The 45993-nt window shown below is 45.6% G+C and carries 53 protein-coding genes and 2 pseudogenes; 49 read left to right on the forward strand and 6 right to left on the reverse strand.

Annotated elements, in window-relative coordinates:
• Window positions 1-50 precede the first annotated feature (50 nt).
• Window positions 51-392 (reverse strand): hypothetical protein, encoded by a 342-nt coding sequence (locus tag A7098_RS19805; protein WP_301005550.1) that lies wholly within the window; start codon window positions 390-392, stop codon window positions 51-53.
• A gap of 174 nt (window positions 393-566) precedes the next feature.
• Between A7098_RS19805 and A7098_RS19810 the strand changes: the two genes are divergently transcribed.
• Together A7098_RS19810 and A7098_RS19815 are read left to right on the forward strand one after the other, a co-directional pair.
• Entirely contained in the window at window positions 567-812 is a 246-nt protein-coding gene (locus A7098_RS19810) for a GrxA family glutaredoxin (RefSeq protein ID WP_000156433.1), read from the forward strand.
• A gap of 211 nt (window positions 813-1023) precedes the next feature.
• On the forward strand, window positions 1024-2127 hold the full coding sequence (locus tag A7098_RS19815; protein WP_001718057.1) for a site-specific integrase: 1104 nt from the start codon (window positions 1024-1026) through the stop codon (window positions 2125-2127).
• On the opposite strand, the gene A7098_RS19820 is transcribed toward A7098_RS19815, so the two are convergent.
• On the reverse strand, window positions 2122-2508 hold the full coding sequence (locus A7098_RS19820; RefSeq protein ID WP_001282576.1) for a transcriptional regulator: 387 nt from the start codon (window positions 2506-2508) through the stop codon (window positions 2122-2124). The genes A7098_RS19815 and A7098_RS19820 overlap by 6 nt on opposite strands.
• Before the next feature lie 251 nt (window positions 2509-2759).
• On the opposite strand from A7098_RS19820, the gene A7098_RS19825 reads away from it, so the two are divergent.
• The 6 genes and pseudogenes from A7098_RS19825 to A7098_RS19855 form a co-directional block, all read left to right on the forward strand.
• Complete coding sequence (locus tag A7098_RS19825; RefSeq protein ID WP_024171473.1) at window positions 2760-2972, forward strand: hypothetical protein; 213 nt, start codon at window positions 2760-2762, stop codon at window positions 2970-2972.
• A gap of 98 nt (window positions 2973-3070) precedes the next feature.
• Entirely contained in the window at window positions 3071-5179 is a 2109-nt protein-coding gene (locus A7098_RS19830; protein ID WP_105281338.1) for a cobalamin biosynthesis protein CobT, read from the forward strand.
• 95 nt (window positions 5180-5274) lie between these two features.
• Window positions 5275-6510 carry an AAA family ATPase gene (locus A7098_RS19835; RefSeq protein WP_085431619.1) on the forward strand — a complete coding sequence of 412 codons (1236 nt, stop codon included), beginning with the start codon at window positions 5275-5277 and terminating at the stop codon, window positions 6508-6510.
• Window positions 6511-6690: 180 nt separating this feature from the next.
• Window positions 6691-8976 (forward strand): annotated as a pseudogene (dnaE, locus tag A7098_RS19845) (DNA polymerase III subunit alpha); the annotation flags it as partial.
• Between the two features lie 135 nt (window positions 8977-9111).
• Window positions 9112-9846 (forward strand): HNH endonuclease, encoded by a 735-nt coding sequence (locus tag A7098_RS19850; protein WP_001141258.1) that lies wholly within the window; start codon window positions 9112-9114, stop codon window positions 9844-9846.
• 29 nt (window positions 9847-9875) lie between these two features.
• A pseudogene (locus tag A7098_RS19855) lies at window positions 9876-11012 on the forward strand (DNA polymerase III subunit alpha); the annotation flags it as partial.
• 303 nt (window positions 11013-11315) lie between these two features.
• Here the strand turns inward: A7098_RS19855 and cspG are convergent.
• From cspG to A7098_RS24305, 3 genes are all read right to left on the reverse strand, one after another.
• A complete protein-coding gene (gene cspG / locus A7098_RS19860; RefSeq protein WP_000066497.1) occupies window positions 11316-11531 on the reverse strand; it encodes a cold shock protein CspG in 216 nt (71 codons plus the stop codon).
• A gap of 329 nt (window positions 11532-11860) precedes the next feature.
• Entirely contained in the window at window positions 11861-12424 is a 564-nt protein-coding gene (locus A7098_RS19865; RefSeq protein ID WP_001240351.1) for an AlpA family transcriptional regulator, read from the reverse strand.
• Window positions 12425-12484: 60 nt separating this feature from the next.
• The gene (locus A7098_RS24305) at window positions 12485-12709 is read right to left on the reverse strand and encodes a hypothetical protein (RefSeq protein ID WP_001351985.1); all 225 of its coding nucleotides are present in this window, start codon (window positions 12707-12709) and stop codon (window positions 12485-12487) included.
• A 255-nt stretch (window positions 12710-12964) separates the two neighbouring features.
• Here A7098_RS24305 and A7098_RS19875 point away from each other — a divergent pair, with 255 nt between their 5' ends.
• The 11 genes from A7098_RS19875 (at window position 12965) to A7098_RS19930 (ending at window position 19627) form a co-directional block, all read left to right on the forward strand.
• Entirely contained in the window at window positions 12965-13396 is a 432-nt protein-coding gene (locus A7098_RS19875; protein ID WP_001090697.1) for a hypothetical protein, read from the forward strand.
• A gap of 117 nt (window positions 13397-13513) precedes the next feature.
• The gene (locus A7098_RS19880) at window positions 13514-14542 is read left to right on the forward strand and encodes a hypothetical protein (protein ID WP_000047684.1); all 1029 of its coding nucleotides are present in this window, start codon (window positions 13514-13516) and stop codon (window positions 14540-14542) included.
• A 60-nt stretch (window positions 14543-14602) separates the two neighbouring features.
• Window positions 14603-15547, forward strand: coding sequence for a 5'-3' exonuclease H3TH domain-containing protein (locus tag A7098_RS19885; protein ID WP_001755518.1), 945 nt, complete (start codon window positions 14603-14605; stop codon window positions 15545-15547).
• Entirely contained in the window at window positions 15547-15813 is a 267-nt protein-coding gene (locus A7098_RS19890) for a hypothetical protein (protein WP_000920224.1), read from the forward strand. Before A7098_RS19885 ends, A7098_RS19890 begins: the two co-directional genes overlap by 1 nt.
• A gap of 2 nt (window positions 15814-15815) precedes the next feature.
• Window positions 15816-16889, forward strand: a complete 1074-nt coding sequence (locus A7098_RS19895) for a hypothetical protein (RefSeq protein ID WP_001051809.1) — start codon at window positions 15816-15818, stop codon at window positions 16887-16889.
• 92 nt (window positions 16890-16981) lie between these two features.
• Entirely contained in the window at window positions 16982-17182 is a 201-nt protein-coding gene (locus tag A7098_RS19900) for a hypothetical protein (protein WP_021533191.1), read from the forward strand.
• Window positions 17183-17185: 3 nt separating this feature from the next.
• Window positions 17186-18016 carry an SPFH domain-containing protein gene (locus tag A7098_RS19905; RefSeq protein WP_000715581.1) on the forward strand — a complete coding sequence of 277 codons (831 nt, stop codon included), beginning with the start codon at window positions 17186-17188 and terminating at the stop codon, window positions 18014-18016.
• Between the two features lie 91 nt (window positions 18017-18107).
• On the forward strand, window positions 18108-18533 hold the full coding sequence (locus tag A7098_RS19910) for a hypothetical protein (protein ID WP_033803584.1): 426 nt from the start codon (window positions 18108-18110) through the stop codon (window positions 18531-18533).
• A gap of 55 nt (window positions 18534-18588) precedes the next feature.
• On the forward strand, window positions 18589-18864 hold the full coding sequence (locus A7098_RS19915; RefSeq protein ID WP_001265407.1) for a hypothetical protein: 276 nt from the start codon (window positions 18589-18591) through the stop codon (window positions 18862-18864).
• Between the two features lie 215 nt (window positions 18865-19079).
• Window positions 19080-19415, forward strand: coding sequence for a hypothetical protein (locus A7098_RS19925; protein ID WP_000644408.1), 336 nt, complete (start codon window positions 19080-19082; stop codon window positions 19413-19415).
• Window positions 19415-19627 carry a hypothetical protein gene (locus tag A7098_RS19930; protein WP_105281340.1) on the forward strand — a complete coding sequence of 71 codons (213 nt, stop codon included), beginning with the start codon at window positions 19415-19417 and terminating at the stop codon, window positions 19625-19627. Before A7098_RS19925 ends, A7098_RS19930 begins: the two co-directional genes overlap by 1 nt.
• 579 nt (window positions 19628-20206) lie before the next feature.
• On the opposite strand, the gene A7098_RS19935 is transcribed toward A7098_RS19930, so the two are convergent.
• Complete coding sequence (locus A7098_RS19935) at window positions 20207-21421, reverse strand: RepB family plasmid replication initiator protein (protein ID WP_024180339.1); 1215 nt, start codon at window positions 21419-21421, stop codon at window positions 20207-20209.
• Between the two features lie 201 nt (window positions 21422-21622).
• On the opposite strand from A7098_RS19935, the gene A7098_RS19940 reads away from it, so the two are divergent.
• From A7098_RS19940 to A7098_RS20085, 30 genes are all read left to right on the forward strand, one after another.
• Window positions 21623-22267, forward strand: a complete 645-nt coding sequence (locus tag A7098_RS19940) for a hypothetical protein (RefSeq protein ID WP_000364573.1) — start codon at window positions 21623-21625, stop codon at window positions 22265-22267.
• 254 nt (window positions 22268-22521) lie between these two features.
• On the forward strand, window positions 22522-23607 hold the full coding sequence (locus A7098_RS19945) for a metallophosphoesterase (protein WP_000174804.1): 1086 nt from the start codon (window positions 22522-22524) through the stop codon (window positions 23605-23607).
• Window positions 23562-23840, forward strand: a complete 279-nt coding sequence (locus A7098_RS24310) for a hypothetical protein (RefSeq protein ID WP_042798580.1) — start codon at window positions 23562-23564, stop codon at window positions 23838-23840. Before A7098_RS19945 ends, A7098_RS24310 begins: the two co-directional genes overlap by 46 nt.
• Window positions 23837-25753, forward strand: coding sequence for an AAA family ATPase (locus tag A7098_RS19955; RefSeq protein ID WP_105281341.1), 1917 nt, complete (start codon window positions 23837-23839; stop codon window positions 25751-25753). Before A7098_RS24310 ends, A7098_RS19955 begins: the two co-directional genes overlap by 4 nt.
• On the forward strand, window positions 25743-26486 hold the full coding sequence (locus tag A7098_RS19960; RefSeq protein ID WP_000008655.1) for a hypothetical protein: 744 nt from the start codon (window positions 25743-25745) through the stop codon (window positions 26484-26486). Before A7098_RS19955 ends, A7098_RS19960 begins: the two co-directional genes overlap by 11 nt.
• A 9-nt stretch (window positions 26487-26495) precedes the next feature.
• On the forward strand, window positions 26496-27065 hold the full coding sequence (locus A7098_RS19965; protein ID WP_000037962.1) for a hypothetical protein: 570 nt from the start codon (window positions 26496-26498) through the stop codon (window positions 27063-27065).
• A 73-nt stretch (window positions 27066-27138) separates the two neighbouring features.
• Window positions 27139-29454, forward strand: a complete 2316-nt coding sequence (nrdA, locus tag A7098_RS19970) for a class 1a ribonucleoside-diphosphate reductase subunit alpha (RefSeq protein WP_024219431.1) — start codon at window positions 27139-27141, stop codon at window positions 29452-29454.
• Window positions 29455-29560: 106 nt separating this feature from the next.
• Window positions 29561-30703 (forward strand): class Ia ribonucleoside-diphosphate reductase subunit beta, encoded by a 1143-nt coding sequence (gene nrdB, locus A7098_RS19975; protein ID WP_000122502.1) that lies wholly within the window; start codon window positions 29561-29563, stop codon window positions 30701-30703.
• Window positions 30704-30780: 77 nt separating this feature from the next.
• Entirely contained in the window at window positions 30781-31650 is an 870-nt protein-coding gene (locus A7098_RS19980) for a hypothetical protein (protein ID WP_024219430.1), read from the forward strand.
• A 169-nt stretch (window positions 31651-31819) separates the two neighbouring features.
• Entirely contained in the window at window positions 31820-32923 is a 1104-nt protein-coding gene (locus tag A7098_RS19985; RefSeq protein WP_176251520.1) for a thymidylate synthase, read from the forward strand.
• 1 nt (window position 32924) lies between these two features.
• Window positions 32925-33338, forward strand: a complete 414-nt coding sequence (locus A7098_RS19990; RefSeq protein ID WP_001348729.1) for a hypothetical protein — start codon at window positions 32925-32927, stop codon at window positions 33336-33338.
• Entirely contained in the window at window positions 33335-33811 is a 477-nt protein-coding gene (gene dfrA51, locus A7098_RS19995; RefSeq protein WP_000781810.1) for a trimethoprim-resistant dihydrofolate reductase DfrA51, read from the forward strand. Before A7098_RS19990 ends, dfrA51 begins: the two co-directional genes overlap by 4 nt.
• Window positions 33811-34455 (forward strand): AAA family ATPase, encoded by a 645-nt coding sequence (locus tag A7098_RS20000; protein WP_000386468.1) that lies wholly within the window; start codon window positions 33811-33813, stop codon window positions 34453-34455. The genes dfrA51 and A7098_RS20000 overlap by 1 nt, the downstream gene beginning before the upstream one ends.
• A 61-nt stretch (window positions 34456-34516) precedes the next feature.
• On the forward strand, window positions 34517-34936 hold the full coding sequence (locus tag A7098_RS20005) for a hypothetical protein (RefSeq protein WP_105281342.1): 420 nt from the start codon (window positions 34517-34519) through the stop codon (window positions 34934-34936).
• Between the two features lie 9 nt (window positions 34937-34945).
• Window positions 34946-35740: a hypothetical protein gene (locus A7098_RS20010; RefSeq protein ID WP_105281343.1), complete on the forward strand. Its 795-nt coding sequence runs from the start codon at window positions 34946-34948 to the stop codon at window positions 35738-35740.
• Window positions 35737-36285 (forward strand): 3'-5' exonuclease, encoded by a 549-nt coding sequence (locus A7098_RS20015; RefSeq protein WP_000562104.1) that lies wholly within the window; start codon window positions 35737-35739, stop codon window positions 36283-36285. The genes A7098_RS20010 and A7098_RS20015 overlap by 4 nt, the downstream gene beginning before the upstream one ends.
• 158 nt (window positions 36286-36443) lie before the next feature.
• Complete coding sequence (locus A7098_RS20020; RefSeq protein WP_105281344.1) at window positions 36444-37253, forward strand: hypothetical protein; 810 nt, start codon at window positions 36444-36446, stop codon at window positions 37251-37253.
• A 183-nt stretch (window positions 37254-37436) separates the two neighbouring features.
• The gene (locus A7098_RS20025) at window positions 37437-38030 is read left to right on the forward strand and encodes a phage N-6-adenine-methyltransferase (protein ID WP_000559568.1); all 594 of its coding nucleotides are present in this window, start codon (window positions 37437-37439) and stop codon (window positions 38028-38030) included.
• Between the two features lie 185 nt (window positions 38031-38215).
• Window positions 38216-38446, forward strand: coding sequence for a hypothetical protein (locus A7098_RS20030; protein WP_032203380.1), 231 nt, complete (start codon window positions 38216-38218; stop codon window positions 38444-38446).
• 530 nt (window positions 38447-38976) lie between these two features.
• Entirely contained in the window at window positions 38977-39624 is a 648-nt protein-coding gene (rnhA, locus tag A7098_RS20035) for a ribonuclease HI (protein WP_162630521.1), read from the forward strand.
• Window positions 39625-39769: 145 nt separating this feature from the next.
• Window positions 39770-40264 (forward strand): hypothetical protein, encoded by a 495-nt coding sequence (locus tag A7098_RS23875; protein ID WP_021533181.1) that lies wholly within the window; start codon window positions 39770-39772, stop codon window positions 40262-40264.
• Window positions 40265-40273: 9 nt separating this feature from the next.
• Entirely contained in the window at window positions 40274-40471 is a 198-nt protein-coding gene (locus A7098_RS20045) for a hypothetical protein (protein ID WP_021533180.1), read from the forward strand.
• A gap of 93 nt (window positions 40472-40564) precedes the next feature.
• Entirely contained in the window at window positions 40565-40990 is a 426-nt protein-coding gene (locus tag A7098_RS20050) for a tellurite resistance TerB family protein (RefSeq protein ID WP_021533179.1), read from the forward strand.
• Window positions 40990-41148: a DUF3927 family protein gene (locus A7098_RS20055; RefSeq protein WP_014962273.1), complete on the forward strand. Its 159-nt coding sequence runs from the start codon at window positions 40990-40992 to the stop codon at window positions 41146-41148. The genes A7098_RS20050 and A7098_RS20055 overlap by 1 nt, the downstream gene beginning before the upstream one ends.
• Window positions 41149-41287: 139 nt before the next feature.
• Window positions 41288-41857: a hypothetical protein gene (locus A7098_RS20060; RefSeq protein WP_001718087.1), complete on the forward strand. Its 570-nt coding sequence runs from the start codon at window positions 41288-41290 to the stop codon at window positions 41855-41857.
• Between the two features lie 55 nt (window positions 41858-41912).
• Window positions 41913-42194: a hypothetical protein gene (locus A7098_RS24420; protein WP_021533177.1), complete on the forward strand. Its 282-nt coding sequence runs from the start codon at window positions 41913-41915 to the stop codon at window positions 42192-42194.
• Window positions 42195-42196: 2 nt separating this feature from the next.
• Entirely contained in the window at window positions 42197-42811 is a 615-nt protein-coding gene (locus tag A7098_RS20070) for a hypothetical protein (RefSeq protein WP_000467662.1), read from the forward strand.
• A 103-nt stretch (window positions 42812-42914) separates the two neighbouring features.
• Window positions 42915-44600 carry a DUF4942 domain-containing protein gene (locus A7098_RS20075; protein ID WP_105281345.1) on the forward strand — a complete coding sequence of 562 codons (1686 nt, stop codon included), beginning with the start codon at window positions 42915-42917 and terminating at the stop codon, window positions 44598-44600.
• A 377-nt stretch (window positions 44601-44977) separates the two neighbouring features.
• On the forward strand, window positions 44978-45277 hold the full coding sequence (locus A7098_RS20080) for a PerC family transcriptional regulator (RefSeq protein WP_105281346.1): 300 nt from the start codon (window positions 44978-44980) through the stop codon (window positions 45275-45277).
• A gap of 174 nt (window positions 45278-45451) precedes the next feature.
• Window positions 45452-45940, forward strand: coding sequence for a MarR family transcriptional regulator (locus A7098_RS20085; protein ID WP_105281347.1), 489 nt, complete (start codon window positions 45452-45454; stop codon window positions 45938-45940).
• Window positions 45941-45993 lie beyond the last annotated feature (53 nt).

Below are 45993 nucleotides of genomic sequence, written 5' to 3' on the forward strand. Positions count from 1 at the left end.
GTTTTGACTATGAGGTGATGATATCACCTCTATTCAGGTGGCCAAATTCACTATGCCACTACATATAGTCTATATAACTCATCTCTGTTTAAATTAACTTTGTGTTTATCGATAATTTGTTTTGCAAGAAGACATAACTCATCATGTTGATTTAATAAGGAATCAAACCATTGTTTAAATGCACTCTTTCGCATTTCGAACAATGATTCAGTTGTTAATTGAAGGGCTGAAAAAGCCGCTTTTGCACTTTTTCTCGCTTCGTAGGCATTCCATGCTGTTGCTATAAAAGCAAATGCTGTAGCCAATGTTCCAACAGTTTGACCATTTAAAACAACCCAATCCCAAAAAATGACGGTGAGCAGTAGTATAATAATGAAAATTAAAAAAGGCATGTATGTATTTCACTCTACTAACTATAAAATATTAGGCTAATGTTAACCAAACAATGCCTTAATTAATAGATTGATCGAGGCTTTAATAGCTTTATAATGCAGACCGCAAAGATAGGTATGCACATACCTATCTTCTTTGTAAGTAAAGTTACATATCAATTCTACGAGGTAACAATGACGATCACTATCTACGGACGAGATAACTGCTCATACTGCAAACGTGCGGTCGAGCTGGCGAAGCAACTAAAGGGACATGGCTACGGTGATTATGAGTACATTGACATCACCACTGCCGGTATCGACAAGGAAAAACTAAGTGAAATTGTTGGTAAACCGGTAGAGACTATCCCCCAGGTGCTGATCGATGGCCAGCCGATTGGCGGATACACAGAACTGGCTGCATACGTCAGCACCCTCTGATTTAAACGGCTCACAGGAGCCGTTTTTTATTCCCACCAAACTCACTCCTGTTTCCCTTAAAATTCAAAAAACAACGTCTAAATGATTCCATACCTACTATGTATGGAATCATTACTGAAAATGAGTTACTTTTACTCTTGATCCTATAAGAATCTATGCCTAATATACTGTTTACTTATACAGTGCATCGGCGTAACTCGGTGATTGTCATATGAAAAATAGCTTTGACAGAGCACGCGCTGCGGAGAACACCTCAAAAGAGGCGATTGAGTATCTCGAAAGAGCATCTCAAATGCAGGCCGTTATGATCTCCCAGGTCAGCAATGACATGAGATTCTCGGACGCATTCATGTTATTCACTCGCTTATCTCTGCTGATAACAAGACGTCGGCCAGAGATCGCTGTTCATTGTATTTTGATACATGTTTTGCCGCACATTGCCGATGTAAAAGTAAGTGATATTAATAGGTTCATGGTGAACCAACTGGTCAACCCACTAATACTGGATGGCAAAATTGTTATGGGTCGCCGCGTTTTCTCTCTGATGAAGCAGTTCCTCAGCTGGTGCGCCTTCCAGGGGATGATCGACGTGTCACCGTTAAACGATATGTCACTTAACAAAGTTGCCGGTGGCGCAAAGCCCACACCTCGCGAGCGGAAGCTAACCGACGCAGAGGTATGGGTGTTCTGGAATATATGGGACTACTTCAATGTGTGTGCTGGTACAAAATGGGCGGCCAGGCTATGTCTTGTATCCGCAAGACGACCTGACGAAGTACTGCGGGCTAAAAAAAGTGAGTTCAACCTCCAGCGTGGGGTTTGGAATCAAGGCAAGAGAAACAAATCAGCCCGTGAGCATTCTCTGCCTTTAAGCACATTAATGCGCACATGCATTGAAGAGTTATTCGAATATGGTAAAGGCAGCCAGTGGCTTGTGCCTTCGAATAAAAAAATCGGGAAAGATCTTCCGATGTCTAAAGTGGCAATAGCCCAGGCATTACGCCGTATCCTGGAACGACCAGAACTGATGGAGCTTGAGCCATTTACACCACGAGATTTGCGTCGTACTGCGCGTAGTTACTTCCCAGCATTAGGCATAAGCCAGGAGGTATCACGTAAAATCATGAACCACAGTCTTGAGGGGATAGATCGGGTCTACGACCGGCACGATTATATGGACGAGATGCGAGACGCCTTAGAAAGTTTCTCGACGTACATCGCATCAATCGTAGAGCAACCGGATTTAGACGAAATTGACCACAAATTCAAGGGAGATCGTCTATCGACAGAGCTTATTCGTGTAAATTTTTCATAGAGACTTTATGGCCTCAACAACCTTTTGTGATGCGCCTTTCTCTTTACCGAATCGCTCGTTATATGCAGCAAGAACCTGTTTTTCGTCCTCGTTAAGAGGAGCAGTGCCTTCTTTGTATAAAAATGCTGCGAGTTCGGGTTGGCGTTCTTCCAGCACCATCATCATAAGACGACTTGGCTCAATACCCAGTGCCAGCGCCAGCGGACGAACCTTATCGATAGGCAAAGGAATTTTGCCGCTTTTAATTAAAGAAAGGTTGTTGGCGTTTTTATACCCAATTGTTTTGGCTATCTGGGCCTGGCTCATAGGTGAGGATTCAATCAACCCTGCGATAAAAGCAGCGTAGCGACTTTCTATAAATTCAATCTTGTTGTCAGACATTGTTACAACCTTTGCGCGTTCAATTCTCTCTGGTAAGTGCTTACCGATATTACATCAAAGGTTAGGGTTGTAAAGCTATTATCATTTTTTTCGGCAGGCACTTTAAAGACCGGACAAAGACCAATGCATGGTGAAAAACTAGCCCCAAATAGGTAAGAAAATTAACTTGCATCTAATATGGATGTATTCAGTATTGATATAAATTTTAGTAGTATTCCTTACAATAGTATAAGTAAGAATGGATTGATTGAATGAACACCACTATTTCCAGCCTAATAGCTCTTGAGATCGGACACGTACAAAAATTAGCTGATGAGTGTGTAGCTGACATCCTCACCGAGCTACCGAATGAGCAGATTGAGGTTGGTGTGAATGACACAACTGGCTTTATATTCGAACTTAACAACAAACGCTTCACGCTTATCAATACCGGCTCCGGGTCTTTAGCCGTCAGAACCTGTTAATCCCTCTTCTACCTGCGCGAATGGCTTAGTTCCCTGTTCGCGCAGTGCTACATTAAACACACTAGTAAATAATTTGTTTTCATAACAAAGGATTAGCCATGTCCAAAAAACGTTCCATCAAAGAGGTTCAGGACTTCCGTGACAGTGTAAAACGAGTAGTCGCTCTCCTTTCAGGTAAAAACATCCCTGTTGCAGAACGAGGGGACGACGCTTATGTACGCTATAACGATGATGGAGAGCCAATTCTCGTAAACATCCCATCAATCCCAGATAACGCAACACCGGCATTGATGAATGCAGTACGCGGATTTCTAGATCATGAAGTTGCTCACATTTTGTTTACCGATATTCATGTGTCCAACAAAATGAGAGAAAAAGGACACGTCCCTTCCTGGTCACTATGGAATGCCTTAGAAGACGTGTTCATCGAGCGAAAAATGGGGCAGGTCTTTAACGGAACAAGACGTAATCTGATGGCAACTCAGCGCCTGATAATCGAAAAAGTCTTTAAACCAAAGGCTTCAGAGGCTATTACTTATTGTGGCAAAGATCAGCGCGCGCTTTTTCTAAACTTCTTTCTCTGTCCGGTTGTAAGAGCCTGGGATGGCCAAGCACCGTTCGTAGATTTCATGGATGAATACTGGCCTGTCATTGAGAAACCAATTTCATTATTAAAAGAACATGGTATCGATGTGGCCGTGCGTAACATGTCTTGCACCGAGGATTGTTTAAAGGTGGCTGCGACCATAGCTAAGATCCTCAAAGACACAGAAAGTGAAAGCAAAGGTAAGGAGTCAGCTCCGGGAAAAACTCCCGATCCTTCAGACGCTGACCAAGCGGATTCCTCTGGAGAAAGTAATGAAGACAATGAAGATCACAAGACACATGAGATGCTAGATAACCACATATCTATAGATGATGAGTCACACGGTAAGTACATACATGATGATAACGATAGTGATGATTCAGATAATTCTGAATCATCAGAAACAATATTCGATGATACAAAAAATGATAAAGAGGTATTAGATTCTGATACTTCCAATAGCGCGACGACAGAAGCAACTACCTCGGATCACGAAAAAAGAAAAACGGCAGAAGACGGCTCTTCAGACATTCCCACTCCGTCCAAAATGAGTCTGGAAGAGGCTTTAGAGGAGCTTGATAGCATGGAAGATGAAGTCGGAGGCATGACAGAAGATGCACTATCCGAAACGATTAAAAGCGAGTTAACAGAAAGCTCGAAAAGCGAATACAGGCCATACAATCGCTCATACGACTTCATCGGTTCGATTGATCAGGCAGAAGCCCATATCAAACGGCTTATTAAAACATTCTCCGATATTGATTTAGGTGGATATCCAATCAGCCGTTATCGCATCGTTCCTGAAGGCAACCAACTCTTCGACAAATATATTGAAAAGCATCTTTCGTCAGGTGTTTCGTCGACGCTGGCAAAAGACCTGGAGCGTGCAATTGCAAGCAGAAACAGAGTTCAGTTTATACCGGGCCAGCGTCGGGGGCGCATTCATGGTTCTAGTATCTACAGATTAGCAATGAATGATGATCGCGTGTTTCGTAAAAAAGAAGAATCTAAGGCCGTTAACGCCTGTGTTCAACAAGTGATTGATTTATCAGGTTCAATGAGCGGCGAAACGATTAAACTGGCTCTTGCAAGTGCATATACCATCGCCGATGCGCTTGATCGAATAAATGTTCCCAACATTATCACCGGCTTCACAACATTTGGTAGTCATATGGCAGCAGGAGAGCTTAAGGCAATCAAGTATGAGTTCTCTCGCTTTGAATCTTTAATGCTACCTATCATCAAAAATTGGAATGAAAAGGCAAATTCTCGCGAAGTTCGCTCACGTATGGGGTGCGTAGGCTACACATTCCCACTTCTTAATAACGTGGATGGTGAAAGCATAGCCAGCCTTGCATCGTTATTTTCTGGTCGCATGGAGGACAAGAAGATCATGCTTGTTCTAAGCGATGGCGCGCCGTGGGCTGTTGGGAGAGGTTTTGACGCCCATTTGCGTTCGGTTACGAAGCAAATTGAAACGCAGACTGACATTGATTTGATGGCAATTGGCATCATGACTGATGCACCGGAGAGATTTTACTCAAATCATGCCCTGGTAACGAGCGTTGATAGTCTTGGTTCATCTGTAGTTACTGAACTATCTCGTATCATTTTGAAGTGAATAAAACAGCCTTAATGATAAGTAAGCACTTACGATAGTTGATGGTATATTTATATAAGAAGTTGAACGCTCATTAGAGAACAAAGGAAAAACGCATGACGACTACTGCACTGCAAAATGAAAAAAATCATTCTGATTACCTTGTTTGCAAGTGGTGCGGCAAATCATTTCACTATTTTAAGTCCCATGTAGCCAATGGTAATTGCGAGGGCATTCCTGAGTCAGTAAAAGATGCCGATCCTGACACCGTACTGAAAATGTACACAACGCAGTTTCCAGATGAGCCAACGCTATCGAAAAAGGCACTTGATGCAATTCAAGCTAAACGTGCCGAGCAAAAAAGCGAAATGGCCAAATCTTCTGGCTTGACCAGTAGCCCTGGCTACACAGGCACAGTTGAGTACAAGACAGATCTGGTCGCAGCTCACGAACTGCTAAACGTAACGGTGGAAGAACTCGGAACAAAACGTGGGACGCCGCTCATGGTTAGCGTCAACGTCAATACGCCGTATCCAGAGTTCGTTCCAGAAGTGAAGAAGGGCTACGTATATGGCGACTTCGAACTGATCAAAGATATTTTCATGATGCTTGAACTTGGCATACCTGGCTATTTGTGGGGTCATGCAGGAACAGGCAAATCGTCATTGCCTACACAGCTATGTGCTTTGCTCAATCGTCCGTTGATCCGTGCCCAACATACAGCATCAATGGAAGAGGCACATGTTACGGGGCAAATTCTGGCGCGTGATGGCTCTACGTATTTCGAGCCTGGCTTGCTTGCGCTCGCAATGAAGCATGGCTGGGTTTACCTCGCGGATGAATACGACTTTGCGTTTCCACAGATTCTTGGCGTGTATCAGCCAGTGCTGGAAGGTGAAGCGTTGGTCATCAAAGAGGCGACTCCAGAATGGCGTCGCATTACTCCGCATGAACGGTTTGCTTTCATTGGCACTGGCAACACGAACGGTTCTGGTGATGAAACCGGCTTGTACCAGGGTACAAACATCCAGAACGCCGCGAACTTTTCGCGTTTTGGCATCGTTTCGAATGTGAAATACATGAGCAAAGAGGCAGAGATCAACATGTTGATAAATGCCGGCATCGTGGATGAATACGCTGAAAAGATGGTTAAGTTTGCCGGTATCGTTCGCGATGGATACGAAGAACACCTTATTAGTCAGCCAATTGGCCCTCGTGAACTTTTGTTGTCGGCCAAGATTGGAATGATGCGAGGCGACTTTGTGACAGGTATTGAGCGTTCTTTCATTAACAAACTCCCTTCAGCTTCTGCACAAGCGGCTCGTGAAGTTGTTCAAAAAATATTTGGTTAATCGTGCGTAAAGGATGTTTCGGCTCTCTTATCGCTGCTTCTGAAACTGGTAAGGCTTGTCTGGTGTGTCCAGACAAGCCCGATTGTCACCAATCAGCAAAAGAAGTTGCGATTTCGATGCATGGGAAGTTCGTAGGCTTCCCCAATGACAAAATCAAAAAAACCAGAAAGGTAAAAACACATGAAGGCACTGATGGTTCGAACTGACTTCTCACTTGGGGAGTCGGCTCTAAAAGCAGAAAACGCGGTGAAGATTGCCAGAGAAGCTGGCTACACCGCTGTAATTTCAGCAGATAGCATGAATATTGCGAGCGTTATTCCACTACAACGTGCCGCTGGTGACGACATGGCGGTTATTTGTGGTGTGAAACTAAACATTGTTGATGATCCCACATACGAGCACCGGGCTAAACTTGCTAAAGAATCTATGAGATGTATGAGATGTATGGAATCATTAGAGCGGGGACGTAACTACTCGTTTACCGCTCTAATTAAAAATGAGCAAGGATATCGCGACATCTGCGAACTAATGACGGCGGCCAACACACGAGAACAGTTCTACTTTGTACCGCGTCTCTCGCTCGAACAGTTGGTTTCTACATATGCCAAAGGCAACATCATCCTGCTTACTTCCGACATCGGTAGCGTGTTCCAACGCAACGATTTTGCAAAAATCATAAGCACACTGATTACAGCGGGTGGAAAAGACAACTTCTATAGTGTGGTTTATCCGCACCCTACCCCATTCTACGACCAGATTAACGTCCGGGCGATGAAAGTCGCCAGCGCATTGAAAATAGAGCCAGTGGCGTTCTATCCCGCTTATTACGAATCGATCGACGATGCAGACATTAAAGACATTGCGCACATGGTTACGAACAACATCAAAATCGACCAGCCGCATCGTCTGCGTATCCCCCACCAGCGAGATAACGCCGTCAATGGTCGCCGCCATCTCCTTGAGGCGCTTAAAGCCTTCTCCGTTCGCATGGATGTGCCGGTAACAGCTGCAATGGCCTCAACAACGCAGGATACCATTATCGATGCCTGCACATGGCGCTGGCATGAATTGCCGCCAGCACTGCCAAAGATGGCAGACGACGAGCCTGCAACGCTTATGAAACTGGCTGTTGCAGGGCTGCGTAAACGTCTTACCACAAAAGAGTTTGGCTACACACCACCTGCTTCTGAGAACAGGGTTTATGTTGAGCGGCTAAAGTACGAAATGGACACGCTGACTCGCCTGGGATTTTGTGGTTACTTCCTGATGGTACGCGATCTGATGAATCACAGCCGTGAAACTGGCATTCCTGTCGGGCCTGGTCGTGGTTCCTCCGCTGGATCTCTGGTGGCATGGTGCATAGGCATAACCAACGTCGACCCAATCCGTCACGGTCTTCTGTTTGAACGTTTCATCAACCCTGAGCGTCTCGACTTGCCGGATGCGGATTTGGACTTCAGCCAGGCACGTCGCCATGAAGTGATCGAGTATCTGAATGAACGCTACGGCGAAGATTACGTTGCAGGCATTCCGAACTTCACCTACCTAGGCGCAGCCTCTGCACTACGTGATACCGCTCGTATTTATGGTGTGGAGTCCGCAGATATGGCGGTATCAAAAGAACTGAAGAACGTCGAGGATGATAGCCTTCCATTGGAAGAGCTGCGCGAACAACTGGCAAGTCTCGACAAATACGCAACAAAATATCCTGATGCATTCAATGCAGCCTGCAAGTTACAAAGCCTTATGCGTGGCTTTGGTAGACATGCGGCAGGGATGATCGTAGCAGGTGTTCCTCTGACAGAACGTACACCGGTTGAGCGCCGTGGTGACGCGCGTTGTATCGCATTTGACAAGCGTTACTGCGAGGCTATGGGCCTAATTAAGCTGGACGTGCTTGGTCTGGCAACTCTCGATTTGCTCGATAGTGCAAAACGCTACATAAAAGAGAACACAGGTGAAGATATCAATCTTGATGCCATTTCTCTTGAAGATCGCAAGGTACTGGATGGTTTTGCTGCAGGGTATACACAGGGCGTATTCCAGCTTGAATCAGGCCCAATGCGCAAGCTGCTTAAAGATTTAGGTGGTGGAATTGAGCCAATGAGCTTTAAAACGGTTGTTGCTACGACTGCGCTCTTCCGACCTGGCCCGATTCAATCCGGCATGTTGGACGATTATGTGTCCGTGGCCAAAGGCTTCATGGCCCCACATTCCTTACACCCAATGCTGGACGAAATCTCTCGCGACACAAACGGAGTTCTGATTTATCAGGAACAGATCATGGCTGCTACGCGAATCTTGGCGGGGTTCTCAATGGCGGAAGCAGACTCGGTCAGGAAAGCGATCGGGAAAAAAGATATGGAGAAAATGAAATCCATTGGCGGCGACTTCATTAAGCGAGCGGAGGAAGGCTGGGTGACAGTGTCACTGGATGATGGTTCTACGAGAAAAATCCATAAAGCAGCACGCCTACTTTGTGCTGATGGTGAGCGTCGCACTTATGCCGAAGCAATGGCAATAAATGCCGACATAACGAGCTTCGATATTTGAGAATTAATTTATAAGATAAGAAAACAATTTGTTTAGTGAGTCTTAGAAATGCCGAGTACGAAGTACAAAATCACAGAAGAATGGTTACGTCAGCGTTACATGGTTGACCTGATGAGAAAAGAAGACATTGCCGCCGAAGCTGGTTGCAGCAAGGCAAATATTGACCGCTTATTAGCCAAATGGGGGATCAGGCGCGGAAGCGCGCGGATCTCCGCTACCCCAGCCTGGAATCGTGGCAAAAACAAAAATAATGACGAACGTATGAAGCGTCTCTCCGAAGCCCGGACTGGCACTGGCAACCCTATGTATGGGAAAACCTCGTGGAATGCCGGTCTGCGTGCTGATATCGATGAGCGAGTGGCCACCGTTTCGAAAAAGCTAACCGGCAGAACAATCCGCGCGGAGACGAAGGAAAAGCTGGCGGCTGCCAAACGCGGAAAGATCGGAGAAGAAGCGAACAACTACAAAGGTGGCATCATCGTAAAAACCAACGGCTACATGATGCAGCTGGTTGGTAACAATGGCGTTTCGCAATACGAATACGTTCATCGATTGATAGCGAAAGAACGTCTCGGTCGGGAGCTACGTGACGATGAACATGTCCACCATATTAACCGCGATACGATAGATAACGCCCCTGGGAATCTTGTAGCACTTCCAGAAGACGCCCACATTCGCCTGCATAGTGAAATGCGTGAAGAGATATGGAGCTGGGAGCGCCAACGGAACTGGCTGGCCTCCAATGGGTATGAGTTCGTGAAGATTGATGAGGTGACTGCATGAAAATTACCGGTGTTGTCGAAGAGAGCAATGGCCTGACGCACGAACGAGCCGAAGAAATCTGGAATATGTTTGAGAAATCCGGCGCGTATGCCTTCAACAAATCACACTCTGTTGCTTATTCTTTAATCAGTTATCAGTCTATGTGGCTAAAGACGCACTACCCTGCTGAGTTCTTCGCAGCTGCGCTCACCATTCTGGGCGAGGATAAGCATCAGGGGCTGGTGAAGGATGCGCTGACCTATGGCATTCGCGTATTGCCACCAGACGTTAATGTGTCATCTAACCGAATTGAGATCCGCACACTCGAAGACGGCAGTCAGGCACTGTATGCGCCATTCTCTGCTGTGAAAGGCTGTTCTGAAAATGGTTGTCAGGCAATTATGCGTGCGCGTGAGAAAGTTGGTGGCAAATTCGAGTCAGTGGCACAATTCGATGAAGCGGTCGAGAAGCGTGCATGTAACAGTCGTGTACGCGAGTCGCTTCATAAAGTAGGGGCTTTTGCGTCAATTGAGCCAGGCAGTCTGCCAGCAACTGATCCTGAACGACTGCGCGACCAGGCTGAGCTGATGGGCAATCTCATCATTGACGCTGTTAAAGCATCACGTCCGTTCGAAATGAATCCTAAGCGTTCTGCCGAAATCAACGTACTCATGACACGTATGGCGGCTGAAATGGGCTTGGGTGAGGAGTTGATACGCCCGACTATTGGTATTAAACCCAAAATCATGATCATTCTGGACAATGCGAACGGCAATGACGCTCGTACCGGCTACTTCATGGAGAACGGATACGACGACTTTAAGGCAAAACTACTGACAGTTGGAGATCTGCGCATGGGCGATCTTTATGTCACGGGTGTTTGTAAGAAGGTTAAGGACAAAGAGAAAGACTATACCAAAGACGAGATAGGCCAGTTCACAGACTTTATGCGGGAAGAAATTAATCTTGTACGACCAACCTACATTTTGACGTGTGGTAGTCGTTCAACCGCACTATTTAACAATAAGAGTAAACCATCAGATCTGATTGGTCGTAAGGAGTACTTCCCAGAGCTTGATGCAACCGTCTTCTACGGATTTAACCCGAATATCCTGTACTTCCGACCGGAAGAAGGAGAGCGACTGGAGGCCATTCTGGCTGATATCGCGGAGACAATAAATAAGTAATAAAGAAAACCCGCCTGTTGGCGGGTTTATAAAGAATTATGGCGCTTGTTGAGGAAGTCACTCCTCTTACGCACTTTGTTTTGCCATGCCGGCAGTTAGCTTCTGCCTTTGACTATTCATGCGGCAACCCCGCATTTCGCCACAATGGGCAATTCACTTTTATGGAATAAACTGGCCGTTGTGTCGATTTAATTAGCATGGCCTTACCATGCTAATTTATTCAACTTGTACAATCCTACAAATCTATCCACTCAGGCTTACACCGTCTTCGTTATTGTAGAAATGAGGATCATCAGCGTTGAATCAGCTTAGAGCAACGACATTTGCTGCTGCTGGGCCTTTAGCCCCATTCTCGATAGAGAATTCGACCTGCTGGCCTTCTTCCAAAGTGCGGAAATTATTACTCTGAATTGCCGAAAAATGTACAAAAACATCTTTACTGCCATCAGCAGGAGAAATAAAGCCAAAGCCTTTATCAGAGTTAAACCATTTTACTAAACCAGTCATTTTATTAGACATAGATATTACCTTCTTAATTTTGTGAGCCACATAGTGCGGCGAGAATTTGATCTGTATAGATTGGGACTTACTTAGGCACTTAAGGAGGAGACTCACGAAGAAGGGAAATCAGAAGATAACACTGAACTGAGACTGCTTTACTAAAACTGCTTACATAAGGTCTGTCTTGCAAACCAACGATGCTATTAACGCATACCCCTTCTTTTCATGCAACCTTTATTTTTCAAAGATAACTAATTTTTGTCACCATTGGTTTAGTAAACGTTAACGAACCAGACGATGCCAGACACCTTTACAGAGAACAGATGCCCGCCAATTGGCGGGCATCATTATGCGCATTTCGCAATATCTTTGCGGCGTTTAATCAGTTTCTCCGCAATTTGCTCTATTTCGTTGAAATCTTTCGAGACGCTGTTTCGAAGCGCCAGATTCCATTTACTCAAAGTTCGGGCATTTTGGACAATTTGATCGCCCTCTTTAAGTCGTCCGTTATTCATGAGCCATTCAGCCACATCAGCCCAATCCCAGAGAGGAGACTGGCCTTTTATGCGTTGTACAGGGCAAGGGAAGTCGCCGCTTCCGCGCTTACCGTCTTTGAGCAACGCCACTGCCTGGCGAGACAGGTCTGTCAGTTCCGCGATATCGCTTAAGCCCACAAGAGCCGAGTCGACGGATTCAACAATTGCACCGATACCGGCTGATTCAATATTGTCGACCGCAGATGCGATAGCTGCATCAAGTGATTGTGCTTCGCGGTCAAATTCTACATAGACGGAGTTTCCATATGCGCAAATTAGCGCATCGTCACAGCCGTTTTGGTACAGCGCGTCTTCCAGTCCTTCCGTCTCATACGATACGCCTGAGAGCGTCAGAGTGAAGTTATAAAGCGCCATAGTTTTCCTTTGAAGATAGTTGGACAGTTTCTGCAAAAGGCGGCTAATGCCGCCTTGAAATCATTTACAACGATCAACCATTCGTTTGATCTGTTTGGCATGGTTTTCGGGATTACCCGGAGTCGACCATACGCTCATTTGGTGAGTTTTGTGTTCACCTTCTGGATTACCGCATCGCAGTCTGCAAAAACAATGTGCAGCACCACCAGCTGCTACCCAGATCCAGCCTTTACTTAATGCATAGTCAATGGCTGCTTGAATATGCTTATTCGGATGTTGCTTCATTCGCCTCCGATAATAGTATTCTATTCACAGTGTTGACATCTGTCAACGGCGACTGAATTTCATCCGTTCATGCCACACCCCCATCCATCTCATGTATGTGACCTAAAGATGGTCAGCACAGCTTACCAAAATAAGACAACTAATTATCTTCGGTGATCTCAATATTTTTCCCCTGAACAAAGTTGACATGACGCCATAAACCCGTTCTCTGTTTGATATAATTGATACAGATTTTATAAGTAGGAACCTATTAGAGTGAACACTGATATTTTTTCTAAAATCATGGCCGATCTGGAGTTCGACCGCGACAACCTTGAGGAAGTATGGCGTAAACAGCCACGGCTTTTAATGGAGTATGGGTCAAAACTAGCGCAGGCAGATCGAGATGTCGCAGAGGCAAAACTTAACCTTGAAGCTGTTGAAGCAAAGCTATACGACACAGAGCGTAAGAACTTGAGTATGAACGGCATTAAGTTCAACGAGTCTGTACTGGACGCTAAGGTTAAAACAAACCCACAGTATCTGTCTAAACGGCAGAAGTTGGATGAAGCACGGCACATCGCAGACATATACAAACATGCTGTCGCCGCCTTTTCGCATCGCCGAGACATGATCGTTCAGGCGTCAAAGATGGCCATCGTTGAATTAGAGCGATTAGGCTCTGAACGCTTTATTACTCCCCGTTGATTTTTGATAGATAATAAGTAAGTACTGATCTATCATTTAACAGCTCGAAAGAGCCACGAATGAACGAAAGCCCAACGCGCATAGCGCCATCGGCCAAATCACAACAAGGAGAAACACATGTCTAAGACATTACTTGATTTGCTTAACAAAACTCGTGAAGACATTGCCGCCAAACGTGGCAACAACGTTGATCTGACTCGCTTAAAAGACGGCGTCAACTATATCCGCATCTTCCCGAATAAAGACGACCCAAACGGTAAGTTCTTCCAGACTTTCGGTATGCACTACGTTAAGTATCAGAACGAGGAAGGTAAAGAAGCAACCAACGCTTATATTTGTGAGCAACATACTCACGGTCGCGCTTGTCAGCTATGCGAAATGGTTATGGAAGGTCGCGCTCGTCACAAGGGTAACAAAGCAATGGAAGAACGCATCGGTCAAATGCGTGCCACTCCTCGCTACCTGGTCAACGGCATTCTTTCTGCTCGTGAGGATTTCGCAGATGCTGAGAAATGCCAGTTAATCGAGCTGCCGTCTACTGTATTCGATGATATCTGCAAAGCAATCACCGAAGACATCGCTGATGATATCGGCAATCCACTGAGCAAAGAGGAAGGCTACGCATTCCTGATTAAACGTACTGGCTCTGGTCGCGATACCAAATATGACGTCTCGCCTAAGCGTAAAGTCTACAAAGGCGATATCGAAGATAAATTCTGGAACACCCAGCATGATCTGATCGCATACGCAAATCAGGCTGATGAAACTCGTCTTCTGTCGACAGTTCGCACTATGGGTCGTCTGATTGGCATCGCTGCACCAACTGCCGCAGCATCTGCACCAGCAATTTCCTCAACCGCGAAAACATCGGCTGCGGCACTACCTGGATTTGGCTCTGTCACTGGTCATACAGAAGGAGCGACGGCTGTAGCAACCGCGCACACACCGGCTTCTGAACCAACCAGTCTGGTTGATGAAGAAATCCTCCGTGCCGTTGAAACTGAATTTAAACCAGAAGCAAGTTCCGCTGCCGTTGCAGTATCAGTCAAAGAGTCTGAAGCAGTCGCAGCGACATCTGTAGCAGCCGCATCTGCGACGGAAGATGAAGGTCTGGATGACCTACTGAGAGAGCTGGACTCTCTGTAATCCCATTACGTGACCAGTAAGGCGTCTACGGACGCCTTACTTTTTGGAAGGAATGTACCGGTGAATTATCTCTTCGTAGATGGCAATAGCCTGGGTTATTACCACCAACAATCTGACAAATTGCACAACGGCGAAATGGAAGTACAGGCTGCTTTCGGCTTTGTTAAGAACGTCCGTCGTTATGCCTCCATCCTCCATGCCCGACCTATGATTCTTTGGGATGGATTTAGTGACAAGCGTCGCGACTTTTACCCGGACTACAAAGCAAATCGCGACGACGATCCTGATATGAAAAAGATGAAGGAAGGCTTTGCTATCCAGAAGCCATACATCCTCAAAATGATGACCGCGCTTGGAGTTACCCAACTCATTGCAAAAGATGCAGAAGCGGATGATCTGGCCGGGCTGCTGGTATCCCGCATGGCACCGCAGCCAACCGTTGAACACATCTATCTGTTAACAGGCGATAGCGACTGGCTTCAGTTAGTTCGTGAAAACGTAAGCTGGGTAAGCCTGCGTGAAGACGCCAAAAACAAGCAGGTTAATTTTGAGCAATTTGCGGAGCTGACAGGATTCGCCACGCCTCGCGCATTTTTGGAAGCAAAAGCATTACAAGGCGATAACTCGGACAACATTAGCGGTGTTGGAGGCATTGGTGCTGGCGGTGCGAAAGAGCTGCTGCATGAATGGGGAAGTGTCGCAACGATGGTACGCGGCATCAACGACGGCTCAATCGTGGTTAATAAAGGGCGTCATAAGACCGCCTTCAACAAACTAGCGAAGAATGCCTTCAACGAGAAAACAGGCTGTCGAATGCTCGAAGCGTTCAAGAGAAACATCACGCTAATGAACCTGATTGAGACGAAGTTTCCGCCTACCGAAATCGAAACAATCAAAGGCAATCGTGACGTGAAAGCATTCGAGCAACTGTGCTACGAGCTGAATTTCCGTTCGTTCCTTGAAGACCTTGAAGTGTTTGTTCTTCCATTCGAAAGGTATTGCTAATGCTTAAATCGATTATCAATGGCGCTACAACCACCCCTGCCCAACTAGCAAAAGAGATTGTCTTTTATCACGGTGAGTACGCTGTCATCGCACTGCCGTCAATTCTAGGCGCTGCCGGAATGAAAGCGACAGATCGCGAGTTTGGATTAGTCAGCGAGCAGGTCGTAAAAATCCTCGCTCGTGTATCCAGACTCCTTAACCACGATGCGATTGTATTCGATGAATCCGCCGCTTTAAAACGAATCAACGAAACAAAAGGAGCCTGATCATGGCAAAAGGAAAATCCGCACTGGCACTTGCTCTGAAAAAGAAAATCGGTAGCAACGACGAAATTCAGAAAGTAACTCATTGGATTGATACAGGCTTTCCACCGTTAAACAAAGCTATTTCTGGTCGTTACGATGGCGGCTTCCCATGTGGTCGTATCGTCGAAGTATTCGGTCCTCCAAGTGCAGGGAAAACGTTCCTTGCAACAGCAGCGATGATCTCCGCTCAAAAACAAGATGGTCTGGCGGTATTCCTCGATCATGAAAACAGTTTTGACGTTGGCCTGGCTGTCGCCAATGGCCTGAACGCAGATGAGGATGACGGTCAGTGGGTATACAAGCAGCCAGATACCTTCGAAGACTCTGTAGAGTTGATCGGCACAATACTTAAATTGGTTCGTGATGAAGAGCTTATCCCCGAATCAGCACCAATCTGTATCGTGGCTGACTCTCTTGCGTCTATGGTTCCGAACTCCAAAGCCGAGAAGTTCGAAAAGATGGCTGAAGGCACTGCCAAAGACAAAGATCAGCTAAACATGAACGACAATACGGCACTGGCTCGTGCGACGAGTGCGAACTTCCCTACTCTGGCTTTGTGGGCACGCAAATACAACGCCTGCATCATCTTCTTGAATCAGGTTCGCACAAAAATCGGTGTAATGTTTGGCGACCCTACTACGTCGCCAGGTGGAGATTCACCGAAGTTCTACGCTTCTGTACGTATCCGTCTTGGTGCATCGGTGATGAAGGATGGTAAAGAGAAGATCGGCCAGGACGTAGGCGCAGAATGCATCAAAAACAAAGTTGCACCACCGTATGGCAAATGCACCTGGAAATTCTACTTCGATCCTACTCGTGGCCTCGACGTTATCGAATCGCTCGTCGAGTACATGCTGGAAGAAGGATACCTGCCAAAGAACGCCAGCGGGCGAGTTGAAATTGGTGACAAGAAATACACCAAATCGCAGATCGTCGAGATGTATCGGGAGAAGCCACTGGCTGAAATCATTGCGGCTTTGCAGGCAATCGACGACCGAAGAGCAAAAGACAACCCCACCGAGTCAGTAGAAGAGTAAACACAAGGCGTCCACAGGACGCCTTTTTTATCTCTTGAAAATATATAAGCACTTACTTATTATTTTCGCATAACAACCACATAGGAAAACACATGATCAAAATCTATCTATTGGCAGTAGCCACAGGCCTTTCAGTGGCTCTCATCTACGGTTTACTGGTTCCGTCGCTGATTTCTACCAAGAGTGATTTAGCCGTCATGTTTGGAGTTATCGTTGGTTTTGGTGCTCCTGTAATCGGTCTTATTGCTGGTCGTAAGTTTATCAACTCATTAATCAAAGCAAAGGGGAAATAAGTAATGAAGAAAGGTTTACTTGCAGTTGCTCTGGCGGCTATTTGCACAATGGGTCTTACTGGCTGTGATCGCGTGGAGCCTGGATACGTTGGCATCAAAGTAAACAAATTAGGTGAAGACAAAGGGATTGGTGAAGTGGTTGGCGTTGGTCGCCAATGGACAGGTCTTAACACCGAACTTTACGTATTCCCGACCTTCAAACAAATGAAGACCTACGACGAGCCGTTCACATTCCAGATGAGTGACGGTACTGCTATTGGTCACAAAATTGGCGTTGCGTATCTGGTTAATCGTGACAAGGTAACGACGGTGTTCCAGACCTATCGCAAAGGCGTAGACGATATCACCGAATCAGATCTGCGTCAGAAAATTGCCGACTCTCTAAACCGTTTGGCCAGCCGTATGACCACTGACTCATTTATCGACGGTGGTAAGGCACAATTGCTGGACAACGCACTGAAAGATATTCAGAAAGAGATGTCTCCGGTTGGTATTGAGGTACTGAGCCTGTCATGGGTTGGAAAGCCTGATTACCCAAAAACTGTCATTGAATCTATTAACGCCAAAGTAACGGCTAACCAGCGTACTCTGCAACGTCAGCAGGAAGTTGAACAACGTAAAGCTGAGGCGAATATGCTACGTGAACAGGCTAATGGTGAAGCTGATGCTATCCGTGCTCGTGCGCAAGCAGAAGCAGACGCCATTCGTCTGCGCGGTGAAGCTCTGCGTCAAAACCCGAACGTTATGGAACTGGAAGCCATCAATAAATGGAATGGCCAGTTACCGCAGTACATGACTCAAGGGGCTAACACTCCTTTCATTACAGTGAAATAACTCCCCTAAAAAGTTCAGGCGTCCAGTTGGACGCCTTTTTTATCGCAACTATCTTATTAAGAAAACAATTTGTTTAAAAGGATAAGAAAACATGACAGCTATTAAGAAACTCTACGATGCCGCAAACGTGGCTCTGGATGTTATTGATGATGAAGCAGCAAAAGGCTTTCCTGAACCTGATTGGGCGCATCAGCTACGAAACGCTATCGCCGAAATGAATCCACCAGATCCGACCACCGACGAGACAGACTGGCAGCGATTTATCCGTATGTACGCTCAGGAAATAGGTCCAACGCCAACGGCAGAGCAAGCAATGCTGCTGAAATACTTCAAAGAGGCGGGAGAGGATTTACCAATTGATGACTCAGCATATTGGTTCCACTGCGCATGGCGTAAGTATGACGTGATATTCACACAAGGCATGGGGAGCAAAGATATGGTTGTGTGGCATCTACTCCATATAGACACAGCCGTTGACAGAGTTATTGAACAGTTTTTCCCTAAACAAGAAGATTGATCGCCTATTCATAACTAACAAAATAAGTAAACACTAACCACAAAAGGAAAAACACATGAGAGTTTTAGTTCGAATCGTTACCAGCACTGTCTATGACGTGTTTCCGCTTTTTATGGTCAAAGCCGATGGCCTTAACGACGAAGAAACTGACGCGCTGATCCAGCGTATTCTCGTTGAATATACAGGTCATGACGCTGATTCAGTGATGGTTGATGATGATGGTGTTTGTTGGCATAACGGCAACTGTTGGTACGTAGAAGAGACTCAACAAATCAGTGATGAAGATGCCGCACATCTTGAGCGTATTTTAAGCATCAGCACTTTTGAGTGAGTTTACAGTAAAATTTATATAAGTTAGTATCTACCTATCATGAAGATTTTTATTGAATACTTGTTACTCATCGTTTCAATAGCTTTTGTCATCGACTGCATTTTCACCGGTGTCATTCGTAAAGTCTTTTCCCCGGTGAACGACGTAGTCATAAACGCTTTGGCTATCGTGCTCGTATTTAATTCAGCATTTGATGTAATCAAAGAGGTGGCAGCATGAAGGCCATCCCATTCGCGCTGTTGTTCCTTTCTTCGATCGTTGTGGCCGACACCACTGTTTATCAGTGTGAAATGTCTGTAGCCGACGTTAAGAATGGCGCTCTTACCGACGTCATAAAAGCACCATATGGAGCGATGGTCGTAGACAGCGGCGACCAGTTCTATGTTGTGCGTGACGATCGAGTGTTGTCATCCCCATATCTCACAAATCGTAATGGCAAATTAACCGGCGTCGGAGAAGACCACTTCGTATACAACAAATACAAGGGCTTCTATGGTGTTCACGCTTCTCAGCAAAGCTACCTTTTCGATGACTGCAAGGAGGTTGGATAATGGCATTAACACTGGCAGGTCTGGAAATCGAGAAAACAAGCGGCTACTGGCGTGCTAAGGGTTTCAAGCAGCCTGGCATTCTTGAGCGTCTGGAACGTGAAGATGGGTATATCGTCCACCAGCGGCGTGAATGGCGTATGTACGATCCAGAAACAGGAAAACTGACTACAAAAGCCGGAACACTTTGGGGTCCGTTAAAGAAAATACACTAAATGCAAACTGACTGCGGCACGTTCCGCAGTCATATTTCATAGTCGTCACCGCTGACAGCATACACAATCAACTACCGCTGATAGCATATCGAGAGTCTATCTCACCGCTCACAGCATACTTTACTCGATTTTTTACCGCTGACAGCATACTTAAGACATTGCATGAATAATGTGTACCGGTATGGGTATAACCAGAACAAAATTACCGCTGGCAGCATACGAATGTCTGACATATACCATTAATTACCGCTGATAGCATATCCAAACAAAAATTCCTCAATAAAACACCGCTGACAGCATACGTTCTATCAGGGAGTAGCAGGCAATAAATGCCTTTCACTACAAGCAATCAGCGCAATAGCAATAGAATGTTAGTGAGCGCAAACCTATATGGAATGCACTCTTCGAGGTTAGTAACCACTGGGGAGGTATGACAGAGCATTGAGTGGTGATAGATGATTTACCGCTCACAGCATACGTTCATCTCACTATACCGCTGGTAGCATATCTTTAACCGTTCACAGCATACTTTTCAGAAAAATAGCCGCTGATAGCATACATTTCACCGCTGACAGCATATCAAAGCAGTTTGAGACTATTGGAAAGGATCTCAATCATCTTGATATTTTCAGGCGTCAAATTCTGCGAAAGTTCGGTTATCTTGTTGATAATGTTCTGTTTGGCATCAATTTCCCCAGCTTTCTCATCTGGTTTTTTGGGTTCGATGTCTTCAGGTTTTGGCGGTGCGACTTTGAGTTTTGGATTGCGGCTGTGAATCTGGATATAGATCGACCGCCCACGCTTAATCTCGCTGTATTCGAGATAGCCCAAATCTTGGAGAGCTTTTAAGCCGTTACGTATAGTCTGATTCTGCGAGCTGACATTCCTGCTACTCAAATTGAGTCGCGCACGCAATCGAGCAAGCGATACCGGCGCAGGCTTGGTTGGAAGACTTTCGATGAAGGTGTACAGAGCCTGTGCTGTTTCTTTGCGTGGTAGCTTATTGATAACCTTTAACTGCAAAAGAACCTTATGGTCAAAGCGATATAGTTCGGCCAGCTTCGGTTCTGCATAGAACACCACCGTATCTTTCTGCTCGTTGTAGTCCACGCTATTGATGAGGTGCACCATCAGAAGCGAGATCTTGTTAGAGCCGTCGACGTTCTTTTCTTCATACGTTCTCTGGAAAGACAGAGTTGTACGCATGATCTTCAAAAGACTGTTTGTAAGCCGGTCGCGGAGTGTTTTGCGGATCTGTGACGATGGATAGCCACAAAACTTCGCAAATTTCGTGATGCTTAACTCGACACGACCGTTAGGTTCGCCGTATTCTGCCAGCGAACGCACAACGCCCACCCACGTTTTGAAATCATGATCCATGTCGAGACGAGGACCGGTTATCTTGATATCGGAATAGCCTTCAGAACGGGCTACTTCGAGCTGAACAAGCTCCTTTGAAGCATCGATCTCATTTGGCTTGTTACGCTTGCTGTATTTTGTCCCCTTGAGCGTGGGCACGAACAACCCCAGCCGCATCAACGCAATTGGTTGGACTGTATTGTTGCTATTAGGGACAAGTTCCCCTGTGTACAATTCAAGGGAACCTTCTTCAAAGTTGTCGAGATTATCTTCTACTTCTTTGTTATTTTTACCTTTTTTATTTTTTGTGGACATGTGGACACCTTTGTCATTCAACCGCTGACAGCATACTTGATTTGCCGCTGGCAGCATACCAAAAACAGTTGGCAGCATACGGCGAACCGTTGACAGACTATCAATTACCGCTGGCAGCATACATGAACATGGCTTCAGACCAGTCGTGGCGCGGCTTACAGCGATCGGGGATCTTATTTGATCTATACAAGGATCTATCTATGGATCTCTTTATTAGGATCTATCCTGTGGATATGTGAATAATTAAAACAGGCATTTACTACCTTCGGCGCACCTGGTGGGTTATCGTTGCCTCGGCTAACAATCACAGAAAAATGACATATGGATCTAAAACGCACGCGCTGGGTTCGTCGTCTTGAAGACGGCTCCTACACTATCGAATCAAATTCCAACCTGAATAAGCAGAAGTTGCTTTGTGACATCTGCGGTATAGCGGCGAAGTGCCCGATCTACGAAACCAGAATTAAACTTGATAAGGCTGGTGTGAATTTTCATTTAAACAGTTGCATCAGGTACGTTCCATTGCTCGCATTTCGTAAACCGATCATCGGATTGGATGCCCCCTACTTCAACACACTCCGTTCAGGTGTGACGTGGCGAGATCGTTTATCACCAGACAAGCTGATTTGCCTTGTATCCGCAGACACAGGGAAAATCATCCGTTTTGGGAAAGTAGACAAGGTTTACTCAGGTCCAGTAGACGAAATGTTGCGGAAACACAGCCGGTTTAATCATCTCTGTATGGGTGGTGAGAAAATCGAAAAGGTAGAAGAAGTGATCCGTAAATCCTACGGACACTTCCTGACCAAAGATAGCCTGCTCACCGCAATCTACATCAGACATGTAAAACGTGAGTTCGACCTCGAATACCACAGTGAAGAAGAACTTAACCTTGTTGACCCACGTCCAAAAGCTGGCGTCATAAGCATAAACGCAGCGCGTAAAAAGCCCACTGACGCGCTGTAACCCTCCAGATCGTATATTGGCGTAGATAGAATCTACGCCCCCTCAAAATAGCTCTCATAGCGTTCTACAGTGATCCTGTCTTATTTTTAGTCATACAGACAAGCAAAGTTGCGCCACAACAAATAGGTATATACTTACTTATAAATTTTGTATATTAAGACGCTCGTTTCATTCCTAACATACCGTTATGCATAGTTGTTTACCTTCTCATTGCTCTTAAAATTTGTATCAAAATAACCACAAAGGAAAAACACATGACTTTGCCATACGGCGTCATTTCTGACTGCCACTACCATAAATGGGATGCGTTCTCCACGACGAACGCTGAGGGGCTTAACTCCAGACTTGAAATACAGTTGGAAGCAACGAAAGAAGCAGCCATCGCCATGAAGAAGGCCGGTTGTAAGTACATGTTGGTTGCCGGTGATACATTTCACGTCCGAGGAACTGTGTCCCCTTCTGTTTTGCATTACGTAACTGAAACGTACAAGTGGATTATCAACGAGCTTGATCTGACAGTAGTAATGCTGGCCGGTAATCACGATCTTGAAACCAACGATTCAGTATATAGCGCCAACGCAGCAGCATCGCTGAGTTCTATCGGCGTGGTAATCGTATGTGGCAAGCGCCCACACTCAATAAAAATTGGTGATGTGACTGTCCACCTGATTAGCTGGCGTAACAATCATGCGGAGCTTATCAGCGATCTGAAAGCATTACGTAAGAGCGTAGAAGGTGATAACCATGACGTTGTTATCCATACATCCATTAACAAAGCCATTCCAACAATGCCTGACGTCGGTATCGATGCGCAGGAGTTAAAGGATATCGGCTTTCGTCTCGTGCTTAGTGGGCATTACCACAACCACAAAGAGGTCATTCCTGGAGTTATCAGTGTCGGTGCGCTGACCCATCAAAATTGGGGAGATGTTGGATCTCTGGCTGGTTACATGATCGTAAACCCGGACGGCAGTTTCAGTCACTACGAAACCAGTGCGCCTAAATTCATTAACCTGGAAGATTATGTTGCCGATGACCAAATTCGCGGCAACTACGTGCGTTTCCGCGCCGTAATCGAGAACGATGAAGAAGGCATTAAGTACCAGAACATCCTTAAAACAATGGGTGCAAAAGGTGTTGTGTGCAACTTCATCCGTAAGTCATCAATGATGGAAGGGACAGCAAGCACAACGGAAACCAGCAAAATCGATAGCCTGGGAGAGTCGGTATCTGCTTATTGCAAGATTGTCCACGATACTGACGGCGGATTTGATCTGAGCAAGTTGGATATTTTGTGTCAGGAAATCCTCACCGAAGCGGAGAGTTCGGAGGCTGTGTGAGGCAAAGTCGTTATGGGAGCTTTCGAGACTTTGCCATCACGATGAAAAGACTTGAACGAGGCCAGACGGTGATGTTTCACAAGCCCTACCCGCCACAAGGAAATCCCGTAGCGTTTTATCTTGGAAGGTTAACAAGAAAAGGTGTATTGAGGCGCAGATCCTTCCCGGCGCATACGGAGTTCAGATTGAAAGAAGGCCAAAAGCTAACACACGGTATCAGAGGTGTTATATGAAGTTTTTAAAGCTCCAGGTTGAGAATTTTATGGCTATCGCCAGCGCGGAGGTCGAGTTAGATCAGCGTGGTTTAGTGCTCATTCAGGGTGTTAATAGTGATGATAGTTCCGCATCAAGTAATGGCTCTGGAAAGTCAACTCTAATGAATAGCCTGATGTGGTGTCTTTATGGCGAAACAGCTCATGGTGTGAAGGGTGACGATGTGTTGTCTACCGACCATGAAAAGAACTGTCGTGTTGCAGTAACCATCGAGGATGAAGGCAAGAGATATGCGATCATTCGTCACCGTAAACACAAAGAGTTCAAAAATCGTCTTATCGTTCGTGGTGAAGATGGCGATATGACGAAAGGCAAAGATGCGCTGACGCAGGAGTTCGTCGAGCGTCTGATCGGTGCATCTAAAGAGGTTTTCATGGCTTCCATCTATGCGAGCCAAGAAGCTATGCCAGATCTACCTGGAATGTCCGACAAAAACCTCAAAACCATCGTAGAAGAAGCCGCTGGCGTTGACAGACTGACACGCGCCTACGCTATTGCTCGTGAGCGAGCTAATGCAGCTGCCGCACGTATGGATGTGGTTAAAACCAAATTGGAGTCGACAATCTCGACCATTGAGGCAACACAGTCAGAAATTGAGTCAGCGAAAGCCTCCTCTGAATCATGGGAGCAAGAGCGTTCTAAACGTTATGACGATGCCCTGGCTGGGCTGGCCAGGGCCGAAGTTGAGTTAACGGAAGTTGAACTTGAGATCCGCACTCTTCCCGAACAGATCCGTGATACCGAGAAGGCAATCGAAAGTGAGCGCAAAAAGTTAGCCTCAAAAGAAGAACATGACGCCAAGTTGCTCAAAGTTCGTGGTGCGATAACTGATATTCGGGCAAGCATCAAAGCTACAGAAAATAGTCAGGCTGATGCAATGAACCGCGCGCGTAATTTTAAGACTAAAGCAGAAGAGGTTGGTACTAAAGTGGGATCACCATGCCCTACTTGTGGCAAAGCCTACTGCGAAGAAGATCTATCAACGGTGAAGGAGAATTTCATTGAACAAGCACGTCAGGAAATTGGTCAGGCGAAGACACTTGCAGAGGCAATGGCTAAACACAAAACGAATCTTGAGAAAGCGTTAAGCATTGAGTCTGCCCTTGTTAAAACGACACCTGATGTAACGGCTATCATTGCCCGGATTGAAGAGCTTACGAAACAACTCTCATCTTTGCGTCATCGTGAGAAGGAGGTTGTTGCTATTGAGTCTCTTGTGACTCGTGCTCGTACTGAGGTCGATCGTATATCAAAAGAGATTAATCCGTTTATTGCTCTTATCGCCAGACACGAAGATAACCTGGTATCCAGTAAGTCTACCTTCAAGTCCTTAAAAGATGAGTTGAAGGCTATTCAGGAACAAACGTTGCTATTGGAAAAAGCTCGTCAGGTCTACTCTCCTGCCGGGGTGCGTTCTCATATTTTGACGTCTGTTACGCCTTTCCTGAATACACGCACTGCCGAGTATCTCAATACGTTGTCTGACGGGAATATTACTGCTGAGTGGTCGACGATGGATGTCACTAAAAAAGGTGAGTATCGCGACAAATTCAACATTAGTGTGCAGAAGAAAGGTTCAAGTAAGTCGTTCCAGACCCTCTCTGGTGGTGAGAAGCGGAAGGTTCGCATTGCGTGTTCTTTGGCATTGCAGGATCTGGTTAGTAACCGGGCGAGTAAAAACATCGATTTGTTTATCGGCGACGAAATTGACGATGCACTCGATACAGCCGGTCTTGAACGTCTCATGGGTATTCTGGAGTCCAAAGCTCGCGAGCGAGGTACTGTGCTGATTATCTCCCATAAAGAGATGAAGTCATGGTTCCGGGAAACTATTACGCTGGAAGTTAAAGAGGGGCGCAGCTATGTCGTTTAAATTAAGCCGCTCGCAGTTTTTGCAGGTATTTGCAGTGATGCAGTCGATAAAACTGATCAATGGGCATACTTCCAATGGTGCGGCTCCACGTATTCTGTGGGGCAGCAACAATATTGACGGAGTACAATTCGCCGCGTTGCTTGGTCTAATATCCGAGACGCCATTGATGCAAAGTTTGAAATCACTACCACCTGGATGTATTGCGCCGATCCTGATTAATCCTTTTGTTGAGGGGGGATATCTTCCCAACGTCGGGCCTGGGTTTATTGCATCCCATGAAACTGAAGATCTTAACATTAATAGCGAAGGGTTCTTTGGGGGAATGGGTGCGCATCACTGTATGGCTTTCACGAACCTTATTCGACTTGCCAATAAGCGGGTGGATAGTTTGGCATCGCCAGGTGATGCTTTTACTGGTTTCCTTATCCAAAGGAGGGATAAAAAGTACAGTGCGGACAAACTACAGTTTGTTGGTAAGTATGGAGAAATGGTAGAAATCGAACTTCAGCTCCCTCATGTTTTAGCAAACGATAGTGCAGACAGTCGGAGGCTGTTGGGCATCATGCGTCATTTCATAGCAAGTGGTGTTAAACATGCCGCAGATAAACGTGTCACGCAGGAAAATGAGTATTCAGACTTTGCAAACTATCCCCAACCAACGTTGCAAACGGCAATAGTAGCCAATTCGTTGGAGGCGAGATTATTGGAAAACCCTATATGGGGAACATGGTAAGGAGACTATATGAGTAAAAAAATCAGCGTAGTTGGTGTTGATCCCTCAATGAGCAACTTTGGGCTTGCTGTGGGCACTTTAGACCTTGAGACGGACGAACTTGAGATTCACGGCCTTACTCTTGTTGAGACTAAAGCGGGGAGTAACAAAAAGACCGTTCGTGTGAACAGTGACGATCTGCGCCGAGCCAGTGAAATATGGCGTGTTGCGAAGCCAATCATTGATAAGGCAAATATGGTTTTTTGTGAGCTACCGGTTGGGAGCCAAAACTCTCGTTCGCAGACGTCTTACGGTATTTGTATCGGTGTACTTGCGTGTGTGGATAAGCCATTGATCCAGGTTACTCCAAACGAAATCAAGCATTTTGTCGGCAATAAACTTACTACATCGAAAGAAGAGATTATCCAGTGGGCTACGAAAAAACACCCTAAAGCACCGTGGCTGCGTCGTAAGCAATCTGGACAGGATGTTCTCGTGAACAAAAACGAACATTTGGCTGATGCGGTGGCTGCCATCCATACCGGTATGCAAACAGATCAGTTCCGCCAGGTGCGCGATGTTCTTAAGTCTCTCATTTGATTTCATTGATAGGTAAGTGCTTATCTATTAACATGGGCCACTATATTTAGTGGCCCTCTTTATTTGGTGATACATGATAAGCATCGTAAAACGTAACGGCCAAACAGAGCCGTTATCCGAAGAAAAATACAACCGCGTCGTAATGTATGGCGTAGAAGGCATTCGTGGTGTAAGCGCATCCGCTGTAGCAATGGGAGCTGCGGCCAGCATTTTTGATGGGATGACCACCAGCCAGTTGCATGAGGCTTTGGTTAAATCTGCCGCTGATTTGATCTCACCAGAAGCACCAAATTACTCACAGGTGGCTGCCCGCCTGAACATTTTTAAAATCCGCAAAGATGCCTTCGGTCGTTACGACTATCCGAACTTCTACCAACACATTGTCAAGAACGTTAACAAGGGCGTTTATGACAAGGATTTGCTGACACATTATTCGTTTGAAGAGATCGAAGAACTCGGCAATTACATTAAGCCGAAACGTGACGATCTTTTTGGCTATGCAGCTACGGTGCAGTTGCAAAGCAAATACCTCGTTCAAAACCGTGTTACTGGTGAGATTCATGAGGGGCCGCAACATATCTATATGCTGGTAGGCATGTGTCTGTTCCAGAATTGGGAAGACGACTGCGCTGGCAAAACACGTATGGAGATGGTCAAAGGTTTCTATGACGTTACAAGTACGTTCAAACTGTCTCTGCCCACACCAATCATGGCCGGCGTCCGTACTCCAACCCGTCAGTTCTCCAGTTGTGTGCTGATTGAGTCTGGCGATAGTCTGAAAGGGATTAGTGCAGCTTCAGCCGCAATTATCGACTACGTTTCACGTCGTGCTGGAATTGGTATTGGTTTTGGCCGTATCCGTGCGCTGGGCAGCGAGATCCGCAATGGTGAAGCCACCCATACCGGAGTTATTCCATTCCTGAAGCATTTCCAGACGGCTGTTAAATCTTGTTCGCAAGGTGGTGTTCGTGGTGGCGCAGCAACAGCGTTTTACCCGATCTGGCATCTTGAAGTTGAAAGTCTGCTGGTGGTGAAAAATAACCGTGGTATTGATGAAAACCGCGTTCGCCATCTTGATTACGGCGTCATGAGTAACCGTCTAATGTACCGTCGACTCGTCAGAAGCGAGAACATCACTCTGTTCAGCCCGCATGATGTGCCTGATATGTACGAAGCCTTCTTCACAGACCAGGAGCTGTTTGAAAAGCTGTACCATAAATACGAAGCCGATGATTCAATTCGCAAGAAGTCAGTACCTGCCATTGAGCTGTTCTCATCTCTGATGCAGGAACGAGCGTCCACGGGCCGAATTTATATTGCGAACGTCGATCATATTAATGAGCATGGCGCTTTCATTCCTGCTCTTGCACCTGTTCGCCAGTCAAACCTGTGTATGGAGATCACCCTACCCACCCGTCCACTGGCATTTACCGACGACCCGAACGGTGAGATCGCGCTATGCACTTTATCCGCTTTTAACCTCGGAGCCATCCGTTCACTGGAGTCTCTTAAAGAGGTGGCGTTCTATGCCGTTGCTGCACTGGATTCGTTACTGGATTATCAAGACTATCCGATGGAGGCAGCCGAAGTGCCTGCCAAAGCTCGTCGTAGCTTGGGAATTGGTGTAACCAACTTTGCTTATTACCTGGCAAAGAATGGCGTTCGTTATTCTGATACCGCTGGCAATAAACTGGTGCATGAAACGTTCGAAGCTATCCAGTATTACCTTCTTGATGCCAGCTGCCGACTTGCTGAAGCAAAAGGTGAGTGTGACTGGTTTGAGCAGACCAAATACGCAATTGGTCAGTTGCCGATCGACCATTACCGTTCTTCATTAGACGAAAGTGGCGAAACCAACTTTGAGTTAAAGATGCCGTGGGAAGAACTGCGTGAACGTATTGCAAAATACGGCCTTCGCAACTCCACACTGACGGCACAAATGCCATGCGAGACTTCCAGCCAGATCACTAATTCCACCAACGGCATCGAACCGCCTCGTGGCCCGGTGTCAGTGAAATCTTCTAAGGACGGCATCGTCAAGATGGTCGTGCCTGAGTTTGAAAAACTGAAGGAACAGTATGAATACCTGTGGGATATGCCGGACAACCGCGGCTATCTGACAAAGGTGGCGATCATCCAGAAGTTCTTTGACCAGGCTATTTCAGCCAATACCAACTATGACCCTTCTCGCTTTGAAGGCGATAAAGTCCCAATGATGACGCTACTGTCAGATTTGCTTCTCGCCTACAAGATGGGAGTTAAAACGCTTTACTACCACAACACCAGAGATGGGGCAGGAAAGCGTGATGACGACGAACCGCAGAATCCACTGACGCAAGCTGTAGCCGTCGAGCCAGAAGATGAGTGCGACGGAGCCTGCAAAATCTGACATATGGTGGGGGATATCCCCACCTTCTCTTTGATTTGTAAGCCTTGTTTAAACACATAAGATAACAACTTGTTTAAACGCACCAAAAAAGAAAAAGGAAAAACACATGTCATATTCAACGTTCCGTTTGGGTGCTAATGATGCAACCAAAGAGCCTATGTTCCTCGGACAATCTGTCAACGTGGCACGTTACGATCAGCAAAAATACCGTGATTTTGAAAAGTTGATTGAACGTCAATTGTCTTTCTTCTGGCGGCCGGAAGAAGTTGATATTTCGAGCGATCGTATCGACTTCAACACGAAGCTGCGGGACCACGAACGTCACATTTTTCTGAGCAATCTCCGTTATCAAACGTTACTCGATTCAGTTCAGGGACGTAGCCCAAATGCAACGCTGCTGCCGCTTATCTCTATTCCTGAACTGGAAACGTGGGTTGAAACGTGGTCTTTCTCTGAGACTATCCATAGCCGTAGCTACACCCACATTATTCGTGGCATGGTGGACGATCCGAGTATTGTTTTTGACGGTATTGTTACGGATGAAGAAATCATCAACCGAGCGATCAGTATCTCTGCTGAATATGACAGGCTTTATGGGATGACATGCGAGCGCCAGTCGTTAGGTGAGAAGGAGTTTGAACGTCTGTACGTAAATGAATATGGCTGGGAGCCATACCCTTTGCATCGTCAGCTTTTCCGCACGTTGGTGTCCATTAATGCGCTTGAGGCGATCCGTTTCTATGTAAGTTTTGCATGTACGTTTGCCTTTGGCGAACGGAAGTTGCTTGAGGGTAACACCAAAATTATGCGCTTTATTGCCCGTGATGAAGCTCTGCATTGCGAAGGAACTGAACGCATGATCCGCTTCATGCGTACCGGTCGCGAAGGTTTATTGTGGAAAGAGATTGCTGCTGATGAAGAAAACGTCATTTACGACACCATGAAATCAGTCGCCGAACAAGAAATGAACTGGGCAGACTATCTCTTCAAAGACGGTTCGATGATTGGTTTAAACGCGGATATTCTGAAGACCTATGTAAAATACCGCACCAATCTGGCTATGAATCGTCTTGGCCTGAAGGCTTTATTTCCAGAAGTTACCACAGATCCGCTGGTCTGGATGAACAAGTGGTTGTTAACCGACACACTGCAAATTGCACCACAAGAGGCAGAGCAAAGCACATATCTGGTAGGTCAGATCGATTCTACCGTGGATAAGGCTTCTCTAAGCCAGTTTGCAGACCTGTAAACCGATACAAAGCATTATGTGGCCTGGCAACGCTGGGCCACAATGGATCACAAGAATTAAGAAGGAACAAAACTAGCATGAACTTTACCAAACTGACTGACCACCTGAAACTTGCCACCGATCGTCTCATTGGATTTAAGCCAGAACCATATGAGTTGCATGAAGGTCATGGTGTAGCTACTGAAAGTATTTACAAGATGGTCGATCAGTTTCATGAACTCTTCCAGCATCCGAGACGCGTTATGCCGACACCAGAGCTGCTTCGTCTCCGTGCAAGCCTGATTCATGAAGAAGCTGTAGTGGAAGGTATTCCAGCCGCAATGAATGGGGATATTGAGCAACTGCTGGATGCAATGGCCGACTTTTTATACGTTGGTGTTGGTACGATGGTCGCCATCAAAGGTGGTATTTCTACCGGCATGACCTATTACACGCAGGAACAGAGCATTGATCGCTTTATGCAGACAATTTTTGTGCCCGGTAACACTGTTTTCGATGATATGGCAATGCCATTTCAGGAAGCTCGTGAGGCGTCATATATGCTCGAAGAGCTGGCAGATAAACTTGAGAACAAGACTGTTAAGGATTCTGAGCTGATTCAGGAACTGCGCCGTGTCATGAACAAAATCTATGTGGCGTGCATGATGACCTATCGACTGGCTGATTTCCTCGGTATCAATGTAGTCGAGCTGGTTGGCGAAATTCATCGGTCTAACATGACAAAATTATGGCCTGCTGATGTCGAGGAACGTCGCCAGGCTGTGGCCAACTGCAAATACGACTCTTCAGACCTGGGATTTCGCCATGCTGATGGTACCGATAAGATGATCGGTTTTCGAATTTCCGATGGAAAGATTCTGAAGTCTCCAACCTATAGTGATGTCGATTTATCCTCCTTTGTTGAGCAAGCTAAAGCCTCAGCAATGTACGGAATGATCAAAAAATAATTGTAGGTAGTTATCTATCTATGTATATTGTGTTAGCGCGTTAAATTCCTGAAACAACTATTCGTTTTGGTGGCCTATGGCCACCATTTTTTATCTATCTGGCCTTGTTCCCTCAATAAATGTAAACTCACGCAATGAATAAGTGATTACTTATCTTTGTGAGGTTTTTGTGTCACTCCTTTTGAATCGTGAGCATACGAACGGTCAGGTAACAAACGCATCGTATGCAAAAGTTATTGAGACGGTGCTTAAAAGCGGCGTGCAGGCTGATGATCGCACAGGCACTGGTACTTTAAGCACCTGCTACGTTCCCTCTTACTACATGCTTACTGGTGGGACTGTGCCGCTTATTTCTGGAAAGGCGGTAAATCTTAAGCCACTGCTTGTCGAACTTGAGTGGTATCTGAAAGGCACGGGCAACATCCAATTTCTCAAGGATAACGGCGTTAAGATTTGGGATGCATGGGCCGATGAGAATGGCGATTTGGGGCCAGTTTACGGTAAGCAGTGGCGTCGATGGGAAGATACCCGCATCGTGAGCCATAGTGAATATCTGAGCAAGATCGCTACTTTCCGTGAACGCGGGTACAAAGTCGAGGGATACCTGGGTATCAGTGAAGATCGCGTAGTGCTGTCCCGTGAAATCGATCAGCTACAGCGTATTGTCGATACACTGCGCACGAACCCTACCGATCGTCGCATCATGCTTAACGCATGGAACGTAGGCGAGCTTGAGGATATGAAACTGCCACCTTGCCACTTTGTCTTCTCTTTGTGGAGTCGTGAGCTGGATTTTGAAACCCGTTTAACGATGGCAACTGACACTGGTCTTCAACACAGTCGCCTCGGTTACGAGTCTATCTACACCAAGATGCTATACGATCTGGAGATGGACGGCAGTGTTACTGAAGCTGAACTGGATGAACTTGGAATCCCCAAACGCATCCTCAACTCCTGCCTCGTACAGCGTAGCGTAGACACTTTTGTTGGTATGCCATTCAATATTGCTGGCTATGGCATTCTCACTCATTTTCTCGCGAAGATTACGGGTCACATGGCCGGTGCATTTGTGCATTTTGGCTTTGACGTGCATTTGTACAACAACCACATGGAAGGTGTGTGTGAGCTAATGAAACGACAGGCTCCAGAGCATTCAGATCCGGTCGTTATTTTCCCTCATGAATGGTCAGAGTTGGATGATTTCAAATGGGACGAAGTTTTAATTCTTGGCTATGACCCTCTACCGTGGATCAAGGTTCCAGTGGCGGTGTGATATGGCAAGAGGTATGTATGTCTTATGCGAAATTGAAGGTGTGCTGGCAAATACCAGCCATCGTAAATCTGTATCTGACTCGGATGCAGGCCAATTCATTGCCGGTGATGAACTCATTTTCCCCACCAGCCGTATGTTGCGTGGTTTTGCTCGCTCAGGGGCTGAAGTGGTGCTTATCAGTAGCCGCTCTGAAACTCTTGAAGCGCCCACTAAACGATGGCTGAAAGATTTTGGTGTTGATTACGACTGGCTTCATCTCGTACCGAATAGCACTAGTTATGAGAAGCATATTAAGCGCACATTAGCGGAGCATAAAGGCGATCTGCTTATCGCTGCGCTGGTGCACGATCCTCGACTCCGTGCCGCTTTAGCTGACTCTCATCATAGACCGGTCATCTATGAGGTGAGCAAATGAAGATGATAGCTGCTGTTGGCCGTAACTATGAGATCGGCATAGCGAACGAACTGCCCTGGCGTTGTTCTACCGATCTGAAGCTATTTAAGAGACTCACCAAAAACGCCACTGTCGTTATGGGGCGTAAAACGATGGAAAGTCTCAAACGCCCTCTTCCAGAGCGTCATAACCTCGTTTTGACGCGCTCTCATGGCTTTGTACCAAATGGATTCTACCCTGCTGGTGTGGATGATGTGTTGCGATTACCAGAGCCTGTGTGGGTGATTGGCGGGGAACAAATTTACTCGCTATTCATGCCGCATGTTGAAGAGATTTGGCTCTCCCACATCGGCGTTGATGTGCCAAACGCCGATGCATTCTTCCCGGCAAGCATGATGCGTAATTTAGGCTTTGTGCCTGTTGAAACAGCTTATACCCAACGAGCCAGCGAGGAAGAGCCTGGCTTTTCGCAGATCGTATACAGAAGGTCGTAATGGATTACCGGATTGGGATCACTGGTGCTCAGGGCAGTGGGAAAACAACCCTGGCTAAATATATCGACAAACATTACGGAATCCCTTACGTGGATGCTGGTGTCGGAAGTTTGATGAGCCGCCTCGGTGTTCGAGTAGGTGATTCTATGCCTCTATATGAGCGGCTTCAGATTCAAATGGAAATAGCAAAGCATATAGAGCTACTTACGCGTGGTGCTGAAGGCTTTGTTATCGATCGCACACCTGCTGATGTTATGGCCTACACGTTGGATTTGGTCGGCCATACAAATGAAGATCGGTGTATTGAGTTAGCCCTCGATATCGAAAAGTTTTGCCACAAAACTGCTATTTCAAACTTTAACGCCATTGCTGGCCTACGCCCGGGGGTCGCTCTCTCAGAGCGAGATTACTTGCGGTCACAACGAGCATCATTAGACCGTCTGTATGTCGCTCGTATTGATGCGTTGATGTGCGGGGAACTGACAAAAATTCACCTGCATCCGCAAAGGGGAGATCTGCAAACCTTCGTCGTTTCCAACCGGTATCGCACAGTTGAAGCAAGAGCCAGATCAGTGATGAGAATGCTAGATAACGCTGTAGAAAAGATAGAAAACCGGTTCTGTGGCCGAGTGACCGTTCATTAGAAATTGTTCGCCTCTTCGACATTGCGACAATAAAACTCTCAAAATGGGTTAAGGATAAAAAATGTTTAGTGAAATGTTGCTTGAAGATGAACTGGATCGGAAAACAACAGAGGCTTTGATTCGTGTAGCGGACGAACATTCCCGGTCGCTTATGAGCGATCGAGAGGCTCGTCTGGCTATTCGTGCCATATTCGAAACTGCGCAGGGGCTTGTTGGCGCACAAGTAGGTGAAGCCATTGACATCGCCATGTCTCAGTTCAGTGAAGGCAGTAAAAAGCCTCTGTTTCCTATGCATTTGATGCTGGCTGGTGGCACGGTGCTTTACGTCTCTGTTTGTCTGGATAGCAACCAAATCAACATTCTCAACACGGCGTCAGGTAAGTGGAAAGATCCGGTTGTCTGTGAAACCAGTGAAGAAACTTTGAAAAAAGCGGCTCAATTTGTACGTAGCGCACTACTTAAGGGCGCTAAGAAGTTGTAAGGAGTAGTAATGGGACAACCGGTAGACATAACAGGTAAACGTTTTGGAAAGTTGGTTGCACTTAAATATTCCGGTATTTCAAACAAACAAGGGCGACTTTGGGATTGCATCTGCGATTGCGGCAACACCTGCCTGGTTAGTTACGGGAAGCTAAATCACGGGGCGACAATATCGTGTGGCTGTGTCTACAACGCACATCGCCGTAGCGTAAAGCCTCATGGTATGAGTAAAACGCCAATTTATCGTATATGGCTGGGTATGCGGGAACGATGTGAAAAACCAACCCATCACGCCTATAAGTGGTATGGCGGCCGAGGTATCAAAGTCTGCGAGCGGTGGCAAATATTTGAAAATTTTTATGCTGACATGGGAGAGCGACCAGAGGGGATGTCTCTTGATCGCAAAGATGTGAATGGTGACTACGAACCTGAAAATTGCAGATGGGCGACTTTTGAAGAACAGGCCAATAACACGCGTTCAAACTTAATTTTGGAGCATAAGAGGGAAAAGCTGACTCTCTCACAATGGGCTAAAAGAGCCGGGATTCAGACATCAACTCTTCACTATCGAATCAAGAAAGGGTGGCCATTAGATCGCGCGCTTAACGCCAGCGTCGACACGTATGCCAACCGAGATAGTAAGCGTCTGATCGAGTGTCGCGGCAGAACTCAGCGAATTACCGAATGGGCTAGAGAGGTTGGCTTGACTGCGACCATTATCTCGCAGCGAATTTTGAGGGGGTGGGATGTTGAAGCTGCCATCTTCACACCGTCCAAACGACCAGTAAAAGGAGATAAAAAGTGATTGCTACAGGGGTGGACATCGAATCAACAGGTCTTGATTTCCTCTCAGGCCATAAAATCATTGAAATCGCAATGGTGAAGTACGAAATTGAGACACAGACAATGGTTGATAGTTTTGTAATGCGGTTCAACCCGCGTCGCAGTATCGATCCGAAAGCGCAAGCGGTACACGGCATCAGTCTTGAAGATTTAGCCGCCGAGCCGTTACTAGCCGATCACGCTTCATCTGTCGCTTCGTATCTCTCTTCTTCCGATATTTGGATAGCCCACAACGGCGAAGCGTTCGATATTCCGTTTATTAGGCATGAGCTGAAAAGTTACGGTTTTTCGCTTCCAGACATCCCATTGATTGACACTCTATTTTCCCTGTGGGCCACAGAAGACGGTAAACGTCCCCGCCTTGAAGAGTTGGCCTTCTCTCTTGGCTTTATATACGATCATGCCAAAGCACATAGTGCCTTATATGACACAAACTTAATGATGCAATGCTTCTTTAAGGCACGTAATAAGTACGGATTTTTTAAATTACCCTCTGAAATTGTGTAAAACAAAAGCCTACTTTAAAAAGTTTAAAGTAGGCTTTCTTTTAAAGAACAGTCGCCTTTCAATCATTTCCTGCCTGTATTTAATACTTTTCCGCCTGATAGGTTTAGTCAAAATGCAGCCATCGAAACGCAAATGTAACCAAACAGAAGGAGACTTACATGAGTTCGGTTGAAAATGTAATGACAAATGATGATCTGGATGAGCTGACAGCCATGTTGCAATCACTTGATGAACCAGTAAAAAAAGCTGCACAGGTTGAAAATACTGATGATATTGACGATCTGCTTCTCGGCCTCGATGCTGGCGTAGCCATGAGTTCTGATGATGTTGCCGAAGAACAGTTCAATGAAGAAAAAGCAGGTGATTTCAGCTCCGCTTTAAATGAGTTGGAGTTAGCTCATGAGCCTATAAACGTAATTAAGGCTGAAAGTGTTGAATCTGCCGAAAACGAGCCAGAACAATTGGGATTTATTGAGGTTGAAGGGTGTGTTGAGATTAATGATGAATTAAAAGTTCAACAGTCAAATGATAGCAACACAAATAAAAAAGCGCGTACTGCAAGAGGTCCTCGTTTTACTCTAAGTGATAAAGATGATGCGTTTTTCAATAAAGCGGGTTTAGAGAAAGATATTTTTTTAGATGCTTATGAGAACGCGCCTGTCAAAGCAAAGGATAAGATATTAAACCTTCTTAATTGGTTTAGCGGAGGTCCAGATATTAGTGTTTACACGGTAATTTCCATGAGACACCTTCTCACAGAAAAGAAGGCTACAAGTAATAGTATTAAGATTGCTTTAATGAGCAATCCAGAAAAACCGTATCCGCTTAACACTGCGTCAACTCAGGCTGGGCAAATGATGGCTGTATTTCCAGCGACAGGAATTGCCGTTAGAGGCGGTGGAAATCTAACATTGAACGAAGAATCACCGATCGTTAAGAAGTTTGTCGCGGAGTACACTATTGGATGACGTTCCCCTACTGAAAATAAAGCCCATAGAGAGCTTTATAGTGCTGGGTAAGCCAATCACATACCCAGCACCACAAAAACGCGCCAGAGAGCTTCTCGTTTGCATTTCTGGCGCGTTTTATTTGATTGCCAGACATAAAATCAAATGCAAAAATAGGTATTTACTTACCTATCGAGAAAGAAGATGATTGCAGCCGAAAAAATCAAACAGCGAAAGCGCGACAACTCTCTTCGTGACCTCTGGAGAACACCTGACTGGCTGTTTTCTGCCATTCAACGTTATCTTGGAGTGACATTTGATGTTGACGTTGCCTGCAACAAGGACAATGCAAAGCTGCCTAATTTCATAGGCGTTGAGCGTGATGCTTTGAAATCTGAATGGGGACAGCCAGGTACAATTGCCTTCCTCAATCCACCCTACTCCAAAATCTCCCCCTGGATTGATGCGGCTATACGTGAGCAGGCTCGCGGAGTTACAACAGTGATGCTAATTCCTCAATCCCTAGATACAAAGTGGTATGAGCGTGCAACAGAGTGTGCGAATGAGACGATTATTCTGTCTGGTGGCCGCGTAGCGTTTGTCGAGCCTGACGTCAATCTGGGTCAGGTAGAAGTAAACATCAACCCAGGTGGCAGTATGCTCGTTGTTTTTCGAGGATTCTGTCAGGACGCTGGGCACTCTATAAGCAAGATCCCTTTGGACGTCATGAAAAGTCTGGGAGGGTATGATCCTGCGAATGTGATCAGGAAAAAAAGACCATCAAAGAAGGCTGCTTAGTTTGTTCTGGCGTCTGTAATTAGCCTGCTTCTGTATATATAAATAACTACATATTAATTATTAATATACGGAAGCAGGCTGTTTTGTATCAGAGACTCCAGACCTGAACATCACTACAGAATCCACTAGAACCCCTTCCCAGACGCTTTAAAATCGATTTTATGAATCACTTTAAGGAAACTAACATGTCATACCCGACTAATGTCGTTGCGCTCGTAGAGAGCGATTTTCTGGCCCAGGCCCGTGAAATGATGAAAGACCGCGAGCAGGCTTTCAACTTGTACGAATGGGCAATTAAGTGCTTGCATCTTGGGGAGCATCGCGAACTTGTTGAACAGCTTTTAGGTGAGTTGATCAACGAGGTGTTTGCCTTGAATGTTCAACTACATGGTCGAGAAAATAATCAATCGAAATGATAGATAAGTACAAACTATTCATAAAATGAATTGTAAGTGCTAAGATCTGATAGTTTCCAGTCGTAGACTGGAGACTCGACCTGATGGGTGGGGGTAAGCGTCACTGGCGTCAGGTTTAAAAAAGCTCACTACCAGCGTAGAACCGGTGCCGTTTAGGTGTCGGGGAAGGGGGAACCAAAGTGAGCGGAGACAAGGGTCACTTTATGATTGTCGAGTCTGGGGTGTTTCGAGAGGTTGAATCCAGTACTCCCCTTCATAAAGTGTGGGAAGATCTCGGTTCTGGGGTGCTGTCATCCATAACTTCCCAAGTCTAAGCTGGCAGTAGACTTAGGCCATAACTTTTCAGGTTATGAAACGACCAGGTTGGTGAGGGATTTTTATACTCACCTCCCTGGGAGAATATTACCTGAAAAGACAACCTCTCACTTCGTTCGAGGTGAACTTCACTCACTTCGTTCGTTCAGTTCAGGTTTATAAAAACCTGTTCTGGGAAGTAATTTGTTTATTTTAATAATTATTAACACGCACGCGTGTGCGCACGCGCGAGGAAAAAAATCGGCGCGGCGCTTGATTCAGGAGTTTATATGACGACGAAGACACCAGCCCGATCGCAAGAAAAAACTCGCAAAAAAGCCAAAAACAAAAATTCTCCCCGCACCAATTCCACAACGCCTGTCGTAGAGTTCAATCCCCAGCTTAAAACCGTGAAAATCTTCAGTGATGGCTCTTGCCTTAAAAATCCGGGTGGCCCGGGCGGTTACGGTATAGTTCTCCAGTATCGTGGTGAGGAACGCGAGTTCTCAGATGGTTTTCATAGCACCACCAATAACCGCATGGAGATGATGGGGGCACTTATCGGGCTGGAGCGTTTGAAATATCCATGCAACGTTATTTTGCACTCTGATAGCCAGTATCTGAAAAACGGCATGACACAGTGGATGAAATGGTGGAAACGCAATGGATGGGTGACTTCTGACAAAAAACCGGTAAAGAATGTTGATCTGTGGAAGCGTCTGGATGAGGCTGCAAGTCGACATAATGTTCGCTGGAAGTGGGTTAAAGGTCACGCCGGGCATCGTGAAAATGAAATATGTGATCGACTCGCGAAGATCGCAGCTTTTTCCGCAGCAGATATGCCTCACAAGAAAGATATTGGTTTTGTTTACAACAAGCAGTAAGTAAGTGTTTACCTATCATTTTAAATCATGTATCTTATCGGCGTCAGGATGACAATGTGTCGGTAAGACACAGTTCCAGGATGGAACGAGAAAGGCGGCTGGCAATCGCCAGCCGCAACTCTTTCTGACACTGGATGGAGTCCACATGGCACGTCAAACCTATTTCACTTCTGCAACTAAACGTCCTCGTTCACTACGTCAAATTTTGGCCGAATTATTTAGCGGTCGTGTTCTGTCACGTCTTGATGAACTAGAGACTGCCGTTCGGTTGCTGAATGAACGTTTAGATAAGCAAGCGTCAGTTGTTGCGAACGTGGGGGCGATTGTTACCTCTGGTTCTTCACGCGAAGCGAAAAGTACACGGCCTTTAGTGAAGGAGAAAAACAACAAGGACAGTTCGAATGGAAAATTTTCAAAGAAAGAGGCTGAAACCAATGGCCTACGTTCTCATTATAGTTTCACTGGCGACGGTAGCCGTTCCAGCCGGCCAGAGCCTTTTGATGCCGGGTTCATCCATCACCACACCTCCGTCGACGACAATTACCACCACTCCAGTAGAGCGTCCTGTCACTCTGGATGGGATGACGGTGGATGCGATACCTCAAGTTCATCCAGTTACTCAGGATCATGCTGTGACTAAGGCGGTTGTATGAACTGGTTTTCAAATCACTTTGGAAAAACTTGGCTGGCGATTCTGGCTTTCATAGCTCTCATGGCCGCCGGTTGGGTATCGAACATTGTAAAACTCGTTTGCTCTGGTGATCTCCAGTTTCAGGCTGGTATGACCTTGGCTCGTGTTGTTGGGATTTTTGTTTTTCCAGTCGGTTCGGTACTTGGTTATTTCTGACGGTTGTTAGTGCATATGCATTGACCGTCTTTTCGTAAGCAATTCATGTAACTAGAAAACAACTTGTTTTAACAAATAACAAAAGGAAAGCACATGTTAGGTTTATTCAAAAAGAAAACTCGTAAAGCTGTTATCGAGGTCAAAAAAATGGAGAACCGAGATGCGGTTGAAGCCACCGTGTGGGGCGCGTACATGATCTCCTATGCCGATGGCACATGCGACGCAAAGGAAATTTCCATTCTTGAGAAAACAATTGCAGCTCTGCCTGCGTTTTCTCCGTTTGCTGGTGAGATTGCCCAAATGAGCGCCAATATCCGTGCTCAATACGAAGCCTCACCGCGCCGCGCTAATGCCCAGGCTTTACGTGAGCTGGCTGATGTGGCCGGGACTAATGATGCAGTAGATGTACTGTGTCTGTGCCTTGATATTGCCGACCAAGACGGTATTGGCGAACAAGAAGAGCTGGCACTGAAAAAGATCGCACAGGCGCTTCAGTTGTCACTGGATGCTTATCTCTAATGCTTGAGAGATTCCGGCTTGTGACCGTCATTGCTCTTCTGGTGATGGCGGTGTTGGTGGATTTTACGGGAAAGATGATGTCTGTCATTTCTGATGGCGTCCTCATTGGTCTGGCGATCTACTTCGCTTATCCGCTAGTCCGTAAAGCAACGTGTTAATGACAAGGGCCAAATGGCCCTTGTGTTTCGTTGACCGAAATAGAGAGTTTGCACCTTTACGTTTAGCTTGCTCCCCTTTTATGCCACATCACAATAAAGCCAATAAGAAAACAACTTGTTTAAGCATTAGGAAAAACACATGTGCAAGAAATGCAAAGCGATAGCTGATGAACAAAACGCCTTATTCGAAGAAATGGATGCTAATGAACTGGTCAAAATGTTAGCCATTCTTCGAGGAATAGAAGACGTTTCCATATTTGAGAGAGTGGTTACAGCACTTAATTTTGAGTCCACCTTTGAAGAGCCAACTCAGGTTGTAGCTTTAGCACATCATTTCGGTGTTCATTATCTTGCTGAAAAAGAGCGCGCTGATAAGTTGCAGGCGACTTTGGATATGGTGAGCGAGACTCAACGAACTGATGACACTAACAAGAGTGAGGCGATTATTGCCAGCAAAGATCGTGAAATTGCTGGGCTTAAATCCTCTCTAACGATGTTGATGTCTGCGTTCAATCTTATGTCTTCTCAGGCGGGTTATAAAATGCCATCACTAAACAGCGATGATCCGATGGCCGTTCGTCAGCTTTTGGGAGCAATGGCCGACCAACTCGACGACACAAAGAGTCGGCTTGAAGACATGATGCGTGAGTTAAGCCATCGACATAACCTCGCAACACAGCCACACAAAGCCTTTCAAAGCTCTAATTGATCTGATATGGCCGCATGATCGGCCATATTGTGTTGATAAAAAACAAGGATGAAAAATGGCATACGGTACAGGGATTTACAACAATAAAGGAATTAACGTTACTGGCTTCCTTACTCCTATTTTTTTTCTTGATCGATTTACTGCGTCATCAGGCTCTAAGACGTACTCCAATCCGCCACCGGGTAAATCGCTACATGCCGTGTGGTCATTGATGCCTCTTAACAACGACAACTACATTAATTTACCTGTTCCAACAGTTACTATTAATGGAAATACGGTTAGTTGGTCAAATTTATATACGGGGCTTGGTTCTTACATATACACATACTGGGGATAATTATGTTCGGGATGTCAATTACACAATCAGATGGAAGTTTGTGGATGAGTCCAGAATTTACTCCGCAAAATCTGATTAATAAAGGGACAATGTCTACATCTAAAGGTTCTGTTTTTCAAACATCAATCCCATCAAACAAATCATGCTTTTTCTTCATAAAAAGCAGTAATAAGGCGAACATGATGTTTATTCATGAGCATAGTAACGGATACAATGCTCTCAGATTGCATCAGGTAAATGGTAGCCCCGGAACAATAACAGTTTATGCTTTTTCTGATATGGTGTTACCACATTCTGGCTATGGCATTGCCATGTATAACAGCGCAGGCGCAATGGTGTATCACGGTGAGATGATGCCCCTTGATGCGAAACTTATCACTATTTCTGACCCTCAATTTACAATAGATATGGGGTATCCATGTGCGGTAATGCCTGCTATGGTTGGGGTATATAACTATAGACGAACCGATTACGACAGACCTGTCTATGTAACAATGACAGGTGCAACTGGAAACCAAGTATATAACGGTCAATGGTATTCCGGTAATGTCACATGGGATATTAAGAAGATTTATACAAACAAAATTCTGGTGATAAATACCTCCAAGTATGATTAGCCAATGCCTTTATTTGAAGGATTGCCTGTTTATTTCTATTTAGTACCTTTTCATTTTTGAAATAATTGCACCATTAAACAAATCACTTCTTAATGGTGCAATTATGAATACAGCCCTTTCCATCATCGACGATGCCAACTCAAACACTGCTATCGACTATCGGCAGGAAATGAACGTCATCCACGAAATTGTGGCCGAGTGCGAGAAAGAGATCGCCTTCATGTATCAGGTACACGACTTCGTTTATGGCGACGAACGCCACAACATGATTAATCGCCTGCTGAGACTAAACCATCGACCAGATGAAGATCGCTCGCGTTTAAATCGAGGTTGGTTGGATAAAGTCGATCTGGAATGGGTGAAACAGAATATTTGGGCCGAGTACTGGAGGAAGGTCACGGACATGACTAACGTTTTGCTGATCATGCCAGCTTCCCGTCGAGATGAGTGGCGCGAGCAGTTTATAGAGGGCAAACAGGAAGTCATCAAAACTGACAGAACCGGCTACCAGATGAAGGTTAAAGAGTTCGTTGGTGTACCGGAGTTCAAAGCAGAAACGGTCATACCCACGATGCTTAATTTGCTGAATGACAGGCACAAATATCTCTCCGAGCGCGTGTATGGCTTGTTTAAGGCGCTGAGTCCTGCGCACAAGACAAATAAGACGAACGGTTTCAGCGAGCGTCTGATAATCGCTGACTGCATTTCTGATTTCTGGCGGGACAGCGTTAGTGTGAACTATCGCAAAGAGGACTATATCGACGATCTGCGTGTTTTGCTTCATTTCTTCGCGCACAAAGAATTTATTACCATCAACCGCACTGCTGAGGTGCTATCAGCTGCGTATCGGGCAAACGACTGCCAGACCGGTGACTGGATGAACGTCGATGGAAATCTGATGCGCGTGAAGATGTTCAAGAACGGCAACGTTCACTTTGAAATACATCCTGACGTGGCCTGGAAGTTGAATGAGGTGCTGGCTTACAGTATGCCTGCAGCAATCCCCGCGCCATGCCGCAGAGCGCCAAAAACACGGGCACCAAAGCAGTTCGGGCTAATCCAGAAGACGATCTCCGTCCCGGTTCGCACTGCGCTTCGTGACGGGCGATTGAGCAAAGACAAAGGAGTATGGTACTTCTCTGATTCAGCTCTCCAGAAGTCGCAGGTGGAAGAGCTTGAGCGCACACTGAGCTTCATTGGCGGCGTGCAGGAGAAAAAGCACTGGCAGTTCCCGTATGACATCGGCCATACGCTAAATACGATTGTGGCTACCGGTTTAATACCGGATACAAAATCACACCAGTTCTACCCTACCCCACGCTTGATTGCTGAGTACGTTGCAAGAGCCACTGAATTGAAGCCTGGTGAGAAGCTGTTGGAGCCTCAAGCCGGACGTGGGGATCTTCTGGCCTATATTAACGCCGATCTGGAAGATGTTACCTGCATAGAAATCGCACCTCTCTTTGCTGATATCCTGCGTGGAAAAGGGTATACGAACACGATTTGCTGCGACTTCATAAAGTGGTCTGAGGACAACGCAGGTTATCAGTTCGACAAAATCGTTATGAACCCGCCGTACTCGCTTGGTCGTCATAGAGAGCACACGCTGGCTGCGCTGGGGCATCTGAAAGTCGGCGGGCGTCTTGTAGCAGTATTGCCGGGCACTGCGCCAATACTGGACTGGATGACGATGGATAATTACGTTTATGCCAGAGGGAAGTCGTTTACCAACGAGTTTGAAGAGACAGGGATCACAGTCAGCGTATACGTTTTCAAACGCGTTAAATGATAGGTAAACACTTACTTGGTTTGTGTAAGAATGTAGTAACTAAACGATAAGAGAAAAACACATGAGCAACCTCCAGTTAGAGCATTTTAACGTCAAAGGCCATTCCGCTTTTCCTTAGTTCATTCGTGATGGCATTGGGTGTTAAGAAATGTATTGACCATAGTGTTAAAGCTATAAAATAAATTTATTTTCCTAATCATTTCATAAAAAATATAGGAAGTCTACATTTTGCAAAACAGCCACATGTAAATTTAGTTTATAACTAAAAGATAAAAATATTAGTGAATATTTTCTTGCATTAGTATTAATTACATGAGTTAGTGTTAAACTCAATTTTTAGGTAGTTAATCTGTAGCATACGTTTGTTTGGAGGGGAAATGGTTAGAGACAAGAAGGCCGAAGATCTTGAGCAAAGAGGACTATGGCGCAGGGCTGCTGTTCGCTGGCAGGAAGTACTGATGGATTATCGACAGGAAGGACAGGTAGACCAACGAATATATCTTAGAGAACAAATACGCCGCTGCATGAAGCAGGCGGTGCCAAAAAACATTGCAGCCAAAGATGTTAGCACATCAAAAGAGTTACGTAAAGCTACGATACGAATAGAAAAAGAAATGGGAATACACCGAGACAGAAAGAAAGCGCATGGAGAACTATATGTTTATAGGAAAAAATAAAATTTATAAACGAAAGGTTTTACTGCTATGTGTTTTGCATTATCTGTAGAAAATTCAGGTGGCGCAAGGAATCTTGAACTGCTATACTTTATTTTACCAGTTTCATTGGGACATAGATATCACACACAGGCTACATGGTTTTTATGAGATGATTATTCAATACCGGATACAACAATGAAAAACGTGCTTTTTCTAGAAAAAATACTTGATTATCAAAAGAATAAAGAGACAGATTATCCTGTTCAGGAGCATTTGCTAATGCAATTATGTATCCGGATTAGCAATAAAATGCAGGACGTCATATCAGATGCGCTAGAGAAGCATAAAATAAACAATACCATGTTTATGGCATTATCATTATTATATTTTACTGATGGTTATTGTTTATCCCCATCTGAAATTAGTAACCTGTTGCAGGTTTCTAAAACAAATATAACGCGAATTACAGATATCTTAGAAAAGCAAAACCTTATCAAACGTGTTGATAATGAACTCGATCGCCGAGGTAAAAATTTATGTTTAACATCAGATGGAGTTTTATTTATACAAAGAATGATACGTGTGCAAAATATAATCATGAAGAAAGTTTGGGAGGGATTATCTGACGATGAACTAAAAATGTTCGAGATGATAAATAAAAAAGCACTGAATAATTTTGATTAGAAATCATGAGTATCGTTAAATGAACATTTAAAAACACTTGCAAACTATAATGC

It is taken from the genome of Escherichia sp. MOD1-EC7011, from assembly GCF_002965005.1.
In the GTDB taxonomy this organism is placed as follows: domain Bacteria; phylum Pseudomonadota; class Gammaproteobacteria; order Enterobacterales; family Enterobacteriaceae; genus Escherichia; species Escherichia ruysiae.

What these genes read in the sequence shown, in the direction of transcription:
- A7098_RS20070 (WP_000467662.1), top strand. Translation starts at nt 42,197, where the DNA reads ATGTTCGGGATGTCAATTACACAATCAGATGGAAGTTTGTGGATGAGT.
- A7098_RS20000 (WP_000386468.1), top strand. Translation starts at nt 33,811, where the DNA reads ATGGATTACCGGATTGGGATCACTGGTGCTCAGGGCAGTGGGAAAACA.
- A7098_RS20050 (WP_021533179.1), top strand. Translation starts at nt 40,565, where the DNA reads ATGTTAGGTTTATTCAAAAAGAAAACTCGTAAAGCTGTTATCGAGGTC.
- A7098_RS20005 (WP_105281342.1), top strand. Translation starts at nt 34,517, where the DNA reads ATGTTTAGTGAAATGTTGCTTGAAGATGAACTGGATCGGAAAACAACA.
- A7098_RS19830 (WP_105281338.1), top strand. Translation starts at nt 3,071, where the DNA reads ATGTCCAAAAAACGTTCCATCAAAGAGGTTCAGGACTTCCGTGACAGT.
- A7098_RS19990 (WP_001348729.1), top strand. Translation starts at nt 32,925, where the DNA reads ATGGCAAGAGGTATGTATGTCTTATGCGAAATTGAAGGTGTGCTGGCA.
- A7098_RS20075 (WP_105281345.1), top strand. Translation starts at nt 42,915, where the DNA reads ATGAATACAGCCCTTTCCATCATCGACGATGCCAACTCAAACACTGCT.
- A7098_RS20020 (WP_105281344.1), top strand. Translation starts at nt 36,444, where the DNA reads ATGAGTTCGGTTGAAAATGTAATGACAAATGATGATCTGGATGAGCTG.
- A7098_RS19895 (WP_001051809.1), top strand. Translation starts at nt 15,816, where the DNA reads ATGGCAAAAGGAAAATCCGCACTGGCACTTGCTCTGAAAAAGAAAATC.
- A7098_RS19955 (WP_105281341.1), top strand. Translation starts at nt 23,837, where the DNA reads ATGAAGTTTTTAAAGCTCCAGGTTGAGAATTTTATGGCTATCGCCAGC.
- A7098_RS24420 (WP_021533177.1), top strand. Translation starts at nt 41,913, where the DNA reads ATGGCATACGGTACAGGGATTTACAACAATAAAGGAATTAACGTTACT.
- A7098_RS20045 (WP_021533180.1), top strand. Translation starts at nt 40,274, where the DNA reads ATGAACTGGTTTTCAAATCACTTTGGAAAAACTTGGCTGGCGATTCTG.
- nrdB (WP_000122502.1), top strand. Translation starts at nt 29,561, where the DNA reads ATGTCATATTCAACGTTCCGTTTGGGTGCTAATGATGCAACCAAAGAG.
- A7098_RS20025 (WP_000559568.1), top strand. Translation starts at nt 37,437, where the DNA reads ATGATTGCAGCCGAAAAAATCAAACAGCGAAAGCGCGACAACTCTCTT.
- A7098_RS19880 (WP_000047684.1), top strand. Translation starts at nt 13,514, where the DNA reads ATGTCTAAGACATTACTTGATTTGCTTAACAAAACTCGTGAAGACATT.
- A7098_RS19890 (WP_000920224.1), top strand. Translation starts at nt 15,547, where the DNA reads ATGCTTAAATCGATTATCAATGGCGCTACAACCACCCCTGCCCAACTA.
- A7098_RS19815 (WP_001718057.1), top strand. Translation starts at nt 1,024, where the DNA reads ATGAAAAATAGCTTTGACAGAGCACGCGCTGCGGAGAACACCTCAAAA.
- A7098_RS20080 (WP_105281346.1), top strand. Translation starts at nt 44,978, where the DNA reads ATGGTTAGAGACAAGAAGGCCGAAGATCTTGAGCAAAGAGGACTATGG.
- dfrA51 (WP_000781810.1), top strand. Translation starts at nt 33,335, where the DNA reads ATGAAGATGATAGCTGCTGTTGGCCGTAACTATGAGATCGGCATAGCG.
- A7098_RS19810 (WP_000156433.1), top strand. Translation starts at nt 567, where the DNA reads ATGACGATCACTATCTACGGACGAGATAACTGCTCATACTGCAAACGT.
- nrdA (WP_024219431.1), top strand. Translation starts at nt 27,139, where the DNA reads ATGATAAGCATCGTAAAACGTAACGGCCAAACAGAGCCGTTATCCGAA.
- A7098_RS19850 (WP_001141258.1), top strand. Translation starts at nt 9,112, where the DNA reads ATGCCGAGTACGAAGTACAAAATCACAGAAGAATGGTTACGTCAGCGT.
- A7098_RS20030 (WP_032203380.1), top strand. Translation starts at nt 38,216, where the DNA reads ATGTCATACCCGACTAATGTCGTTGCGCTCGTAGAGAGCGATTTTCTG.
- cspG (WP_000066497.1), bottom strand. Translation starts at nt 11,531, where the DNA reads ATGTCTAATAAAATGACTGGTTTAGTAAAATGGTTTAACTCTGATAAA.
- A7098_RS19940 (WP_000364573.1), top strand. Translation starts at nt 21,623, where the DNA reads ATGGATCTAAAACGCACGCGCTGGGTTCGTCGTCTTGAAGACGGCTCC.
- A7098_RS19825 (WP_024171473.1), top strand. Translation starts at nt 2,760, where the DNA reads ATGAACACCACTATTTCCAGCCTAATAGCTCTTGAGATCGGACACGTA.
- A7098_RS20055 (WP_014962273.1), top strand. Translation starts at nt 40,990, where the DNA reads ATGCTTGAGAGATTCCGGCTTGTGACCGTCATTGCTCTTCTGGTGATG.
- A7098_RS19905 (WP_000715581.1), top strand. Translation starts at nt 17,186, where the DNA reads ATGAAGAAAGGTTTACTTGCAGTTGCTCTGGCGGCTATTTGCACAATG.
- A7098_RS19925 (WP_000644408.1), top strand. Translation starts at nt 19,080, where the DNA reads ATGAAGGCCATCCCATTCGCGCTGTTGTTCCTTTCTTCGATCGTTGTG.
- A7098_RS19980 (WP_024219430.1), top strand. Translation starts at nt 30,781, where the DNA reads ATGAACTTTACCAAACTGACTGACCACCTGAAACTTGCCACCGATCGT.
- A7098_RS20010 (WP_105281343.1), top strand. Translation starts at nt 34,946, where the DNA reads ATGGGACAACCGGTAGACATAACAGGTAAACGTTTTGGAAAGTTGGTT.
- A7098_RS19945 (WP_000174804.1), top strand. Translation starts at nt 22,522, where the DNA reads ATGACTTTGCCATACGGCGTCATTTCTGACTGCCACTACCATAAATGG.
- A7098_RS19930 (WP_105281340.1), top strand. Translation starts at nt 19,415, where the DNA reads ATGGCATTAACACTGGCAGGTCTGGAAATCGAGAAAACAAGCGGCTAC.
- A7098_RS20085 (WP_105281347.1), top strand. Translation starts at nt 45,452, where the DNA reads ATGAAAAACGTGCTTTTTCTAGAAAAAATACTTGATTATCAAAAGAAT.
- A7098_RS23875 (WP_021533181.1), top strand. Translation starts at nt 39,770, where the DNA reads ATGGCACGTCAAACCTATTTCACTTCTGCAACTAAACGTCCTCGTTCA.
- A7098_RS19805 (WP_301005550.1), bottom strand. Translation starts at nt 392, where the DNA reads ATGCCTTTTTTAATTTTCATTATTATACTACTGCTCACCGTCATTTTT.
- A7098_RS19965 (WP_000037962.1), top strand. Translation starts at nt 26,496, where the DNA reads ATGAGTAAAAAAATCAGCGTAGTTGGTGTTGATCCCTCAATGAGCAAC.
- A7098_RS19820 (WP_001282576.1), bottom strand. Translation starts at nt 2,508, where the DNA reads ATGTCTGACAACAAGATTGAATTTATAGAAAGTCGCTACGCTGCTTTT.
- A7098_RS19915 (WP_001265407.1), top strand. Translation starts at nt 18,589, where the DNA reads ATGAGAGTTTTAGTTCGAATCGTTACCAGCACTGTCTATGACGTGTTT.
- A7098_RS19835 (WP_085431619.1), top strand. Translation starts at nt 5,275, where the DNA reads ATGACGACTACTGCACTGCAAAATGAAAAAAATCATTCTGATTACCTT.
- A7098_RS19935 (WP_024180339.1), bottom strand. Translation starts at nt 21,421, where the DNA reads ATGCTGCCAGCGGTAATTGATAGTCTGTCAACGGTTCGCCGTATGCTG.
- A7098_RS24305 (WP_001351985.1), bottom strand. Translation starts at nt 12,709, where the DNA reads ATGAAGCAACATCCGAATAAGCATATTCAAGCAGCCATTGACTATGCA.
- A7098_RS19960 (WP_000008655.1), top strand. Translation starts at nt 25,743, where the DNA reads ATGTCGTTTAAATTAAGCCGCTCGCAGTTTTTGCAGGTATTTGCAGTG.
- A7098_RS19865 (WP_001240351.1), bottom strand. Translation starts at nt 12,424, where the DNA reads ATGGCGCTTTATAACTTCACTCTGACGCTCTCAGGCGTATCGTATGAG.
- A7098_RS19900 (WP_021533191.1), top strand. Translation starts at nt 16,982, where the DNA reads ATGATCAAAATCTATCTATTGGCAGTAGCCACAGGCCTTTCAGTGGCT.
- A7098_RS19910 (WP_033803584.1), top strand. Translation starts at nt 18,108, where the DNA reads ATGACAGCTATTAAGAAACTCTACGATGCCGCAAACGTGGCTCTGGAT.
- A7098_RS20060 (WP_001718087.1), top strand. Translation starts at nt 41,288, where the DNA reads ATGTGCAAGAAATGCAAAGCGATAGCTGATGAACAAAACGCCTTATTC.